Genomic DNA, 57671 nt, shown 5'->3' on the forward strand with positions numbered 1-57671 from the left:
ACAATCCCGCTGGTCTTGGCGGCGTTCTCTCAGTAGATGCTGGAACCCGTCGCCGTCTCTTGGGCCGGGTCGACCGCCCCGCCCCAGCCCCTCCGCGGCTCTCGGGGAGTTGTTCGTGACCCGTGGGGACCCACTCGTCCTGAACGAGGCGATCAGCCCGAGCCGAGAGGCCATCGCGGCCACCCCGGCCCGACACCGAGCGGGCCGGGCGACTTTCCGGGCTGGGTGTGTTCCTCCGGTGGCAGTCCACGGTGTCGTCCTCGCCGACCCTGCTCGACGAGGCGATCGAGCTCGGGCGCCAAGCGGTTGCCGGTACTCCCGACCGCCACCCGAACCTGGCGCTTCACCTCTCCGATCTGGCGGCCACGCTCACCGAACGCTTCACCCGCACCGGCAGCTCGAAGGACCTGAACGAGGCGGTCGACATCGTGCGAACGGCCGTCGTGGCCACCCCGGTCGACCATCATGAACGCCTGCCGATGCAGATGAACCTGTCCTGGGCTTCAAGGGGGCGATACCTGCTCGCGGGAGCCGTGGAAGACCTGGAAGAAGCGCTCGCGGCAGCGCACCAGGCGGCCGAGGCCACTCCCGCCGACGACGGTGATCTGGCCTCGCGGCTCTCCGGCCCGGGGGCAGCGCTGACGAATCGGTTCAAACGCATGGGCCGCCGAGCGGACCTGGACGAGTCCGTGTCCGCCTTCCGTGGGGCCCTGCGAGCCGCCTCCCGCTCCGGCGCCCACGCCATCGGTCTGGTCAACCTCGGCAGAGTCCCGTTCGCCGGTTACGAGGCCACGGGCGACGCGGAATACCTGACCGAGGCGCTGGACACGGCGAGGAGGGACGTCGAGCCCACCTGCGAAAACGCGTGTACAGAGTCCTCCACGACCCGTACCGCTCCGGCACATCACGCCACGCCGACCCCGTCCCCAGCTTCCACACGATCCCGTTCAGCACCCGCCGGTCGTCCAGCCGCGGCCGCCCCGAAGACGACCGCGGCAACAACCCGGACAGTACTTCCCACTCCACATCCGTCAGCTCATGACGACGCACCATACCGACATGATCCCCCACCAGAACCCTTTGAAGACACTGCCTAGTACTGCAACGGTGTTTGTCGTGACGGTTTAGCAGGTGGTTCGTTGGTCTGGTCATGGGTGGGGAACTGTCTGATGCCCGGTCGTGGGCGGGTGAACTGAAGACTCTGCACGAGCGGTTCGTTCACCGTTTCGCCAGGTCGGAGCCTCGTGAGTCGGCGCTCGCGTATATGCGGGGGTTGATCGCTCCGCTGGAGCGGAAGAACGGCTGGACGCTGGCGGAGGAGGCCGGGCATGCGGGTCCGGACCGGATCCACCGGTTGCTGAACCGGATCGACTGGGACGCGGACGAGGTCCTGGACGACGTGCGTCAGTACGTCGTCGAGTACCTGGGCGACCCGGATGCGGTGCTGATCGTGGACGACACCGGTTTCCTGAAGAAGGGTGTCCGCTCGGCCGGGGTCCAGCGGCAGTACTCCGGCACGGCCGGGCGGACGGAGAACTGCCAGGTCGGGGTCTTCCTCGCCTATGCCACCGGCCGCGGCCGCACCCTGATCGACCGGCGCCTCTACCTGCCGACGTCCTGGACCGATAACCGGGAAAGGTGCCGTCAGGCCGGCATCGGGGACGAGACCGTCTTCGAGACCAAAGTCGCGATGGCCCGGGCGATGGTCCGCCGGGCGATCGAGGAGAAGATCCCGTTCGGGTGGGTGAGCGCGGACGCCGGCTACGGCTACTCCAAGAGCTGGCGGACCGAGCTGGAGCGGGCGGACGTCTTCCATGTCATGGCCACCACCCGACACGACACCGTCGTCACCCGCTGGGCCCTCGACCACCCCGTTCACGACCTGTTCCACGATCTGCCCAGGCAGAAGTGGAAACGCCGGTCCTGCGGGGACGGCTCGCACGGGCCCCGCGTGTTCGACTGGGCACGGGTCGAGGTCCGGCCCTGGCGCCGGGACGACCGCCGGCACTGGGTGATCGCCCGCCGCAGCGTGAGCCGGCCCGAGGAGATCTCCTACTACATCGCCTACTGCCCCGCCGACACCACTGTCGACCAGCTCATCCATGTCGCCGGCAGCCGGTGGGCGGTCGAGGAGTGCTTCCGGACCGCGAAACAGGAATGCGGCCTGGACCACTACCAGGTCCGCCGTTATCCCGGCTGGCACCGCCACATCACCCTGGCCATGGCCGCCCACGCCTGCCTGACCGTCCTGCGGGCCCGCGAGCTCGACACCGGCAAAGCAGAAACGGGTCCTCCGGCCTCGTCCCGCTGAGCCTTCCCGAACTCAGACGTCTGATCAACCGCCTCACCCACCGGCGACCCGCCTCGCTCGACCACGTCCTGCACTGGTCCCACTGGCGTCGCCGACGACAGCACCAAGCCCGGATCAGCCACTACCGACGACGAGGCCACACACCACCCGAACCTGCCCAACCATCAGGACATACACCGTTGCAGTACTAGGGCGTGTCCGTACCCGATCCGCCGGGCAGGCCTTAAACCTTCCGAGCCCTTTCGGCTTCGTCGCGGGTACGAGCTGCGGCTGCGTGATCGCCGGCCAGAGAGTGTGCTTCGGCCAGGGTGTCGAGACCGGTGGCCAGCCATCTGCTGGAGCCGATTTGTCTCCAGAGCGTGATGGCCGCCTCGGCGCGCCTGCGGGCCGGTGCCGGGCGGCCCGCCGCGAGCTGTGCTTCGGCCAGTGCGTACAGTGCTGCCGCCTCGCCCCAGAGGTTGCCGAATTCCCGATAGGTCCACAGGCTTCGGGCCAGTAGGCGGCGTCCTTCCCGATGTCTGCCCTGCCGGTTCAGGACGTCCCCGAGCCAGCATGCCGCGTGTGTGGCGCTGAGGCGGTCGCCGAGGTCCTCGCTGATCGCGGCGGCTCGCCGGTAGGCGTCGGCGGCGGCCGGGTAGGCGCCGAGTGCGCGATGGCTTTGACCCAGGCACCGCAGCGCCTGGGCTTCCCCGGGCCCGTAGCCTGCGGTCCGGCTGATCCGCAGGCATGTCGTGAACCGCGCGATGGCGGCTTCGACACGTTTTTGCTCGAGGTCGATGACGCCGAGGCCGTTGGTGGCGTAGACGAGGCAGTTGACGTTGCTCGCCGCTTCGGCGAGTTCGGCGGCTTCTTCGAAATGGACGGCGGCGGTGGCGTACTGGCCGAGAAGCCGGTGCACATAGGCCAGCCCGGCCGTGGCACTGGCCCGGTATGTGGGTCCCTCGCCCTCGGTGAGCAGCAGGGCTTGCTCGAAGTGGTTCACCGCTTCCGGATAGCGGTCGAGGATGGTGGTGAGTTCGCCGAGGCAGCGGTGGACCTTCGCGGCGCTGTGCCGGTCGCCGTTGCCGAGGGCCGCTTCGAGTGCCCGGTTCTGAAGTCTCTCCCAGTCGTCGAAGTGGCTGCCGACCTGGAAGAGGGTGGTGAGGGCGGTGGCCAGACCGGCGGCGGGTGCGACACCTTCCGTTGTGTCCAGAGCCCGTTCTGCCACGTCGATGAGGAAGTGGCGTTCGTCGTTGAACCAGGCGAGGGGATCGGCCAGCAGTTGATCGGCATCGGCCTCGGTCAGCCGCCAGGAGGCCAGATCCAGCTGCGAGATGCCTTGGAAGTCGACGCTGAGGGTGTCCGCGGCGAGATCGGCCAAGTGCAGGCTCGCCCCGAGCAATCGGGCGAGCGCTGCCGCGCGATCCCGCTCCGGGACGTCCGGTTCCGTGCGCTCCTTGGCGAACAGCCTTATCAGATCGTGGAGTTGATAACGGATACCGGTCCTGTTCACCGAAGCGACCTGCGCCAGGTGCACCTCGACCAGGTCATCCAGGACGGCCTCCGCTTCGGACAGGGTCGCGTCCAGCAGCGCGGCCAGCGCCCATGCGGCGAAGTCCGGCCCGGGCAGCAGGGCGACCGTCCTCAGAGCGTGCTGCGTCGCTGTGGACATCTGCTGGTAGGTCAGTTCGAGGCTGGCCCGTACGGCGATGTGGCCGACGGCCAACTCGTCGAGCTTGCGTTGCTCGTCGGCGAGGGCGTGCGCCACTCTGGCCAGGGGCCAGTGCGGTCGGGCGGCCAGCCGTGCCCCGGCCACCCACACCGCCAGGGGAAGGCCACCGCAGGTTTCCACGATGGAACGCGCCGCCCTCGAGTCGGCGTCGGTCCGGCCCGGGCCGATCATCTCGCGCAGCAGGTCGAGTCCCGTCGCAAGGTCCAGTACGTCCAGGGAGAGCCGGCGACCGCCCAGTTCCGCCATCGTCGTCCGGCTGGTGACGATGGCGGCGCAACGCACGCCGCTGGGCAGGAGGTCACTCACCTGTCGGGCATCGGCGGCGTTGTCCAGGACGACGAGTGTCTGCCGTTCTGCCAGCAGGGTGCGGTAGAGATGGACGCGGCCGGTCATCTCCGCGGGTACGGCACCGCCGGGGATGCCGAGCGCGCGGAGGAAGGCGCCGAGGACCGTGAACGGTTCGGCCGGATCGTCGCCGAAGCCCCTCAGGTCCGCGTGAAGCTGGCCGTCCGGGAAGCCGGAGGCGAGCAAGTGCCCCGTCCGTATCGCGAAGGCGGTCTTGCCCACTCCTGCAGGGCCGGTGACCAGCAGTGTCGCCGAACCGGGCCGTTCTTCACCCAGTAACCGATGAGCCTCCTCGACCTCGTTCTCCCGGCCGACGAAGAGCGACACGTCTGCCGGGAGGAGCCGGGGGACGAGCTGGCGTGCCCTCGGCGGGCTCACGTTCGCCGCCATGCTGCTTTTACCGAGCGGTTCAGTGATGGCGGCCGATTGCACGGTGCCCATGGGGCTCGTCGTAGTGGCCGGGTTCGTGGTGACGGGTGGCGCGGCAGAGCGGGGCGCGGCGAGCTGCGGGTCACCGGTGAGAATCCGTTCGTACAGTCGTCGCAGCGCCGCGCCCGGGTCAACGCCCAGTTCGTCGGCGAGACGTTGCCGAGCGCGTTCGTAAGCCTCCAGTGCTTCGGCCTGTCGTTCGCACCGGTACAGGGCCAGGATCAGTTGCCCGATCACTCGTTCGTCGAGCGCGTGGGCCTCGGCCCGGGTGAGCAGTTCACCCACCAGTTCGTCGTGTTGTCCCAGGCGCATCCGCACGTCGACCAGTTCCAGCTCGGCGGCCAGCCGCTCGCCGTCCAGGAGGTGGCGCTGCGCGTTGAACCACAGGGTGTCCGCCCCGGCGAACGCGCTGCCTCGCCATAGCGACAGAGCCTCCCGCCACAGCGCCTCTGCCCGCACGTCGCCGCCCGCCTTCCTGGCCTGGTCCGACAATCCGCAGAAGCGGTGGGCGTCCACCGCCGAGGGCTCGATCGCCAGCCGGTAGCCGCCGCCCTGCTCCCGTGTGATGGCCGTGCCGTCGACAGCCAGCGCATGCCGCAGTCGGGAGAGGTATCCGTACAGCTTCCGACGGCCGTTCCCCGGCTCGGTGTCCCCCCCATATCCGGTCCACCAGCGCGTCGGCCGACACCACCTGGTGGGTGTCGACGAGCAGCGCGGCCAGCACCCGGCGCTGCATCGCGTGCCCCACGTCGATCGGGGCCCCGTCCCGCCGTACCTCGATGCTCCCAAGGATCCCGAAGCGCGTGGCCATCACACCCCCTGCGACAGGTCGTCCTCCACTCCCCTCACTCTGTGCGCCACCGACCCGTGCTTCCAGACGGATTCAAGCTTTTCCGAAGATTCACCGACGCCGGCCCCGGCACCGTGAGTGGCACGTCCTCAGCCTCTCAACGGCCAGAGGGAAGCGGAGCACCAACCCATCCGACCTTGAGGAGAAGCATGGCCACTCGTCGTCGCACCATCCTGACACCTCTCGCCATGACGATCGCGGCGGGCGCCCTCGCCGTGACCGGAGCGGCTCCCGCGACAGCGGTCTCCGTACCGTCGAGCATCACTCCCGCCGCATCGTTCAGCGGCTGCGCCCAGCTGGCCGGCAACTGGGAGGGCAAAGCGACGGTCAAGAACGTGTGCAGCTACGCGATCCACGCCACCGTCTCCGTCGACTGGGCGTGGGACCCCGACTGCCAGAAGATCGGCGGTGGGAAGAGCACCACCTTCAGGTGGGACTCGACCGACGGCAAAGCGCTGGAAGCCTACGAGTGCTGATGCTCCCCGATCAGCCACTCTGACGCCCTTGCGCCGGGCCTGAGACTCGCAGACAGACGACCGCCCGGTCGAGTTGCCGCAAATAGGGCATTTACTCCCGCAGGGCTCCGGAACTCCCCGGAGCCCTGCGGGGATCAAGCCGTCAAGGGCCGGCGTCGGACAGGCGGCACTCGAACGACGCCATCCCTGCCGACTGCCTCGCGCGGTTACCGATCCGCCACCTCCAGGACATGCTGGATCCGGTTCTCCACCGTCGTCCCCAAGATCCGGGCCTCGCAGTCCAGGGCGGCGGTCCTGCACCGCAGTACCTTGCAGGGCACCTTCTGGTGCTGGTCGGCGGAGAAGTTCCGGACGGGGCTCATCTACACCTCGAAGACAGCAGATGAGGGTGACCACGGCATTACGCTCGGCTCGGCTGACATCTGGCACGCACTGGGCGGCTCTTGTCCTTGGGCAGGCGCGGGAGGTATATATCCAGGCCGTGGCCTTGGCCGAGGAGCCCGACGCCGACACCGCGGCTACCGCGTGCCGGCAACGACTGGCCCGATCGAGAGCCCGACCCGTGCCCCGCCGCGCGACAGCGGACGTCCACCGGCCTGTTTCGTCACCGCAGAAGCCCTCGCATCGCCGTGGCAGCGCGATTAGGCTTGCGACGGATCACTCATCACCGCACACGGTGCCGGGGCACGGGGGACACACGCGCATGGCCGATGTCAGAGTCGAGACGGTTTCGCTCGACGCCGCCGGAAACCGGCAGATCGCCGCCAGGACCCGGACGACCTCCTCCCTCGGCGAGCGCGCCTCCGAGATCGAGGAGGCGATCGTCCAGGCCTCCTCCATCGCACAGCAATCGCTGGCGCAGGTCCCCGAGCGTGACGGCTGGAAGGTCACCAGCCTGGATGTCACCTTCGGTCTGACACTGGCCGCCGAGGCAGGGGTGATCTTGTCCAAGGCGTCGGCCGAGGCCTCTTTCGAGGTCACTCTCACCGTGGAGCGCACCTCGGGAAACCCGTGACCGGCACGGGATACTGGGTCGACCTCTACCAGGCTAAGCAGCGACTCGGCGGCGGCTTCCTGCTCACCCGCCGCTTCGTGCTCACCGCCCTGCACTGCCTGCGCGGCCTGAGCGTTGACGAGAGCATCGGCATCGAACTGGCCGACGGAGCACGTGTCGAGGGCCGCGTCTGCCGCCAGGACAAGGAAGCCGACCTGGCCCTCGTCGAAATCGGTGCCGGACATCAGGTGACCCTGCCGATCCCCGCGGCCGACATCGCCCGCGACGGAGAGCGCTGGCGCGGCCCCTACCGTCCCGCCGCGCACGAAGCCCACCTCAGCGGGCGGATCAACGCCGGGGCCGCACCCCATCTGTGCGTCGGGGGCGCGACCATCGAAGCGCTGCAGCTCACAGCGGATCAGCATCTCGGCGACTACTCCGGATACTCGGGCGGACCGGTCGAGAGTGCGAGGGACCACGACGCCCAACCTCCCGCGGTCCTCGGCATCCTCATCGAGCAGGCCCCCGACCGGATCTCCGCACCCCGCGCCGCCAACGTGCTCTTCGCCGCCACCATCAGGGAAGCCATCCGCCGCTTCGACCACCTCGATGTCGTCCACCTCATTGACGTCCTCAGACCATCGGCCCCCGGCCGGAGCCATGCCGGCGCGGGCCGGGACCGGCAAACGGATCCGAACCAGGACTGGGACCGGGAGCAGAACCGGTACCGCCGAACCGACCCGGGCCGAGACCGCCCCGCAGGACTCGAACACGTCCGGCCCGTGGAGGACGCCGCAACGCCCGCCCGATTCGCCGGGACAGAGGAGCTGCTGCTTCAGCTCGACGCCTGGGCGCAGCGCAGCCTCATGGATCCGGCCCAGATCGCCGAGCTCAAGTTCATGGCCGTGAAGGCACTCATCGACGGCGCGGACAACGAGGGCGGGGCATGAACGAGGCATGGCGAGACGCCATCCACTACGCCACACTCGCCGTGCAGGGCGACCGCACCATGACCGTGTACGTCATACGTGCTGTCGAACGCCTGCGCACCGACGAGCGCGTGCTGCGTCATCCAGCCCTGAGCCGCGACCTGGCCCTGCTGACGGCACTGCTGGACGCTCTCGGCCGCCAGGCCCTGTCGCGGGCGCTCCTGCAGCATGTCGTCTCCCGACTGGCTTGGGACATCGGCGCGTTGACCCTGGACTCCACCTCGCGCAACCAACTGGCCGTCACCCTGGCCGACCGCGGGTATGTGGCCGCCGCCGCGACCGTGCTGGCCTCGGCCCTGCAGTTCGCCCCGGAACGTGGTACGCCGGATGCGCGCACGCTCGTCAACCTCGCGGCGCTGAAGCTGCGGCTGCAGGACGTGGAAGGAGCCGACCACACGGCCGTACGGGCCCAGGAACAGCTGGCGGCGACCAAGCCCTCCGCAGCCGATCTGGACCTGCGCGTCCTGGTGAGCGCCGTGCTGACGGAGACGGCACGACGTCAGGGCCGCCACGCCGACGCCGACCGGCTGCTGGACGACGTCGAACAGGCGGTCCGCCGTCTGGTCGGGCGGTACGGCGGCGAGCATCCGCAGTCCTTGTCGGCGCTGGTCGCCCTGGCCAGCGCCGAGTACGAGTCCGCGCGGGCCGCAGCGGACGGTGACCGGATGCGACGCGCGGCGGATGTCCTGGCCGTGGCGTCCCAGAAGGCCGCGGCGACGATGGGAGCCCACCACCCGCAGTCGGTCGCCGTGCTGCTCAGCCTCGCCGCAGCGGAAGGCGAAACCGCCCGGGGCGCGGCGGACGAACGAGAGGTCGACGCGGCCAGGGCCCTGCTCACGGAGGCCGCCCGACGCCGGAGCGTCATGCGGCGGGGCCCGGAGGCGGCTCCCGAAACATCCACCTCCGCGGCGCAGGTCCGTGCCGTTTCGCAGATGTCCGAAGTCCCACAGCCGGCGGCGTCTTCGTCCACCGAAAGGCCCCGCGACACCGACGGGGTTCAGGGCTGGAGCGACGGGGGCATGCCGACGCTGCGTTTCAGTGTGCTCGGTCCCGTCCGGGCCTGGCGGGGCGCAGAGCCGCTCGTCCTCGGCTCTCCGCAGCAGAGAGCCCTGCTGGCCGCCCTGTTGCTGCGTGGGGGACGCACCGCCACCGCAGCCGAACTGATCGATGCGCTATGGGGTGTGGATCCTCCGTCACAGGCGCTGGCCGCCCTGCGCACCTACGCGTCCCGCCTGCGCAAGGTGCTGGGCCCCGAAGTACTGGCCAGCGAGTCCGGCGGGTACGCACTGCGCACGGGGGCAGGGTCCTTCGACCTGGCTGACGCGCAAGGACTGCAAGCGGAGGCGGAGAGCCTGCGTTCAGCAGACGAAGCGGTACGGGCCCGGGACACGTACAACAAGGCCCTCGCGCTGTGGGACGGAGAGCCCCTGGCGGGTCTCCCGGGCCCTCATGCCGACACACAACGCGTCAGGCTTGCGGAGTGGCGACTGCAACTGTGCGAGGCACGCCTGGACCTGGATCTCGAACTGGGCTTCTACGCGGAAGCGGTCTCGGAGCTCACCGCACTCACCGCCGCCCACCCCCTGCGCGAGCGCCTGCGCGAGCTGCTCGTGCTCGCCCTGTACCGTAGCGGACGCCAGGCCGAGGCCCTGGCCGTGTACGCGGACACCCGCCGCCTCCTCGCCGAGGAACTCGGCGTGGAACCCCGCCCTGGCCTGCGCGAGCTGCACCAGCGGGTCCTGAGCGCCGATCCCAGCCTCATCGAGAACACGGCCGACTCGCGCACCGAAGCCAGGCCGAGCGGCGTCCGGCCCTCACAACTTCCCGCGAGCGTGCCCGACTTCACCGGGCGCGTCGCCCTGGTGGAGGAACTCGGCACCCTCCTCACCGAATCCTCCGGCGCGGTCCTGGCCGTTTCCGCGCTGGCAGGCATCGGTGGCGTCGGCAAAACCACCCTGGCCGTACACGTCGCCCAACAGGCACGCCAGAGCTTCCCCGACGGCCAGTTGTACGTGGACCTTCAGGGGAGCGGAGCCCGATCGGCGGAGCCCGAGACGGTTCTCGGAGCCTTTTTGCGTGCCTTGGGCACGGAGGACGCTGCGGTTCCGGACTCGCTGGAGGAACGTACGGCGCTCTACCGCTCGGTGCTCAACGACCGCCGGGTGCTGGTGCTCCTGGACAATGCCCGCGACGCCGCACAGGTACGACCACTCCTCCCCGGTACCGAGGGGTGCGCCACGCTCATCACCAGCCGCGTCCGCATGCTGGATCTGGCCGGCGCCCATCTCATCGACCTGGATGTGATGAGTCCCGACGAGGCCCTGCAACTCTTCACCAAGATCGTGGGGACCGAACGTGTCCAGAGCGAACACGGCGTGGCGATGGACGTGGTCGCCGCCTGCGGCTTCCTCCCACTGGCGATCCGCATCGCGGCCTCACGCCTGGCCGCCCGCCGCACCTGGACCGTGTCCGTGCTCGCGGCCAAACTCTCCGACGAGCGCAGACGCCTGGACGAACTGCAGGCCGGAGACCTCGCGGTCAAGGCTACCTTCGAGATGGGCTACGGACAGCTGGACCCTGCGCAGGCCCGCGCCTTCCGCCTCGTCGGTCTCGCCGATGGACCCGACATCTCGCTGGCCGCAGCCGCAGCCATGCTCGGTCAGCCGCCCGAGGAGACGGAAGCCATCTTCGAGGCCCTGGTCGACACCGGCTTCTTGGAGGCGGCGGCACCAGGCCGCTACCGCTACCACGACCTCACCCGGCTCTACGCCCGCGTCTGCGCCGAACGCGACGAACAGCCTCCCGAGGCACGGCAGGCGGCACTGAGCCGCCTCCTGGACTTCTACCTCGCCACGGCGACCGGGGTTTACGCGGTCGAACACCCCGGCGACCGCAGCGTGGAGCACCTGGAACCCATCCGCTACCCCGGCATCGAATTCTCCTACCTCGACGACGCGAGGCGCTGGCTGGCCGCTGAGGCGCAGTGCATCCTTTCCTGCACCCGCCAACTCGCCCACGGCTCCGGACTGCGCAGGTCCATCGATCTGCTGTGGAGCGTGAAGGACATCGTGGGATCGGGAAACGCGCGCCAGTACCAGGAGACCGCGGCCCTGGCGCAGAACGCCGCACGTGCGGAGCGCGATGCCCAGGCGGAGGGGCGTGCCTGTGCCGCGCTCACGGCGGTCCACCTGACAGCGGGCAACCTGCATGAGGCCGACGCGCAGGCGCAGCGGGCGCTGGCGCTGGCCGTGGCGATCGACGACCCGGTGACCAGCGCCTGGGTGCCCTACGACCGCGGCGTCATCGCGCTGCAGGAGCGCCGGTACACGGACGCCGACCGCTGCCTGCGCGAGGCCCTGTCACGCTTCCGAGATGACGACAACCCCTTCGGCGTGGCCTGCGCACTGTGCCAGCTCTCCCATGTCGAAGCGAGCCTGGGCAATGTGCGCAGCGCGGTCGCCCTCGCGGAGGAAGCCATCGAACGGCTTGGCTCCGAGGCCGACACACTCGCCTTCGCCGAGTCGCGCTACGCGCTGGGCCTGGCCCTGTCGGCCGCAGGGCAGGTTCCCGAAGCACTGGAACAACTGGATCAGGCGCTCGCCATCTACCAGGAATGCACGCAGGCCCTGGGCGAGGGCATGGTCTACCACCGGCGCGCCGAGATCCACCTGGGCGCGGGCCGCCCTGCGCAGGCGGCCGCAGAGGCCGAACAAGCACTCGCGGTACTGGGACGGGTCGGGGGCGCCCGACGTCGCGCCGATGTCCTGGTCGTGCTGGGCGACGCGATGGAGGAGCGGGGGGAGTCCGCCCGGGCCCGGACCTGTTGGGCCGAGGCCCTTGCCGTGTACGAACAAGTGCCGGGGACGGAGGGGTACGAAATGCGGGACCGCCTGCATACCCGGCTGAGCGGCCGGACCGCGGAGTCGGAGGCAGGCTGATCACCCACCCGTGCCTGGTCCTGGAAACCGGGTGTCTGCTTCCCGGGAGTAACCGCAGAGGACGTTTGATCCGGGGAGTGCCTTGCCGATCATGTGTCGTGCCGAATGAGGGCGACGGCGGCGAGGCGGCGGTCAGGACGCTTGTCGTGGCAGGTGAAGAGGCCTGAGGCGATAGAAGCAGCTTTTGACGACGTCGCGGCGCCGGCAGACGCTCTTGTCGAATTCGCAGTACCGTTCGCGACGCCCTCTGCGTCCCGCGAGCTGATCGACGCACTCCGGGATCGTGCGACCGCGTGGGCAGCGGCAGGGCTTGGATCAACGCATCGGTGGCCATCCACGCCGGTTGGACAGCTCTGTCACCCGCTCGGAGAGGTTCTCCGGCACGCTCACTCCCGTCTGCCGAGCTGTCTCAAGGCGGTGCCTGATATGCCCGAGGAAGTTGTCCAACCCTTCGTCACTACGCGTGGCATAGCCGGCCAGCTCTTGTTGCATGCGGGCAGTCCAGTCGCCTTCCGAGTCCATCACGGCATAGAGCTCGTAACACGATCTTGCTGAAGAGTCCTGGTCGGCCGTGACCGGTGTGACGATTCAGCCGTTCGGGATGGTGTGACTGCACGGCCGTGGATCGTGGACGATGACGTGTGGGCGCTGATCGAGCCGCTGCTGCCGCCCTGGCCCGAGCGGTCGCCGGGGACGCGGCCGGTGCCGGACCGGCTGTGCCTGCAGGGCATCCTGTACGTGCTGCACAACGACATCGCCTGGCAACTGCTGCCTCTGGAGCCCGGGTTCGGCTCGGGGCAGACGTGCTGGCGGCGGCTGGACCGTTGGCAGAAGGCCGGGGTCTTCGACCAGCTGCACCGGATCCTGCTCGCCGGGCTGAACGCGGCCGGCAGGCTGGACTGGTCGAGGGCATGCGTGGACGGCTCCCACGTCCGCGCGAAAAAAGGGGGAGCCGACACCGGTCCGTCGCCGGTCGACCGGCGCAAGACGGGCAGCAAGCACCACCTGATCTGCGACGGACGCGGCACCCCGCTCAAGGTCATCACCACCGCGGCCAACGTCAACGACATCCGCCCAGACCCTCGCCCTGATCGACGTCAGCCCGCCCGTCGCCGGACGCCCCGGTCAGCCCCCGCAGGCGACCCGAAGCCCTGCCCGGCGACAAGGGCTACGACTCCGACCCCAACCGCCGTGCACTGCGCAAGCGCCGGATCCTGCCCGTGATCTCCCGCAGGGGCGCCCCGAACATCGAGGGCCCGGGCAAGCTCCGCTATGTGGTGGAGCAGACCTTCGCCCTGCTCCACCAGTTCAAACGCCTCGCTGTTCGCTGGGGACGCCGCACCGAACTCCACGACGCCTTCACCTCCCTGGCCTGCAGCCTCATCTGCTGGAGACGCCTCAAGAAGCACAACTCATGATCGCGTTACGAGCTCTTACAGGGGCGATCACCACACTGGCGCTGGGGGGCATGACTCAGGTCTGGCCGGATGTGACGCTTCACGTCTTGGGCGTGTCGACCGGCCTGTGCCTGTTGGTCACCGGAGGCTTCCGCTTCGTCAGGGCCTTCGGCCGCCGGAACGCCGATGAGCGGTTCCCGGGGCTGCTCGTGGCCATTCTGTTTCTTCTGGGCGGGGTGCTGTGTCTGCGCCATCCGTTCCAGACGGTCGCCGCAACCGCCGTCCTCGGCGTCATCGCCGGCATCGTAGTGCTGATGCATCTCGCCAAGTCCGCCCAGGCCCTGACTCGGCTGATGGGCCTCTGACTTGCCCTCTTCGGCCTGGCCGAGACCGCACTTGCCCTGGCACGGCGCTCGATCTCACGCGGGACAGCCGATACCACCGGCCGAGAAGGGCTCCGCAGTCCGATCTGACAGCCCCGCTCCGCGCGCATGACCGGGCCCGCGTCAGATGTTCCGGCCCCGACCGGCGGCCGCCGCAGTCTCGAAACGGAGATCGAACATGTACCTGGCCTACGACTTTCCGCTGCTCAGCGTCTTCTGGAGCATGCTCTGGTTCTTCCTGTGGATCCTGTGGTTCATCCTGCTCTTCAGGATCATCACGGACATCTTCCGTGACCATGACACAAACGGATGGGCCAAGGCGGGCCGGCTGGCCTTCGTCGTCCTGCTCCCGTTCCTCGGAATCCTGGTGTACGTGATCGCCCGCGGCAAGGACATGGGCCGCCGCGAGATCGCCCAGGCACGCGCCCAGCAGCAGGAATTCGACTCCTGCATCCGTAAGACAGCCTCGGGCTCACCCCGTTCCGCCAGCGTCGACGAGCTGACCAGGCTGTCCGAGCTGCGCTCGAAGGGAGACATCACGGATGAGGAGTTCCGCCGCGCGAAGGCCTTGATCCTGGCCGACAGTCCGTCTGCTGCGACCTCGCAACCGCCACCGACCGCTGCCGACCGCTGAGCCCTCGACGAGCCGCTCCCCGCCGGGAGCAGTCTTCAGGAAACGACTGTCCCATCCGCAGGTCACTGCGGGCGATCAGCCGCTTGTGTGCGTGGGCACCTCGTCCCTGTCCGTCTGCTTCTGACCTGGGAAAGCGCATCGGCCGGTCACTCTTTCGGGTGGCGGACCAATCCGTTTGGCGGATCTTGACGAATGCCCGGACGTGAACAGTTTCCGCAGCACTCTCTCCCGTACCGCTCTGGGCGTGTCGGCTGGCCTGTTGGCCGGCTTCACCGCTCTGGCGGTGGCCGAGTTGGTCGCCGGGTTGTTCCGGCCCGCTGCCGGGCCGGTCACGGTCGTCGGCGGTGCGGTAATCGACCGGACACCGGCGGCGGTGAAGGATTTCGCGATCCGTACGTTCGGGGAGAACGACAAGATCGTTCTCCAGCTCGGCATCCTCGTCGTTCTCGCTCTCATCGCCGCCGGTCTCGGTGTTCTCGCTCTTCGGCACAGGCGGGTCGGCGCGTCGGGGATCCTGCTGTTCGGGCTCGTCGGCGCGGCCGCGGCACTGAGCCGTCCCGATGCCGAGGGCGTGGTCGACGCCCTGCCCTCGCTCATCGGCGCCGCGGCAGGCGCCGTGCTCCTCTACTTTCTGGCAGGAAAGGCCGAGGGGGCGACCAGGAGTGCGGACGGTACGGGCGACGGCGGCCGGAACCGGCGGGGGTTCCTCGTCCTGGCCGGTGCCGGTGCCATCGGCGCCACGTCGGCCGGTCTGCTCGGCAGGTACCTGACCGGCCGTCAGAGCCAAGGTGCTGTCGCCTCCCGGAACGCCCTGGTCCTCCCCGCGCCGAGTTCACCGGCCCCGCCGGTCCCCAGAGGCGCCCAGCTGAAAGTGCCGGGCATCACCTCCTTCACCACCCCCAACAAGGACTTCTACCGCGTCGACACCGCCTTGGTCGTCCCCAAGGTCGACGCCGGGACGTGGCGCCTGCGGATCCACGGCACGGGCGTCCCCCGCGCCCGGACGTTCGCCCTCGAGGACCTCCTGGCCCGGCCGCTGATCGAGCGGGACGTCACCTTGACCTGTGTGTCGAACGAGGTGGGCGGCCCCTACGCCGGCAACGCCCGATGGCTCGGCATCCGGCTGGCCGATCTGCTGGCGGAGTGCGGGGTGGTGCCTCCGTCCCGCGGGGGGAAGGCCGACCAGCTGGTCGCCCGTTCCGTGGACGGCATGACGCTCGGCTCGCCCGTGGAGGACGTGATGGACGGCCGTGACGCCATGCTCGCGGTCGGAATGAACGGCGAGCCGCTGCCCTTCGACCACGGCTTCCCGGTGCGCATGCTCGTCCCTGGCCTGTACGGATACGTCTCGGCCTGCAAGTGGATCGAGGACATCGAGCTCACCACCTTCGCCGCCTACGACGCCTACTGGGTCAAGCGGAAGTGGGCCCGCCGCGCCCCGATCAAGACCCAGTCGCGCATCGACACGCCCAAGCCGTTCGCACGCCCGGCCGCCGGCACGGTCACCGTCGCCGGCGTCGCGTGGGCCCAGCGCCGCGGCATCACCCGTGTCCAGGTCCGTGTCGACGACGGCCCCTGGCAGGACGCCGACCTCGCCGTCCAGGACACCGTCGACACCTGGCGCCAGTGGTCCTACCGCTGGCAGGCCACCCCGGGCGGACACAACCTCACCGTGCGCGCCACCGACGCGACCGGCCAGGTCCAGACCGAACAGCGGGCCAGGACCGTTCCTGACGGAGCGAGCGGCTGGCACAGCGTGTTCGTCACCGTCGCCTAGACCACCGGACTACCGGAGAACGCCTTCACGTACTCCGTAAACCCCCTGCTTCCCCTGCGGAAGTTCGACCCTCTCAAGGAGCAACGAAATGAACTCCCTGCGCATCCGTCGTGGCACGATCGCCGTGGCCGCCGCTGCCGTCCTTCCCTTCGCGCTCGCCGCGTGCTCGGACTCCGGAAACGACGACAAGACCACCTCGCCCACCTCGGCCGCCGCCGACCCCAGCACGGAGAGCCAGGAGCCGGGGGAGGACTCGATGGCCATGGACGAGCCCTTCGGCCCGGCGTGTGCCGGCGTGCCCAAGGACGGCGCGGGCTCCTTCGACGGCATGGCGAAGGACCCCGTCGCCACCGCCGCCTCGAACAACCCGGCCCTGTCCACCCTGGTGACCGCCGTCAAGCAGGCCGGTCTGGTCGACACCCTCAACAACGCCCAGAACATCACCGTCTTCGCCCCGACCAACGACGCCTTCGCCAAGCTCCCGAAGGCCGACCTCGACAAGGTCCTGGCCGACAAGGCCACGCTGACCAAGATCCTGACCTACCACGTCGTCGGTCAGAAGCTCGCCCCCAAGCAGCTGGAGAACGGCTCCTTCGAGACCCTGCAGAAGGGCATGGTCACCACCAAGGGCTCCGGCGAGGACTACACCGTCAACGACTCCTCGAAGGTCGTCTGCGGCAACGTCAAGACCGCGAACGCCAACGTCTACATCGTCGACACCGTTCTCATGCCCAAGTAGTTCCCGGACCGCTCGCACCTCGCACACAGACCCGTCCGGAACGACAGTGGCCCTGCGCCCTCCTCGAGAGGGGCGCAGGGCCACTGGCATGAGCCAATCCCGAGAACTCCGGGACAGCTGTCGGACGCGGCGGCAGGGGAGCCCGGCAGCACGGCCGGCCTGCCCTCACGGCAGCCCCGCGACCCTCGCCGATCGAACGTCTGTATCTCGTCGCCGACCGGTGCTGCCGCCCGTACGACCCCGACACGGACACCAAGGTCCCACGCCACAAGACGCTGATACGCCAACCCGCACGCTTCAGTTCCTGAGTACCCGTACCAGCGCCCGACGAGACCCGGGCGCCCCTGGCGCATGACCCCCTCCCCACCACCAGCCCGCCCCGGTCATCGTCCGGCGGTGAGGAGAGAGGAGAGCGGGAGGGACCGCCCAGATCCCGGCCGGACAGGTGACAGCGCCCGGGACCTGGGCGGCGTCGCAGGAGCAGGCTCCGTCAGGGGAGAGCCGCTCGTACGACGGACCGCCTCTCGTATCCCTGCTCATGGGGTACGGAAGCGGTGAAGGCGTCACCACGGCGGGTCGGCCACGGTGACGGTCGCCGACGGTTTCCCTGGTTCCCGGACCGTCGACATGGTGTATTCGTGGCCGGTGCGCAGACGGATTGCCCGACAAGGCGACAGCACCCGTTCGGAGCAGGCGCACGAGCGGCAGCGGCATCCTCTTCGCCGGTCGACCACGGTGCGGATCGATGCGGTGATAACACTTTTGAGGGCTATTCGAGTGTTTTAGGACTTTGGCGCCGATCCTCAGCCGGTAGCGGCGCCGAAGGACCTGCGGACCGGCCTCAAAGGAGGCGGGCCGTCGACCGATCGGAGTTCCCCCGTGCGCACTCGTCTCGCTGCCACCGCTGTCGCCACCGCGGTGGCCGCTTCCTTGTTCTCCCCAGTACTGGCCTCGGCACAGGCAGGTGACGCAGGCCCCTTCGCGCCGAAGAGCCGGGCCGCGCACCAGGGTCTGATCAGCGTCGGTCTGACCACCGACCAGCGCCTGGTGGGCTTCGACGTCTCCGACCCGGCCGACACCTGGTCGTTCGGCAAGGTCACCGGCCTCGTGGGCGACGGCAGGCTGGTCGGGATCGACTTCCGCGTCCAGAACGGCAAGCTGTACGGCGTCGGGGACAAGGGCGGTGTCTACACCCTCAACGACAAGGCCGGGGCGGTGAAGGTCTCGCAGCTGACCGTCGCTCTCCAGGGCAAGTACTTCGGGGTCGACTTCAACCCCGCCGCCAACCGCCTGCGCGTCATCAGCGACACCGGCCAGAACCTGCGCCACAACATCGACGACCCGGCCGCCCCGAAGACGACCACCGCCGACGGCACCCTCACCAACCCCACCACCCCGCCGTCCACGGCCCTGGGCGTCACCGGAGCGGCGTACACCAACAACGACCTCGACGCGGCGACCGCGACCACGCTGTTCGACGTCGACACCACCAACGACCGCGTCTCGCTGCAGTCGCCTGCCAATGCCGGCACCCTCGCACCGACCGGCGGCCTCGGTGTGAACGCCGGTCCCTCGGCCGGGTTCGACATCTACTACAGGGCCTCCGACGGTTCCAACCACGGCTTCGCGGCCCTGAACACCGACGGCAAGGAGCGCTTCTACAAGGTCGATCTCCTCACCGGAAAGGCTGCCCTCGTCGGTGCCTTCCCGGCGACCCGCCAGGTCGTCGACATCGCCCTTCCCCTGAACCAGCGCTGACCGCTGTTCACGCCGGGGGCGGGTCGTCCCCGCCCGCCCCCGGCTCCAAGCCCCTGATGAAAGGTGGCAGACCACCCTGGTACCCGGTCTCGAGGTACGCCGTGAAGCGGGAGGACACGAGACTCGGATCCTCGGCCGGCAAGGCCTCCTGTCGCCTTCTCTGATCTGCTGCCTCCCCCTCCTCCGCCTGACTGCCGGTGGAGCCGGAGGGCGGCCGCCAGGGCTCTCCCGGACGGCCGCCCTCGGTCCTCTTGCCCTTCGGCTCAGGCGTTGAGGGCGCCTTCGAGGGTGGGGTGGCAGGGGATGACGGTGTCGACGCCGATCAGGGCCAGCACACGCAGGACGGCTTCCTGAGGGGCGGCGATGCGCAGCCGGCCTCGCAGGTCACTCAGATTCTGGTGGGCGAAGATGAAGACGTTGACGCCGGTGGAGTCCATGAAGCTCACACCGCTCAGGTCCGCCACGACCCGCGGGGCTGTTCCCTCTCCGGGCAGCAGGGCATCGCGCAGGGTGTCCTTGGTGGTGTGGTCGATCTCGCCGAGCAGGGTGGCGACGCGGACGCCGTCGACGGTGTGGTGCGTGACGGACAGCCGCTCGGGCGGGTCCGTTTCCTCGGTGCTGCTCATCTTCTCCTCTACCGCGCTTAGGCTTGCCCCGGGATGGGGGCGTGCGGACGATTCTGCCCCACCCGCCGGACCGGACACACCCGGATGGCGGCGCCGGGTCATCCTTGTGTAGTAGGGGGTCACCGGGCGGGTAAAGACGTCGCGTGAACGGGAGCGAGGACGAGGCCAGTGAGACCCCATGCTGACGGCGACGACGGCGCCCATCCTCCGCCGGACGGATACCTGATGCGCGCCGGCTACGCGCTCGACGGCGACGGCCCCTGCATCTCCGACGCTCGCCGCCACACCGCCGCCTTCCTCGACGAGGCCCGTACCGAGCACGGCCTGACCGTCTCGGAACGCGTACGGGATCTGACCGCTCTGGTGGTCAGCGAGCTGGTCACCAACGCCTGCAAGTACGCGCCCGGTCCCGTCCTGATGGAACTGCGCGTCAGCACGGGCAGCGTGGACATCGTGGTGTGGGACAGCGACCCGACCGTTCCCGCGGCCCGGGCGGCGGATCCGGGCCGGGTCGGCCAGCACGGCATGGAGATCATCAAAGCGGTCGCCGAGGAGTTGTTCATCGAGCAGGAGCCGGTCGGCAAGCGCATCACCGCCCGCATCGCCCTGGCCGACGCCCCCAGCCTGGCGTAGAGGCCGATCCCGCCGACTACGCCAAAGCGCTGGAGCCCGGCCATCCCGGCGGGCGATCGCGAAGGAGCGCCGCCACGCTCTGCTCGACCTCCGTAGCGGCCGACGTCCCGGGGGCGTTGAAGGGGCCGTTCAATGCCGCCTCGGGAGACGATCCACGCCCGCGGCCCTCCTTCGTCGACCGCCTCCTCGATCGCGCCGGGCCCGCCACCCACCTGGTGTTCGCACTGTTCCCGGCCTACCTGGCGGCCGTCGTCGCCTCCGGGTACCGCCAAGCCCTGGACACCGACCCGGAACCAGAACTCAGCTCTTTCATCCTGCACGCCCTGTTGACCCTCCTCGCTCTCGTCCTGGCCATCTACGTCCTGATCGGAAAGATCGTGAAGGAACGCGGCGACGCGGTGCCCGGGAGGGAGTGGAGCCGCTACACCGATATGCTGGTTGGTACCGCTGTCACCGGAGCGATCGCAGGGATCCCTCTGGGAGCGTTCGTCAGCGCGGCACCCGTGGAGGGGTCACCTGTAGCAGCAGACGGCTGCGGTGAGGAGGGAGGGGGGAGGGCCAGGTAGTCGCGGGAACGGCTCTCGGTGCGTGAACTGATCTGGCAGTGACCGGTCAGCCGGGAGCACGGTCGGCCCGATCCCCAACCGTGGCGGCCGAGTCGTTCTGACGACGCATCGCCCTTGCGGGCGATGAGATGAGGGGGCCGACATCTTCTTCGCGGAGTTACTTTTGCGGCCCAGGCATGCCGTAGGCCTGAGTACCGGTCGCCTCGGACACGGCAGGTCCTGTCCTGGTCATCCGCGGCCGTAGCTTTCTTCGACCCAGGTACCGCTGGGCATGTCGGGTGCTACATCGGCGTAGAACTCCGAAGCCCTGGGCACCGTCTCTTCGTGCTCGTCACGACCGACGACGAAATCGGGTGGCCAGTACTGTGTGAGCATTGCGCCGTTAGGGGAAGTGATCGCCATGCACTCGCCCGGACGGCGACTCACCCAGCGGACCGCCTGTAGAGCCTGCGCGTTCATGGAACCGAAGATGTCGGCGTCGGCGACCGGCAGATCTGTACATCCGGGATCTCAGTACGTCGACCTCGCAGCCCGGTGCGAAGGGGTCGAAGCCGTGCTCGATCAGCCAGCGGACCGCCAGCAGGCTGCGCAATGACCACCACGCGCGGATCGCGTCGAGGTCGACGTCGGTGCCGTAGCCGGCGAGGACGTCGTCGAGGTGTTCCTCGTGTCCGAGCGTGAGGGTGGCGAGGTCGTAGAGGGCGTCGCCCCGGCCCGCCTCGGACCAGTCGATGATGCCGGTGACCTCGTCGCCGTCGACGAAGACGTGCGCGATCTGCAGGTCGCCGTGCGTGAATGCCGGAGTCCACGGCCGGAGCGCGGCCTGGGCGACCCGGCGGTTGCGGGTGACCAGGTCGGCGGGCAGGAGGCCGTTCGCCACGAGCCGCTCGCACTCGTCGTCGAGTTCCGCCGCCAGCGCAACGGTGCTCCGTCCGGCCCGGCCCGGACGGGGCGGCGGCGGCGCGTCGTGCAGCTCGCGGATGGTGGCGCCCGCCGCGGCCCACGCCGCCGGCGACCCGGTCGACGACCCGCCGAGGCGCCCGAGCGTCGTCCCCGGGAGCGCGGCGATCGCAAGCACGGGCGGTTTGCGCCACAGGATCTCCGGGGTCGGGACCGGGGCACGGGACATCGCTTCGACCTCGACGTCGACACGCGCCTGATCGGCGTCCACCTTCAAAAACACGTCGCCGACGCGCAGGGTCGCGCGTTCGGAATGGGCGACGACGACCTCGACCTCATCCATGGGGTGACCAGTATCCCTGAGGTGATCGTCGACGTCGCCGGACTCGTCGGATACGGTGACGCAGCCGACCGCATCCCACTGCCCGACTTCCTGACCAAGGTGAAGCCCGCTACTTCTGTCAGGACTCCTGAGCCGAGCTCCGCCAGCCTGCAGGATCTGCACAGCGTCGGTGCGGGCCACTCAGTCGGGGCGCAAATGTCCGGGACAGCTGCCAACTCCTTCGGAGGCGGACTGTAGTAGAGGGGTTACTCGTCTGCTGCAAGATCAACAGGATCGTGGAGCCTTGCCGAGCGAGAGCACTGAGCGCGGCACTCATGGGCTGGTCCATTCCGAGGTGATCGATAAAGCTCTCATAGCGCTTTTTTGTTCAAAATCATCGTGAAAGCGACCCACAGGAAGGGGGTGCAGGCCATCGTTCGCCGCAAGGTCGGTATGAGGAAGGTCATTCATCCGCTGATAGGTCCTCAGCAGCCAGCGCAGTGGTTTTCCATCCTCAAGGCTGCGCCTGGGGGCTCATCTCTCGACGCGCAAGAGCGTTACGGCCTGGCAGGCATGCTGGGGCATGCCGCAGGAAAGTCGGCAGACCGCTGTGGGCGTCGTCGGCTGCCCCCACCTCGACCCCGCCGAACTGCGCACCTTCCTCCTCCTCGTCGGCGTCGCTCTCTCCCCGATCACCCGCACCGACGCCCTCCACCACCTCCCCGCTGGTCACCTGACGAAGTCCCACTGGTTCGCCACCGAATGGGCCTCTCGGCTGATGGCGTACTTCGCGTCTCTCACACCCGGTACGCCACCCGGCGCCTCGACGCACTGCGCGCCCCCTCGCTCGGCTGCCCCGCCTTCCTCGCGGGTGCCCGGTTCACCGCCGAGCCGGCTGAGGGAATCACGGGACGCGTGATCCGGTGTCAGCGCACGCGCATACCGAGGATGGCGAAGTCGTCGGTGGGCGCTTGGAGGCCGTGCGCGGCGATTTCCTCCTCCAGGAGGCGTACGGTCGCTTCGGCCGAGGCTCCTGGGGTGCGCGCGAGAACCGCGTGCACGCCTGCCTCGCCGAGCATGACGTCGTTCGAGCGGTGCTCGGTGACGCCGTCGGTGTAGAAGAGCAGCAGGTCGCCGGATTCCAGACTGTGGTGGACGGTTCGCAGACGGGGCTCGTTCACCACTCCGAGGAGGGTGCCCGGGCGGCCCACGGGAACGACGGTCCCGTCGCTCCGGCGCAGCAGTGGGTGCGGGTGGCCTCCCAGGGCCAGGGTGAGGCGCATCCCGGAACCGTCGGGGCGCAGGGTCGCGCAGGCCGTGGTGCAGAAGCGGCGAGTGGACGGCGGCTCGTCGAGGAGGGCGGTGTTGACGGCGTGCAGGAGGGCAGCGGGGTCGGTGGTGTCCCGTCCCCTCGCGCGGACGGTGTGGCGGACGAGACCGGTGAGCGCTGCGGCCTGCGGGCCCTTGCCGGCGACGTCGCCGACGGTAACGGTCCAGTCCTGGGGACCACTGGGGAACACGTCGTAAAAGTCCCCGCCCATCAGGGTGCCCTTCTGGCCGGGATGGTGACGGGCGGACAGTTCGAGGCCCGGCACGTCGGGCAGGGCGCGGGGCAGCAGGCTCTCCTGGAGCCTGCGCGCCACTTCCGCCTGCTCGGCATGGTGGCGGGCGTTCTCGATCGCCGGGGTCGCGCGGCGGGAGAGTTCCCGGGCGAGGCTGACGTCTTCCTCGGTGAAGGGGGAGCGTCCAGGGGCCGTCCTCATCAGGACCATGGCTCCGATCACGGTGCCCGACCGGGCTACGGGGACGGTCAGCCACGAGTCCGCGGATGACGGGCGGCGCTGGGTGCGGCTGTCTTCGCCGAGGTGTGGGGAGGGGTTCAGGGCGCGGATGACGTCCCTGCCCTGTTCGTGGCGTCCGGTGCGAACGACGGCGCCGACTCCGTCCTTGGCGTCCGGGTGTGGGGGAGATGCCCCGGCCAGGTCGCGCAGTTCCCGCCGCCGGCGCGGGTCGCGATGGGCCAGGGCGGCCAGTACTGGATGGCCGGTGTCGTCGGTGAGATAGAGGAGGCAGCCGTCGGCAAGGCTTGGTACGACGGAGTTCGTGACGGCGTCGAAGGTTGCCCCACGGTTGAGCGAGGTCCCCAGCAGGGCACCCGCGTCCGCCAGGATCCGCAGCCGCTCCCGGGCGTTCCCGTCGCTGCCCGTGTCTTCGCCGTCGGTCCGTGGCCTCGTGCGTTCCAACGCCTGTGCGTACCGGTCGGTGCGCAGCACCAGCATCAGGCGGTCGTTCCTCAGCCGGAAGGCCCGGTAGTCGTGGTCCGTCGTGCGGTGGGCACCCTTCCGGGCCGGGGTGAACGCGCCGTGTTCCGGCAGGCTGGTGTTCAGCACGTCCAGGCAGGCTGCGAGGACCTCGTCGCCGGCCGCCCGTGTCCGGGACCACAGGTTGCCGCACGGGCCTCCGGTGGGCGCCGCTCCGGGCGCATGGCCGGTCCGGGCGGCCGCGTTCGCGTACTCCAGACACAGGTCGACGGCACGGCCGTCGGCGTCCCGTACCGCCACCGAGATCGAGACGGCGTCCGGCAGGAACTCGAACGCCTCGGCCAGGAGTGTGTCGGCGGATCTGTCCTCAGGGGTGTCCGCGTGGCCGTCTTCGGCTCCGGGCGCTGCCGTCGTCACGCTTCCGCCCCCTGTTCTCGCCGGCGGACCGCCAGGCAATAGTTGTCGTGCGACAAGTGTTTCATGGACGGGATGAAGTAAGTCAGAAAGGAGTGATGTTCGTCCACTTCCCCGGATGGCCCCTCTACGCGACCAGGCCCGACCGCGCGGGGCCGTGACGGATGCCGGGATCGATCACGACACTTCCCGGCAGGCATGGAGGGGGCCGCTCGGGGAAAGCGGAGGGGAACCGTCCTCGATCCCGCACACGCCTATGAATGACGACCCGGACCAGGCCTCCGGCCTCTCGGCCGACGAAGAGGCGGCCGCCGCGATGCTGGAGTGGTGGGAGAACCTGGAACTGCGGCGGGAGCCGGCAGGTCTCGCCTACCGGATACTGGTCCTACTGGAGCACTTCGGCCAACTGCCCCCGGGGAGGCTGGCGCAGCTCCTCTCCGTGCCGGCCACCTCGCTGAGCCGCGTAACCGCCAAGCTCGCACAAGCCGGGCTGGTGACCAGCGCTCTGACACCGGGTGACGGACGGGGCAGGATCGTCACCGCCACACGTGCCGGCCGACAGCTGCTCACCGAGATGCGGGCCGAACGGCTGGCCAAACCGTCCTCCCTCCTGCCGGAGCACGCCGAGAACGAAGCCGTACGGGCCGGACTCACCAGCCTGCTCGCCGCTCTGCAAAGGTCGCTGCGTGACCACGACGGGGACTACTGACCCCCAGAGGCCAGGCTTCACCCTCCGCATGGACCTCTCACTGCGTACCCGTCTGACCACCATCGGTCACACAGCCGCAATACTTGTCATTTGACAAGTATCTGTCCGAGGAACCAATCTGTCGCAGCATCACGAGGCATGCAGACGGCCTCCAGCATCTCCTCGGAAGGGAGGAACCGTGCACCGATCGGCACAGCCGTCGGCTTCAGGCCGACTCCGTGACGCTGGCGCCCGTCTCCTCGCGGGGGGACCCGGCAGCGGTCCGGATCCCGGACAGTCCCCGCACCAGCATGGCCTGCTCAGTCGGGGTCATCTTCCCCAACAATTCACGCAGGACTTCTTCGCGGCGGGAGCGGAACGTCCTGAGGTAGCCCGCCCCCCTGCGTGACAGACGCAGCTCCAGCTCGCGGCGATCACAGGGGTTGTGACCACGATCGATGAAGCCCACCGCCTGCAGGCGGTCGCACATACGGCTGACCGACGACGGCATGGAGTCCAGCTTCTCGGCCAGAGTACGCAGATTCACCACACCCTCGCGCTCCAGCACGTACAGCACACGCACCTGGGAAGAGGACAGCGGAGCCGTCGACACCGTCTCCCCCTGGGACCACAGCACTTCGAGCAGTTCCAGGACCTCAAGCGCCACGCCGGCGGCAGAACCCTCCGCACCGTTACGCCGCGATGTTTCCTCCGGTCGCCAAGACACGAGAGACCCCCCCTTTTCCCACCCGTTCTGAGACTAGGCGGTAACCGGACAATGGACAGATTCATCGCGGTCGAACGCGCCCTGCGGACCGCCACGCCCGACGCTCTCCTCCAATCCCTGGAGGAAGGGCTGGTCACGCAATACGGCGCCGCAGACGTCACCCTGCTCATGGCCGACTACGCGACGACCATACTGCAACCGGTCACAGCTCTCCCCTATACGAAGGAACCCATCTCAGTCCACGGCAGCGCCCCGGGCCGGGCCTTCAACTGGCAGTCGCCCCACGTCGAGGACGCCGACGGGAACGGCCCGGTCACCGTGCACCTGCCGGTGAGCGTGCGAGGAGACCGCATCGGAGTCCTGAGTCTGCGCCTTCCCGACTGGCAGGAGGGCTCCGATACCGCTCAGGAGCTGACACAGATCGCCGAGGTACTCGGACACGAGATCGTCGTCGGCGAACGCGACACCGACCTCTACCTCCAGGCCCGGCGGGCCGACCGCCTCACACTCGCCGCCGAAATGCAGTGGCAGCTCCTTCCCGGACGTTCGTGCACCCGCCCGGAGTACGACATCGGCGCACAGCTCGAACCCGCCTACGCAATCTACGGCGACAACTTCGACTGGTCGACATCCACCCACGACCTCACCCTGACCGTGACCAACGGAATGGGCGAGGGCATCGACGCAGCCCTGCTGACCAACCTCGCAGTCAACGCCCTGCGCAACGCCCGGCGGGCCGGTCTCTCCCTGGCCGACCAGGCCTACCTCGCCGACCAGGCGCTCTACGGCCAACACCGAGGGACCCAGCACCTGGCGACTCTGCTGCTGCGCTTCGACCTTGCCACCGGGGCAACGGAGATCGTGGACGCCGGATCGCCGAAGATGTGGCTTGTACGGCGCGGCAAGGTCAAGCAGATCGAGCTCAACGCCCAGCTGCCCCTCGGCATGTTCGAGGACACCGTCTACACGGCCGAGCACTTCCGAACCGAACCGGGCGACCGCCTCGTCTTCGTCAGCGACGGCGTCTACGACGTCACCTCCCCATCAGGAGAGCGGTACAGCGAACGAGCCCTGGCCCGGGCCCTGACCAGCACCCGGCTCCTGCCCGCCTCCCAGGTTCCCCGCGCCGTCCTGCAGGAACTCGCCGGCCACCGCGGCGTGATCGACGCCGACGACGACGCCATGGTCGTCTGCCTTGACTGGCGCGGGCGGCCGTCGGACTGAGGCCCGAAGGGAGAAAGGGCGGTCCCGGTACTCCGAAGGTGCTTGGGACCGGTCCACAGCCGAGCTGCCCGCGCCCACGATGTCGACCCCTGAAGCCGTGCCTCCGCGCCTTCCCCACCGTCGCTGAACGCCACAGCGTGGCACCGGCCGGCATGATTCACATCGGCGACGACTGGACCTGCGACCCCCTGGGCGCCCTCGATGCCGGCGCCGTCCCGGCATCCCCGACGACCTCACCACCCGCCTCGCCGCTACGCGCCCGACCGCCACCGCGCCGCCTGCTGGACAACGGCACGGGCGCCGGCCTGGTCGCCGAAGCCGCCGGCCGGGCCTCGGGGGAACTGTGGGAAAACCTCCACCATCAGGGCAGCGCGATCGCGGTGGGAGCACTGGCGGTACCGTTCCTGCTCCGGATCGCGACTACAGGGATTCTCGGACTCTGGGCGAGCCCTCTTCGCCTGGTCGCCGAGATCGGACGATGCCAGCACTTCGGGGACGGGACACGCGAAGGCCTTCTCCAAGTCATCGAGGATCCGCTGGAGGTGGAGGGCAGCACGATGAAAATGCTCTGGCGTGGGCCCGGGAGCTGTGGAGGCCCCGGCACCGTGCTCCTCGACCAGTTGGTGGAAGATCCGGGTGACCGTGTGCCACTGCTTGCACGGAGCCTCCAGGCCAGCTCGCAGAATCCCGTCGGCCACCACCTTGTACGGGCCCGACGCGGTCGCGCGTGCCGGGAGCTTTTTCGCGGCTTCGGCGAGACCGAGTCCACGCCCTCCCTGATCCTCCGCCGCGACACATCGAGTCTTTTCCAACCTGGCATCTGTGCTGCTCAGCGTCCCGATTCTTCACGATTGGCGTGGGTTTCTGTCCAAGAGTCTCGCGACTGGTCAAGGTCCGTGGAGACCTTTCGCGGGTTCCGCTCCCCGACGCAGCAGTAGGTTGGAAAAGGCTCAGCGAGCAGGGTCAACCTTGCCTGACCCGGTGCGGCAGACGTCGTCACCACAGGCGCAGGAAGCTCCGGACATCGTCATAGCCATCGACGGCACGCCCGTCCACGTCTGTCGGATCCTCCTCGGCTCGCACCGCCAGCGACTCCGCCAGTGCGAGGGCCTCATGGCCGAGTCGCCCGAAGCGTCGAGCGGTGTGTCCCAGGCACAGGCCGGCCAGCCCGAGCAGCGGACTTTCCGACGCAGCCCGCGTCCCGACCCGCACGTACCAGTGCTCGACGAACTCCGCATCGTCGTCGTTCAGCGCGGTCCCGACCAGGACGCCCGCCGCCTCACCCTCCGCCGAGCGGTCACGCAGAGCCCGCTCCAGCGTCTCGACCACTGCCTCGTGAGACAGAGCCAGAGGGTTCTCGAGGCTCAGATGAGAATGCACCCCACGAGACTACGCAGAGCGCATCCGACATCGGCCTGCCGGCGCCCCGTCGCCAGGACGGGCGGACGTTGCCTGAAGCGGCACTACGCCGTCCATGGGTGCGGTGGGGCTGAACTGGGATTCAACAGGACTCAAACCGCCATTTGCACTCCACAGCGTGGCCGATGAGTTTATGGCTCGCGGCCGGTCCAAACTTGTGACGCTTCAGAAAGGGCATCGCCATGTCGGAACTTCTCGTCGACTTCATCACCTCCCTCGACGGCTACGCATCGGGAGAGGGATGGCCCGGTTTCTGGGGCCTGGAGGGCCCGGAGTACCTCGCGTGGCTCGGTGAGCAGCCTGAGGTCACCTACCTGATGGGAGCGAACACCTACCGCTTGATGTCGGGCTTCGCCGCAGGCGAGGTCCCGAGTGGCCAAGACGAGTTCAGGCCCGAGGAAGAGGCATCTGTCAACGAGCTCACACAAGCCTCCAAGGTGGTGTTCTCCTCCTCACTCGAGGAGCCACTGACGTGGGCCAACTCCACGCTCGTCCGCGACGATGCCGTCGAGGCGGTCCGCGCCATGAAGTCGAGCGGCTCGGGGCTCCTCAGCACGATCGGCAGCCTCAGCCTGTGCCGGTCCCTACTACGGGCAGGACTCGTCGACCGCTTCCGGGTCGTGATGTTCCCGGTGATCACCGGGGCCACGGGTGAAGAACGCATCTACGACGGCTACCCGGACGTCGCCCTTGAGATGATCGAGCACCGCACCTTCGACGGCCGCATCCAGCTGGTCGAGTACAAGCCCCGCGTGCTCGATCACCCGCCACTCGTCACCCCTGCGTGACATCGCCCGATCCGCAGGTCTGGACGGCCGACAGACCGGTGCGGGCAGACGCGGAGCAAGACCCTGAGAGACGGACAGCCAACGACAGGACGTCCGGCTCCCTGATCCTGGGTCGTCGCAGGTCAGCCCGCATGCGCTCTCTGAACCACAGTTCCTGCAAGATTCAACTTCTGGAGACGGATGCGTCGCCAGAGGCCTTCCCCGGCAGAGCCACGCGAGCCAGGCCCTGTCGGGACGATCATGGGGCTACCGGGCCGTGAGGCGTGGTGAAGCGGTCCAGTAGCCGGATCGCCATGTCGTGATGGAAGAAGCGGGCCCAGTCGTAGGCGGTCTCTCCGTTGAGGACGAGGAGCGGATCGGCGCCATAGGCCAGAGAATCGCAGTGAGTGCGCTGTCGACCGGCTGCCCTGCCTGGGTGGCGGAGTCTGCTTCCAACTCGATGGCGTGCATCAGCAGGGTCGTCCGGCAGCAGACCTCATCGACGTCGGCCCCCTCGTCGAGGAGACGCGCGAGGGCGGCGTGGTCGCTCGACCCCACTGCCTGGTGAGCAGGCGTCCACGTGTTGTCGATCTCGATGGCGTCCACCGCGGCATTTTGCCCAACGGAACGCAACCTTGATCGACCGGACAGGCCCTAACGAGCTCGTGCACGGTAAGCGGTGAGACGTCGGGCCACGGGTGGTCGATCATGGTGGGGTGGTGGAGACCGTGACTCGTGCAGCGATCGTCAGCAGCCGTCGGATCACAGGCCTGTCGGCCGATGTGATCGCTGAACTCGTTGTGGACCTGAGCCCGTCATGGCATGAGCGTCACCAGGCAAAGCTGCTCTTCCGGCCGCGGCAGCGGGGTGTGGGAGCCGGCGCGAAGCACCGGCTGGTGTTCCTCGACCGGCTCCTGGCCGCGCTCGTCCGTCTCCGTCACGGGGTCACCCATGACGTGCTGGCCTGCTGATTCGGCGTGGACCGTTCCACCATCACCCGCGCCATCGGCGAGGTGCGGCCCCTGCTCGTCGAGCGGGGGTGCACGATCAGCTCCGGCATCCGGCTGCGGACACTGGCCGAAGTCATCAACCACCTCGGGGCCAGCGAACAAACCCGGATCATCGACGGCACCGGGATCCGGGTCCGCTGTCCGGCCGCCGGGCGCAAGCACCGGGACGCCTTCATCTCCGGGAAGAACAAGCAGAACGCCGTCAAGACCATGGTCCTCACCGACCAGAACGGGCGGGTGCTGGTCAGCAGCCCGGCCACGCCAGGCAGCTGCGCGGACGTCACCCACGCCCGCCAGTTGGGCCTGGTCAGACTCCTGGCGGACGGCCCAGCGGTGAAGATCCTCGCCGACGCCGGCTACCAGGGCCTCGGCGCCCAGACCGGCGGACGCGTGGTGACACCACCGCACCGCACAGACCGCCCACACCCCGACGGCCCTTCGGCCAACCTGTACCGCGTAAGGATCAGCCGGGCGGGCAATCGCGCCGAGCACCACCTGCCAGTGCCGGAACGCGCGAGGGATCTGACCGTGCTGGTCGTCGGCGAACGGGTCACGAACGTGCTGTGAGTGTCATGCTCCATACACTCCGCGGCTCTGCCCGCGAAGGCGCCGGGGCCGTGACGCCGAACGGCGACCCTTTTCTCACTGCTCGGTTCACTGTCCCCCATGTGCCCGAGACGTTCCTCCGCCGGCCCCGCCTGACAGAGCGCCTTCACCCGTGCCGTGACCGGTCCAAGACGTTTGATGATGGTCAACGGGCCGGCGGGGGCGAGGACGTCGTGGGCGGTGGTCTTCGGAGCCGCCGCGTCGTCGATGTGGTGCCGCAGGTTCTGGCCGGTGTCGCCGATGACCCGCAGACGGTTGGCGTCGGGAGTTGAAGTCGATCCCGATTCCATGGACGCCGTGTGCTCCCGTACCCGACCTTCCGTGTCCGCGACGAAGAGCTCGCTGCTGCTCGTTCGGTCTCCGCCGGTTCGCGCGGTGTGGGGACGTGGCGTGGGATGGGAGCGGTGCCGGGTGAGGCACGGGCCCCCGGGTAACCGGACGGGTACGTGCGGCCGGACGGGCCGCGACCCACGGAGTGAGGAAGCACGATGCCTGCAGGATCGAACGCGAAGCGCGAACGCCAGTACGAGCACATCAAGGAGGGCGCCGAGAAGCGCGGCACCCCCGAGAAGCGGGCGAAGGAGATCGCCGCGCGGACCGTGAACAAGGAACGGGCCCGCTCCGGCGAGTCCGCGACCGCGAGTAGGACCTCCACGCGGGACAAGAAGTCCGCCCCCCAGCGGGGCGGCGAGCGCTCGCACAGCGGCGCCCAGGGGCCGACGAAGGACCAGCTCTACGCGGAGGCGAAGAAGCGCGGGATCGAGGGCCGTTCCTCCATGAACAAGCAGGAGCTCAAGAAGGCCCTGGGCCGCTGAGTCCCGACGACCCAGGAGGGACGACCGGAGCCGCGGTCCCGTCATGGAGCTGCGGCGGGGAGAGTCCGCCGCAGCTCCATGACCAGTTCGGCCGACTCGCTGCGGGACTTCGTCGACCCGCGCCGCGGCTCCGGACGCGCCGGCGGTATCGGCTGCATCGCCGAACGGGTGCTGTAGCTGCGGCGGACACACGCCGACGGCGTCTGCCTTCTCGGCCGTCCCGACCGCTCGGCGGGCCGCGGGGCGGGAGCGTCGCCGTGCGCCTACGTTCTCCCCGGATCCTGCTCGGGTACGGACTCGGAGCGCCCCGGGGCGGCGGGCGGTGCGCTTGACGAGGGACGAGGCGGGCAGACGCGCGGAGAAGCCATGCTGTCAGGCGCCGGGTGCCACCGCCGGCAGGTCGCCCTCCGAGGCGAGGAGCGTCATCCGGCGCAAGTGGCACCACACCGTTTCCGGAGGTTTTCCATGTCCGTTTCCGCTGGGTCCGATCCGCTCGCCGAACTGTCCGCGGCCGGGGTGTCGGTCTGGCTCGACGACCTGTCCCGTGAGCTCCTGGCGGGAGGCGGGCTCGAGGAGCTGATCGCGGACAAGCACGTGGTGGGGGTGACCACGAACCCGACGATCTTCGCCTCCGCCCTGTCCAAGGGGGACCGCTACGACGCACAGCTCCGGCGCCTCGGCGACGCGGGCACCGGCGTCGACGACGCGGTCTTCGCCCTCACCACCGACGACGTGCGGGACGCCTGCGACGTCCTCCGCCCGGTGTACGACCGCACCGACTGCGTCGACGGGCGGGTCTCCATCGAGGTGGATCCCCGCCTTGCGCAGGACGCCGACGCCACCGCCGTCCTGGCCCGCAGACTGTGGGAAGCGGTCGACCGCCCCAACCTGTTCATCAAGATCCCGGCCACCCGCAAGGGGCTGAAGGCGATCACCTCCGTCGTCGCCGAGGGCATCAGCGTCAACGTCACGCTGATCTTCTCCCTGGAGCGCTACCGCGAGGTGATGGACGCCTACCAGAGCGGTCTGGAACAGGCCCTGACCGCGGGACGCGACCTTTCGACCATCCACTCGGTCGCCTCGTTCTTCGTCTCCCGCGTCGACACCGAGGTCGACCGCCGTCTCGACGCCCTCGCCACCCCCGAGGCACGCGCACTCAAGGGAAGGGCCGGAATCGCCAACGCACGGCTCGCCCACCAGGCGTACGAGGAGATGACCTCGGCGTCCCGGTGGCAGCGCCTGGCCGCGACCGGAGCCCGCGTACAGCGCCCGCTGTGGGCGTCCACCGGCGTCAAGGACCCGTCCTACCCCGACACGATGTACGTCAGTGAACTCGCCGTCGCGGGCACCGTGAACACCATGCCGGGAGCCACCCTGGCCGCGTTCGCCGACCACGGCGCCCTCCCGGCCGGTCCTCCGAGGGCGGGCGACCACGCGGCGGCCGCCGCCCACCTCGAAGCACTGGAACACGTCGGGATCGACTTCGAGGACGTCACCGACACACTGGAACGCGAAGGGCTGGCCAAGTTCGAAGCCAGTTGGAAGGAACTCGGCGACACGGTGGAGCGCGAGATGCGCTCGGAAACCACCGCTTCCGGTGAACACGGCGAAAGCCGGGAGGGCGGCTCCGAGGAGGCCGACCTGCTGGCGATCTACCTCAACGACCACTACTCCGGCGCCACCGGCGGCCTGGAGCTCTTCCGGCGGGCCGCGCAGGCGCAGAAGGGCACGGAAGCCGGCGAAGCCCTGTCCGAACTGGCCCGCCAGATCGATGAGGACCGCGACGCGCTGGCGCTGATCATGACCGACCTGGGGGTCGACATCCGGCACTCCAAGGTCGCCCTGGGCTGGCTCGCGGAGAAGGCGGGCCGCCTCAAGCCCAACGGCCACCTCTTCTCCCGGTCCCCGCTCAGCGACGTCCTGGAGGCGGAGTCGATGTTCCTGGGCGTCCAGGGCAAGGCGGCCTGCTGGCGGACCCTACGGGCCCTGGCCGAAACCGACGAGCGCCTCTCCGCCGACCGTCTGGACGCCCTCGCGGAGCGCGCCGACCGGCAGAGCACGACCCTGGAGGAGTTGCGCCTCGCGGCGGTCACCCGCTCCCTGCGCCCGAGCGGTCCGCACAGCCCTCCCTCGACCTGACAAGGAAACAGCACCATGACGAACGAACAGCCCGGCAAGGGCACGCGACGCGAGCGGTCCGTGACGAGGCCGGTGGCGGAGCTCGCGGGGTGGGACGAGGCGGACGTACGGGCCGTGGACACCGCACGGCTCCTGGCAGCCGACGCCGTGCAGAAGGTCGGCAACGGCCACCCCGGAACGGCGATGAGCCTGGCCCCGCTGGCGTACCTGCTGTTCCAGAACGTCATGCGCCACGATCCCGGCGACGACCAGTGGCTGGGGCGGGACAGGTTCGTCCTCTCCTGCGGCCACTCCAGCCTGACCCTCTACATCCAGCTCTACCTGGCCGGGTACGGACTGGAGCTCTCGGACCTGGAGGCGTACCGGACGTGGGGCTCGGCCACTCCCGGGCACCCCGAGCACCGGCACACCTGTGGGGTCGAGATCACCACCGGACCGCTGGGGCAGGGCCTGGCCAGTGCGGTCGGGATGGCGATGGCCGCCCGCCGCGAACGCGGACTGCTCGACCCCGACGCCGAACCCGGCACCAGCCCCTTCGACCACCACGTCTACGTCATCGCCTCCGACGGTGACATGATGGAAGGCGTCACCTCGGAGGCCGCCTCCCTCGCCGGCCACCAGGAACTCGGCGGCCTGACCGTGTTCTACGACTCCAACCACATCTCGATCGAGGACGACACCGACGTCGCCTTCAGCGAGGACGTCCCGGCCCGCTACGCCGCCTACGGCTGGCACGTGCAGACCGTCGACTGGACCGTCACCGGCGAGTACGTCGAAGACGTCGACGCCCTCCTGGCAGCCGTCCGCGCCGCCCGGGAGGAGACCGGCCGCCCCTCCCTGATCATGCTGCGCACCCTCATCGGCTGGCCCGCCCCCACCAAGCAGAACACCGGCAAGGCACACGGCTCCGCCCTGGGCGAGGACGAGGTCGCCGCCACCAAGGAACTCCTCGGCTTCGACCCCGAAGCGCACTTCGCCGTCGAGGACGATGTTCTGACCCGCACCCGCCGGGCGCGCGAACGCGGCCGCCGGGAGCGTGCCGCCTGGGACGAGACGTTCGCCGCCTGGCGAAGCGCGAACCCGGAGCGCGCCGCGCTCCTCGACCGCCTGCGGGACCAGCGGCTGCCCCAGGGCTGGACGGACGCGCTGCCCTCCTTCCCCGCCGATGCCAAGGGAATGGCCACCCGCGCCGCCTCGGGCAAGGTCCTCAGCGCCCTCGCCCCCGTCCTGCCGGAGCTGTGGGGCGGCTCGGCCGACCTCGCCGGGAGCAACAACACCACCATGGACGGGGAGCCGTCCTTCGTGCCGGCCGACCGCCAGACCAAGGAGTGGAAGGGCGGCCCCTACGGGCGCACCCTGCACTTCGGCATCCGCGAGCACGCTATGGGCGCGATCCTCAACGGCATCGCCCTGCAGAGCCTCACCCGCCCCTACGGCGGCACCTTCCTGACCTTCTCCGACTACATGCGCCCCGCGGTGCGCCTGGCCGCACTGATGCAACTGCCGGCCACCTACGTATGGACCCACGACTCCATCGGCCTGGGCGAGGACGGCCCCACCCACCAGCCCGTGGAACACCTGGCCGCGCTGCGGGCCATTCCCGGCCTGGACGTGGTGCGCCCCGCCGACGCCAACGAGACCACCGCCTGCTGGCGCGCCGTCCTCGAACACGGCGACCGCCCGGCCGGACTGGTCCTGAGCCGCCAGAACCTGCCCGTCCTCGACCGCGACAGCGGGGAGTACGCGCCCGCCCGGGAAGCCACCAAGGGCGGCTACGTCCTGGCCGACACCGACGACGGCGCGACACCGGACGTCATCCTGGTCGCGACCGGTTCCGAGGTCCACATCGCCCTGGAGGCCCGCACCCTGCTGACGGCCGACGGTCTCGGGGTGCGGGTGGTGTCGATGCCGTGCCGCGAGTGGTTCGCCGCCCAGCCGCAGGACTACCAGGACCGGGTCCTGCCCCCCACGGTACGGGCCCGGGTCAGCGTCGAGGCCGCCGTCGGACAGGGCTGGCGCGACGTGGTCGGCGACGCCGGCCGGATCGTCGGCCTGGAACGCTACGGCGCCTCCGCCGACTACCAGCGCCTGTACGACGAGTTCGGCATCACCGCCGAAGCGGTGGCCGCGGCAGCCCGCGACAGCCTCCACGACACCCGGCAGGCACTGCGGCCCGGCGGCCACCGGCAGACCTCCGCCCCCACCAGCGGCGGCACCGGCGACCGCCCCTGACCGGACCGCACCTCCGCCGGACCGCAGCGCCCCCTGCATCCCGGGCCGCCACAACCCGGGCACCGGGGGGCGACGTCGAGCGGTGCGCCGGATCTGTCGAAGGAGGCGCGGGCCGGGTGGCGGGCCGCTCGTGCGGCCGCCGTCCTCGCTCTGCTCGCGGAGGCGGAACGTACAGCGCCGCCCCTGCCTCCCGCTCCGCAGGCGTCCGCACTGGCCGTGCCCTGCTCACCCGTCGGCCCCGGTGAGGAAGACGACCGGGCCGGGACGGGGTGGGGGCTGGACTGGAGCCAGGGCCCCGCCAGCACCGGCGGTCCTGCCCGCAGTTGACACCCTCGGTCGTCCCGTACGGCAGTCGGCGCAGCAAGGGGCGGCCGTCCGGAGGAACCCGGGTGGCCGCCTCGCTGTGTGTTCAGCGGCTGGGAGCGGTGTCAGCGGCTGCTGTCCGGTACAGCGATCCGGGTACCGTGCCAGCCCGGTGCGTCCGCGATGGACTCGGCCGCAGGCAGGCCGGCTGTGACGATGCCCTCCTTGGTGTCGGCGGGATCGACATGCCCGCTCCGGCCGGTCTTGGGGGTGAGCAGCCAGATGGTGCCACCGCCGGCGAGCGGGGCACTCGCGTCGACGAGGAGATCGACGAGGTCCCCGTCGCCCTGGCAATACCACACCAGCACGGCGTCCGTCGTGCCCTCGTGGTTCGCGTCGACCAGCGCGCTGCCGGTCAGCGCCTCCACGCTCTCGCGCAGTTCCTGGTTGCAGTCCTTGTCGTGGCCGAGTTCCTGCACGCTCTGCCCGGAAGCGAACCGCATCCGCTCCGCCAGTGTCGTCTCTGCCGTCGTCATCTCCGGCCCTGCCCTTCTCGTCCTCGTCACGCGCCCGGTCGGCGCGCCCCGACGTTCAACGGCCCCCGCGCCCGGACGTCATGCGACCGCGCCCGACCCGCACACCGAGACGCCCCGTCTCGTTGCCTGCTCTCGGAGGCAACGGGCAAGCTCTACCGGCGCGATAGCCCGGACGGAATCGTGGCCGGCATGAAGGCCACACACCTCCCCGGACGGGGCCTGGTCGCCGCCGTCGTCTCCTCGATCGGCGTGCGTCACGACGGCGTCCACGCCCTCGTCTCCACCGGCCTCTACCTCGACCTCAGCCGCGTCCTGCGCAACCCGGCCGACGACCCTGCGCTGCGCTTCTGCACCGGCCTGGACGCCGACGTCTACGCCCACGTCATGAAGACCCCCGGCGCCCCGACCCTGATCAACCGGACCGCCGTCCAGCTCCGGGCGCTGGCCGAAGAGCTGCCCGCGGGCCGCCCGGTCCGTCTCACGGTGGCGTGCCAGGGCGGCCGTCATCGGAGTGTGGCGACGGCCGAGACGGTCGGACGGCTCGTCTGGAAAGCGCGGAACAGGGAGTACGGCGTCGACATCGAGCACCACCACATCGACCACCCCGTCCTGACCTCCTCCACCCCACCTGACCTGCCTGGTCAAACGGGAGGAAGGCCGCCCGGGCTCTGCGGGGCGACCTTCCTTGGCCGTGCCCTTGATGTCAGGCGTTCAGGCCGCGTCTGTTCACCTTTCTCATCACCGACCTCCACCAGCGCCCCGATGCTTGGGACAGGCTCTACCAACCGCTCAAAGACATGCCGGAAGCGCAGGAAGAAGGCCTCTGAGTCAGCCTCGGCCACCACCGCGTCCCACCCGGTGCCGTGGCGTAGGCAGGTTGATCACCGGCCGGCCGGTGTGGCAGGGAAAGGTGGGAGGGTTGTGGCGGAGATCGAGGTGCCCGGGCCCGACCTCGACTGGCAGCCGGCCGTGCAGCTGCCCTACTACACCGGTAAGAACCCCGCCTACCAGTACAGCGTGTGGGAACACTGCGCACCGCTGTTCCAGATGATCGGCGGGCTGGTGCTGCCGGTGCAGTTCGTGGCCCGGCGACTGCGTCTGCAGGTGGAAGGGTCCTGGGACGGGCTGGACGAACTCGACGTCGTCCTGTTCCGGCTCAAGGGATTCAGCTTCGCGATCAGCAAGCACGACGGCGATCCGTGCGGCATCTCGGACGTCTGGCTCACCCAGCCGCACCAGCGGGCCGACGAAGCTCTCGACACCCTCTTGCAGGTGATCGGGATCGGCGAGGACGCCGTCGCGTTCCGCGGCGACGCGCACAAGGCCCCCACGCAGCCAAGCTGAGCCGAGCAGGGAGAGACCGTCCCGGACCGTTCAGCACGAGGGACACGAGCCACTCCACTGGCAGATCGCTGTGGCGCACACGGGACTACCCTGCTTGCGCGACACGCCTGGAGGGAAGAAAACCCGTGGCCCCGTAAGCCCGCGCACGGCGCATAGTGGACCCGGTCCATGACCCCCCCTCTACCGAAACGGATCCTGCCGCGTAACGACCACCCCTCTGGAACCCCTGACCGCGCGCGTGCGCGGGCGAGGTGGTGATGGTCCTGCGCCACGACCCTCTCGTCGGGCAGGTCTGGATCGTCGAGGAGGTCTGCGCGAGGTGTGCACCCCGCATTCCCCACGCCCGGCTCCTGGCCCGCACCGCGGCTCCTGCCCGACGTGCCATCGCCAAGCCGACCAACCAGAGCCGGGGTCAGGACCGTGCGCAGGTGCTGCCTCGCCCGGGGGTGCCCAGCCTGTTCTCCTCCGCCGGCACCGCCGAGGCGGGCACCGACACGGTCCGGCGCCCGCGCAAGCCCTACCGCCGCCCCTGCCAGGGCTGAGACGCACGACCCGCGGCAAGGAGTCCGGTTGACGGGCTGTTCACGAGTACCGCCGACCTGGTGCGATGTAAGGCACCTGAAGATCGCTTCCCGCCTTCAGGAAGATCGTTTCCCGTTCTGCGACAGATCTGTGGCGGACAAGGTGCGGCGGCGCACGAGGTCGATCTCGACGATCCGGACGGTGGTCTCGTCGCCCTCGCTCACCACCTGGTCGGGGTGCTCGATGGGCTCGTCACCAAACTGGGTGATGCGCACCAGGCCCTCGACACCGTCGGCGATGCAAACGAATGCTCCGGACGGGATCACCTCGATGGCCTGCCCGGTCGTGACCATTCCTGTCTGGTCCGCGAAGGGTACGAGCGGGTCCTCTTGGAGGGCTTTCAGCGACAGCTGGACCTGTCCACGCCGGTTGTCCACGTCGATGATCTCGCCGACGCCCCGCTGGCCAGCCGTGACGGCGTCTGCGGGATGGTCGATCCGCCGCCAGCTCAGTTCCGGGCCCCTGATGAACCCGGTGCACTGATCGGCCGGTTCGCCGTCGAGGTTCACGAACACACCGAAGTTGTGGACGCTCTGCACCTGACCCTCGTGTGGTGCACCGCGCCGAAGGCCAAGGAGGAAGGCTCGCAGAGCCGGGTCCTCACATGCCGCAGTGGACGCTCAGACACACTCTTGCTGCCAGTCGACGGCTATCACTTCGAAGGTGAGCTGCTGCCCGATGCTCACGGCTTCGGACGGATGCCCGATGGCCTTGCGCGTCGGATCGCCACGAGGGATACGTACCAGCGCTTTCCCCGGGCCAGGGAACCCGTCCAGTTCCATGAGCGTCTGGCGGTCCTCGACGCTGATGACGCGGTCGGCACGGACTTCGCCGGCCCGCAGGTTGTTCAGAAAGTTCTTCAGTGCGTCGCTCGACTGGGATTCGGTCAGGCTCGTGACCCCATGGCCATTTGCGAGCATCTCTGACCAGTGGCGCAGCCACTGCCTGCAAGATCGCTTCCCGGCCGATCTGCCGAACGGGTACGGTCCACCGCATGGTGGGCGACTTCGATGCAGCCGTGGCCATTCACGACGGCATATCGGACCGGTCGGAGGCATGGGATTTCATCCGGGCCTTCGCGGCTGGGTGGTATGCGCCCTTGACCGATGGTGACGGTGTCGGCGAGGAAGAGCTCAAGCGGGCGGAAGGCCGGCTGGGTCTGTCACTCCCTGAGGCTCTGCGTGAGGCATATCTGCTCTTCGGCCGCCGTCCGGAGTTGTTCGAGCACCAGGATCCGATGCTGCCTCCGTCAGAGCTCTTCGTGCACGAGGACCTCGGGGGTGTGCTGTGCTTCCGTAGCGAGAACCAAGGGTGCGCACTCTGGGGAGTGCGTCTGTGCGACCTGGGTGAGACCGACCCGCCAGTCGTCGTGCGGTCACGGGACGGCTGGCGGCCCTTCATGGAGAGGGTCTCGCCGGCGTGTGTGGAGTTGGTCCTGTCAGAGGCGCTGTTCAGCGAGGGGCGGCTCTACGACGCGTGTGAATTGCCGCCCGATGTTGCGGATGGGCTTCCGCGGCTCTTTGAGCGAGTCGCTCTCCCGGATTACCCATGTGGATGGGGGAAAGACGAGTCTCCCGTCCGCTGGTACTCCGCTCCCGGGCTTCTTCTGCGGCAGGACGGACTGACGCCCTTCAGCTGGCCGCACGTTCGGGGGCGAAGCCTGGCTCATCTCAGCCCGGCCTGCTCTTCTGGCCAAGGCCGATGGGTCCACTGAGCCTTTTCCAACCTCACGTCTGTGCTGGTCAAGGGCGTGCCGACGAGTGACTGTGTCAGCCGGTGGCAGGCCTGTGACCGGCAGATCCACAGTCGGTCGGCATGCTGCGAACGCTCCGACGGACACGGTCGGCGGACCTGACAGCCAGGTTGGAAAAGGCTCACAGTCCCGGGCTTGGCCGGGCGAGACGTCGGATCAGCCGGTGGTGCTGGTGGTGCCGTATTCGATGTGTCCGGCGAAGCGCTGTGACCAGGACGGGTCGTTGTTCACGGTGATGGTGAAGTCGTACCAGCCGTTCTGGTACCGGACGGCGTTGAAGAATTCGCTCCCTTGCCCTCCGGCGGCCACGGCATAGGTGTCGTCCCATGTGCGGTACTGGTTGGACACGATGCGGAAGGTGACGCCTTGTGTGCCGTGGTTGCGCAGGGTGAAGACGATGGCGAGCTTGCCGGTGGACGGGTGGACCTCGAAGGCCGGCTTGACGGAGACGTGCTGACCGCGGGCGATTCCGGAGGCGTCGCCCTTGAAGCGGCGAAGGAACCGGTTGGGGCCGACCACCGAGAAGTCGTACGTGCCGTTGCCGTAGCCGCTGCCGACGTTGAAGTAGTCCTCCGTGGCGGCCTGGGCGTCGACGGTGTACTGCCAAGGGCCGCCGGTGCGGTAGGCGTTGGCGTAGACGGCGAAGTGGGCGGCGTCGGTGGCGTGGGTTCCCTGGTTCTGGAGGGCGATCCAGGTCTTCATGGTGGTGCCGCCGACTTCTACCCGGTCGAGGTAGGCGTTGGTCTGGTAGGGCAGAGCACATGCCGCCTTGGTGCCCGGTTCCTGGACGGGCGCCGTGTTCGTGCTGGGCCGGGCGGGGTTGACGCCGGTGGTTCCGGGCGTCTGGCCGGCGGGAGCGGCGGGGCCGAGGGCCGGCAGGGTGTAGGCGGATGCGTCTTTGCCGAAGTCGAAGACGCTGGTGAGGTCGCCGGCCACCTTGCGCCGCCAGGCGGTGATGTTGTCGCACACGGCGGGTTTGCCCAGTGCCGCGGTCCACTTCTCGAGGAACTGGATCATCGAGGTGTGGTCGAAGGTCTGCGAGCAGACCCGCCCGCCGGTCGTCCACGGTGACACGACGATCATGGGTACCCGCATGCCCAGCCCGACCGGCCCTTCGACCGCGCTGTACGTGCTCCATTCATCGGTCGCGTCGGCGGATCCCTTCGGTGGGAACGGGGGCGGTACGTGGTCGAAGAACCCGTCGTTCTCGTCGTAGGTGATGAACAGCGCCGTGGAGCGGAAGACCTCCGCGTCGGCGCTGAGGGCGCCGAGCAGGCGCTTGACGAACACGGCACCGCGGCTGGGCGTCTCATTGGAATGTTCGGAGTGCGCTTCGTCCGTCACCACCCAGGACACCTGGCGCAGGGTGCCGCCCACGACGTCCTTGCGGATCGCCTCGATGATCCGATCGGCGGTGGTGCCTCCTGAGGGGAGCGCGGGTACGGATTTGACACCGGAGTCGTACAACGGGCCGGACGAGTACCCCGCGAAGTACTCCAGCGCGTTGTCCCCGTAGTTGTCGGTTTCGACGTTGTAGGTGCGCCAGGTGACGCCGGCGTTCTGCAGTTCCTCCGCGTAGGCGGTCCAGGGCTGGTTGTCGCCCTCGAAGTCACCGCCGTTCAAATGCGGGGGGTTGATCAGCCCGACGCCGGTGGAGCCGCTCCAGAAGTAGTTGCGGTTGGGTCCCGTCGAGCTCAGGACGGAGCAGTGGTAGGCGTCGCAGATGGTGAAGGCGTCCGCCAGGTCGTAGTGGAAGGGGAGGTCGGCGCGGGTGAAGTAGCCCATGGTGAGCTGGCCCTTGTTGGCGATCCACCGGTCGAGGCGCCCGCCGTTCCACGCGTTGTGACCGTCGGTCCAGCCGTGAGCGGTGCCCACGCCCTGGGCGTTCTTCCAGCCGTCGGTTCCCCCGCGGTTCAGGGCCCAGGGGTAGCGCCAGGACGAGCCGTCCGGCTGCTGGAGCACCGATTTCCCGGAGGGTGCGCTCGTCGTGCCGGGGAGGTCGACGGTGCTCTTGTCCCCGAAGCCGCGGACTCCCTTCAGCGTGCCGAAGTAGTGGTCGAAGCTGCGGTTCTCCTGCATGAGGATGACCACGTGCTCGATCTTGGTCAGATCGCTCGCGGACGCGGCGGCGAGCGCCACGCCGAGGTCCTGCGACGACGTGTCTGCGGCAAGACGGGGGAGGGCTGACGCCGCGGCAGCCGCACCGGCAGCTGAGACGAGGAACTTCCGGCGATCCATGGGCACCATGACGTGACCTCACTGGCTTCTGGTAGGGAACGGTGGTGTACCGGTATGAGTGACAACCACGAAGGAGAAGGGGCGGCTACGCCTGGTCACACGCCGGGTGGACCTTGGTGGTCGGCCTGCGGTCGGACCGCGGGGAGCCGCCTGTACTCCGAGTGCTACAACCCCGGGCCCTGATAGGCGCCACGGTTCGGCTTGGTGGTCGTGGAGACCGGATTGGCCCAGTAGTCACGGCCGCCGTTGTCGGTGACGACGGCGCCGTTGCCGAGGGCGGGCGAGGTGGACTTCAGCTTGTAGCCGTCCACCTCGTGGATGGAGCTGCCGTCGGTGCCGGGAGCGACGAACCGCGGGTCGCCGGTGATGCCGTTGGACGTGGGACGGGGTACGCCCTGGAAGACGTTCCAGTACCACTGGATCCCGGACTTGGCGGGCAGACGGGAATCGGACGTGCCGACGAAGATGTTGTTTTCGACGACGCTTTCGTCGGGAAGCGTGATGTTGAACTTCTTGTCCGTGCAGTAGAGGACGTTGTTGTACATGTGCAGTGCCGACCGGCCGGCGCCGTTGCTGCTCATCCGGCAGTCGTTCTCGGAGATGTTGTAGCGGATGATCTGCTTGGCGCCGCCGATGGTGCCGCAGCCGTCGCAGTCGAGGAAGAAGCCGCCGATGTTGTCACGGCTGTAGTTGTACTGAATGGTGCAGTAGCCGGCGTTGCCCCAGTCGCAGTCGAACGCCTGGCTGTCGGCGACGGACATCCTGGTGGTGTCGTACACGGCGTTCTTCTGGATGGTCGGGTTGTGGTCGCCGAGTACCCAGATCCCGGCGAAGTTGCCGCCGGAGAAGGGGTAGACGCCGTTGCCCACGCCGGATGCGTTGTTGTACTGGATCATGGGGGAGTTCGCGTAGCTGACGATGATGCCGTCGCCGCCGACGTCCTTGAGGGTGTTGCGTTCGACGAGGACGCCGTTGCCCTTGTTGGCCATGGAACCGGTACGGATCTTCAGGCCGCCGCCACCGGTGTTGCTGATGGTGTTGTGGTGCACGTGCACCTCGTTGAGTGTGGAGTTCGTCCCGGTGGCGCCGGTGGCGCCGGTGGCGCCGGTGACGACGCCACCGGACTGGACGTAGTCCTCAGTGACGGAACCGGTCTTGTTGGTGTAATGCCGCCCAGCGTGCGGCCAGCGCGGACTTCCCGACCCCACCCAGACCGCGCAACGCGTGGACGACGACCTCACCCGCCCCCGCGTACCTCCTCCGATCGCTACTTCGCTCCCATGAGCTGGGCGGCCTGGAGGGCGGTGTCGGTGACGTCCACGCACACCACCTGGTGCGGGGCACAGATGCCCCGGTCGATCAAGTTCGGCTGAACAGGCCCCAGTATCAGCTCGCCGTCCTGATTCCTTTCGGGAGGACTGCGACCAGGATGGCGACGGCTTCTTCCGGTGTCTCGGTGCGCGCGACCAGCTCGCCTCGGTTTCGCACCCCGTACAGCCCCTCGTCGTAAGGGCGGATGCCGTATCCGACCCGCGCCTTCCGGGGCTGTTCGGCGCTGGTGGAGAACCAGAGGTTGAAGTGGCTGTTGACCGGCATCAGCCGGCGGAGTACTGGCTGGGCGTACGCCGCCGTCAGCAGTGCGTGGGGGCGCGTGCGCCCGTCGTGCAGTGGCATGTGGACGCGGTCGAGCTTGATGTGCCACGTCAGCTCGACGGCGTCGAACGGCTCCCGCTCGTGAGCGAGGGCCCAGGGCCTGAACTCGATGAACGGGGCGCGCGCGCCCTGGTCTCCTCGAGGCCCCCGCCGCTCGTCCACGCCGTCGTCGCCCTGACCGCTTCGGCCAGGTCCGCGGTCCGTCCGCCGGCCAGGGGAGTGCCGTTGTCCTGGAGGTGCATCCGGAAAGTCGGGCATCTCTCGCCGGGCGGGTACACCACCACGCGCCGGCCGCTTCCCGCGTCGACGTACTGCGCGAGGCGACCGCACTGCCTGTCCGGCTCGGGCGGGGCAAGCCCGAGCCCCTCGGCCGTACGCCCCAGCGCGGCCCGCAGGGCCCCGCCGCCGTCCCAGCCGCTTTCGCCGAGTCCTACTTCGAAGTTCATCGCACCAGTGTCACCCTGACCCGCACCAGACCTCGCCGAGTGGCGGGGGGCGTCATTCCAACTGTGCTGTACTCGAGGCTGTCGGGGGTGTTCGGGCTGGCGCCAGGGGTGGGCGCTATGGTGCTTGGCCGTGGACGCTGCTGATCTTGACTATCGGGCCCGGACGCGGTCCGGCTGCATACCGCCGGAGCTGGTCTCGCGGCTGTTCGAACAAGGCCATGCCGACGTGGTGGAGCTGCAGGCCGGACGCGGGGAGTGGTTCTGCGCGCTGGCGTGGGCGCGAGTGTTGGGTGAGCAGGGCCGAGAGGCCGATGCGTTGGAAGTGCTCGCCCCGTACGTGGCGACGGGCTGGTGGACGGCCGTGGTCGCTACGTCCGAGTTGCTGGAGGGCTGGGGCCGCATCGACGAGGCGATCGAGATCAGCCGGACCCGTATGGAAGCCGGGCATCCGCTGGCTCTGGAGGCCTACACGCGGCTGCTCGCCCGGCACGGCCGCGCCGAGGGGGCCTTCGACCTGCTCGTGCCGCACGTCGACGACTGGGCGCTTGCCACCGCCCTGGTCGACGTCGCCTCCGTTGTCGGCCGCGACGAGGAGGCCGCCGCGCTGCTCGCCGGCCGGGTCCGGGCCGGCCACTGCTGCGACGGCCCGTGGTGCTGCCGCGGCCTCGATACCGACACGGTGCTCGGCCTGCTCGCGACGATCCGCGAGCGTCAGAGCCGGATCGATGAGGCCATCACCCTGCTCCGCCGCCGACAGATCATCTCGGTCAACAGCCGGGACCAGCTCGCCGGTCTGTTGGCCCGGCACAACCGGATCGAGGAGCTGCGTGCCTACGCTGCGCGGGACGGGCATGAGGAGGCTGTACAGCAGCTGGCGGAGCTGCTGGAGGAGGGTGGCGACGTGGAGGGCGCGATCGCCGTATACGGGCAGGTCAGCGGCCCTGCGGCCCGGGACCCGAACCTGGCTTACGAGCTTGCGCAACTCCTGGTCCGACACGGACGTGGTGGAGAGGCGATCGCCGTGATGCGAGCCCAGGCCGACGCCCACCCCGGCGACGACTGGATTCTCCACGCCTTGTCCGAGCTGTGCCTCGACCAGGGTCGCCCCGCCGACGGCCTGGCCCACCTCGATGCCCTCGCCGCCCGGCGCGGGGGTGAGGACGGGTGGGAGCTGTTCTGGATGCGGTTGCCTTTGATCGCCGCCTGCAGTGGGGCCGCCGCGGCGGTTGAACGGGCCCGAGCCCACCCCGAAGGCAACACCTGGTACGCGGCGGAGCACATTGCACACCTCCTCGCCGGTGCCGGGCGCATCGAGGAAGCCGTCACCGTCCTCCAGCAGCACGACCGCAGCAACGACCATGACCTCGCCGGCTACCTCGTCGACCTCGGCCACATAGAGGAGGCCCTGGCCATCCTGGTGCACAGAAGCCCCCCGCCACCACTCGTACCGACGACGCACCTGTGGTCCGACGAGCCGCCGTTCTGAAGCCCTGATGGAGTGCTGGCGGTGACTGCCCATCATTCGATGGCTGGCAGGGCCATTCGCGTGTTCACCGCCAGTCCTAGGATGGGGAGTATGAGCAAGGGCCATGCCGGCAGACACAAGACCATGCCGATGACGACGCGGCGGACCCGCTGGCAGGAGGCGGGCAACAGCCAAAACTTCGGCAAGCGTTTCGCCGAGCTTGTCTCCGCCGGCGAGGACATCGACGGTGAAGCCCGGCTCGCCGACACGCTCCTGCCGCGCGGCGCCCGAGTGCTCGACGCCGGTGCCGGCATGGGCCGGGTCACTGCGGCACTGCTGCGGTGCGGGCACGACGTGGTCGCGATCGAACCCGATCAGGCACTGGTCCGACAGGCCCGGGAGACCTATCCAGGGGTGCCGATCCAGGAACGCGACATCCTCGACCTCGGCCCCGACGACGGTCCGTTCGACCTGGTCGTCTGCGTGGGCAACGTCATGGTCTACCTGGCCGAGGGCACCGAACGCGCGGCCCTGCACGCGATGCGCGCCGTTCTCGGCGAAAACGGCCGGATCCTGATCGGCTTCCACCTCCAGGACCGGCCCCCGCACGCTCACGCCTACACCGCGGCCGAGTTCGAGGCGGATCTCGAGGCTGTGGGACTCCGCGTCGACCTGCGGGCAGGCACCTACCAGCTGCACCCCGCGAACCAGGCCTACGGTGTCTGGATCCTGAGTCACGCCCAGAGGTTGTCCCGTAGATGATCTGGGGCGTGCAGGCTGGCCTGCTGGTTTTCCTGTCATCCGGTGAGGGTGAGGTTGTGGAGGCGGGCGATGCCGAGCATGGCGTGGTGTACGCCGTCGCCCTTGAGGCGGCAGTCGCGGGGGATCTTCCAGTTCTTCATGCGGGCGGAGGTGTGCTCGACGCGGGCCCGTACCTTGCGGTGGGAGGCGTTGTGCTCCTCCTTCCGGGCCGGCATTTCTCCGTTCTTGTGCCGGCGGTAGTGCGGGATGGCCGGGCCGGTGCCCCGGTAGCCGCCGTCGGCGACCACCGTGGGAGTGGTGCCGAGGGCGGTCTCGGTGCCGGAGTCCTGCCAGGCCCGGCAGTCGTTGTGGTTGCCGGGCAGCGGCCGGCCGACGGCGACGAGCAGGCGGGTGTCGGCGTCGATGACGACCTGGTGATCGGTGGAGTGGCGGTAGTTCTCGCTGGAGGCGGCCACGGTCCGGTCACGGGTGGGAACCAGGGTGCCGTCGACGATGAGCACGGTGCTCTTGCGGAACCGTCGCCGGGACTGGAGGGCGAGAGCCGGTCTGAGGTGGTCGGCGATCCGGTCGGCCGCCGACTTCGAGACGCCGAACAGCGGGGCGAGCCGGCGCAGGGTGAGGTTGGTGCGCCAGTACGCGGCCGCCGGCAGCACCCGGTCCTCCAACGGCAGCGACCACGGTCGGCCCTTGCGGACCGGATCGGCCCCCCTCACGCCGCAGCGCGGTGATCAGTCTGTTGAACTGCTGCGGGTTCAGCCCGGTGAACGGCCCTGTCCGGGAGAGCTCCGATGCCGTGATCACACCAGCCGCGGCAAGATCATCTCACTTCTGACCAGCAGTTACGGGACAACCTCTAGAACGAATGGTGGTCCTGGATCAACCCCGGCATGGCGACTTCGGGCGGCCGTCTGTTCACACTGGGCCGGAACGAAGTCCTCACGGCGCTCGGTCCCTGCCCCCCAGCGGCGCCGGGCCGAGCCACCCACCGGCCCGGCGCTCGCTGTCAGGAACCTGACGCACGGCCCCGCCGCGCTCTCCCCTCTCGGCTGACAGGAGGGAGATGCCGGGCCGGTTTCCAGCCATCTTCGAAAATGGTTCTCTCTCCGGTCCCACCCGGCAACCGTTGCCATCCGGCACCGAGCCGAGGCGGCATCCCGACTCGCATCTTCGGCCTGTTATCGCCCACATGTTCGAAGAATTCGGGGGCAGGGCGCGTTGACTCCAGCCCGGCTGTGGCAGCCTGTGCGACTCCAGTGGCCACTGTGGCCGCTGTGACATCTCTTCTCGTGGGGGGAAGTGCATGACTTCGCGTGCTTCCGGCACGCCTTCTCGGCGTGCCCGTATGACGGCAAGACATTCTCTGACGGCGGCGGTGGCGGTTCTCGCGCTGGGGGCATCGGCGCTGCCCGCACTCGCCGCGCCACCCGCGTCCGACCCCGGGCCGGGTTCGGTGTGGGGCAAGAAGGCGGCACCGCTGGAGGTCCCGCCGGTGAAGGTGGGGACGACGAAGCCGGTGGCCTCCCGTGCCGAGGCTGCTCCCTCGAAGGAGGAGGCCGCCTGGCGTGCGGCACAGCGGGAGCGCACCCGCACCACGGCGAAGGCGCCGTCCGGACAGCAGCGTTCCGCAGCGACGCCTTCGGCGGAGACCGGGACGCTCGTGTGGGTGCCGCAGGGGCAAGGGGCGGTGCCCTGGCATCAGATCTCGGACTTCCGCATCACCGACTCCCTCGTCGCGCGGATCAACCTGTCCAACGGCAACCTCATGCTGGCCGCGACCGACTTCGAGGTCGCCGGCGTGGGCCAGGAACTGCGCCTGGCACGTACGTACAATTCGCTGGACGGGCCCTACGGCAAGGTCTCGGACAACTGGTGGCAGGAGTACGAACGCTACCTGCACGTCTTCACGAACTCAGTCGTCCTCTACGACGCGACGGGTGCCTCGGTCAGCTTCACGAAGAACGCCGACGGCACCCTCACCACGCCCAAGGGGTACTCGCAGGACCTGAAGAAGAACGCCGACGGCACCTACACGCTGACCAGGCGCAAGTCGGGCGTGAAGGACACCTACGACGCCAACGGCACGCTGACGAAGGTCACCGACCGCAACAAGGGCGCGATCACGGTCGACCAGCACGACGAGACCGACGAGCACAAGGGCTTCAAGCTGACCGAGACCCGTTCGGGCCGCTGGATCGACCTGCTCAAGACGTATCCCGACCAGTGGCAGGCCAAGGACCACACCGGCCGCACCGCCGTCTTCGACCTCGACGCCGACGGGAACCTCACGCGCACCACGGACACCGAAGGCAAGACCACCTCCTACGCCTTCGACGCCGACGGGCGGGTCACCAAGGTCACGACCCCGGAGGGCCGGGTCACGGTCTTCACATACGACGCCGAGAGCCGCCTCACCTCCATGCTGCGGGCGACCCAGACCGGGAGTCCGGGACACACGGGACCGACCTACACCTACGCCTACACCGGTGTCTATCCCCACGACGCGGGGACGACGACGGTCACGGACCCGGAGCAGCACGCGACGAAGTACGAACACGACGCGGATGGCAAGGTCTCCAAGGTGACCGACGCGCTCGGGCACTCGCGGGCGAAGACCTTCGACGCCAACTACAACATCGACACCGCGACGGATGCGATGGGTGTGGGCGGCGCGGCGGGCAATGTGACCGCGTACGGGTGGGACTCCCGCAACAACCTCACCTCCGCGAAGCTCCCGACCGGTGCGACTGCCAGCCTGGCCGGCTACCAGACTCTGTCGGGGGCTGATCTTCCCGGCAGTCTGACCACGGCCGACGGCGAGAAGACGGACTACACCTATGACACGGCCGGCAATACCAAGTCGGTCGCCGTGACCGGCGCCGGTGGCGGGACGCAGTCCTTCGACTACAACCCCGCCACCGCCACCTGCGGTGGGTTCGAGGGCCAGCGCTGCAAGGTCACGACGAAGATGTCGTCGACCAAATCGGTCTCCACCTCCTTCACGTACGACGCGAAGGGCAATCTGACCAAGGTCACCCCGCCCGCCCCGCTCGGCGTGACGACGTACACCTATGACGACCTGGGGCGGCCCGCCACCGCTAAGGACGCTCGCGGTGTCACGACCCTCTACACCTACGACCACCGCGACCGCATAACCAAGGTCGACACCTCCGGCTACGCCACCGTCACCTACTCCTACGACGGAGACGGGAACCTTACCCAGCGCTCGGACGGAACCGGCGTCACCGCCTACGCCTTCGACCCGCTGTCCCGCGAAACCGTACGCACCTTGCAGAACGGCTCGCAGACCCGCCTGACCTATACCCCGGCAGGCAACGTGGACACGTACGAGGACCCGGCGGGCATCACCGACTACACCTGGAACCAGGTCAACAAACTCACGCAGTTCAAGGACCCGACCGGCAAGGTCACCACGTACACCTACAACAACAATGACGTCCGCACGAAGACGACGTACCCCGGTGGCACCGCCCAAGAGGTCACGCTCGACAAATCGAACCGGCCCGAGAAGATCCGGGCGACATCCCCGAAGGGCACGCTGGTCGACCTCGCCTACACCTACGGCTACGACCACGACGCCAACGCCACCACCCCCCTCAAGGACGGCGGGAAGATCCGCACCCGGACGGACGTGGTCGCGGGCATGAAGACGACCTACACCTATGACGACGCGGGCCGGTTCTCCTACGCCAAGGAGGAGAAGGGCACCACCCTCAACTCGTCCTGGCAGTACTGCTACGACCTGGCCGGCAACCTTACCTCCCAGGGCGTGGACCCCGGCTGCCCGCGCGGCACCACGTACACGATCAACGACGCCCAGCAGATCACCGCGAAGAACGGTGTCGCGACGAACTGGTCGTACGACAAGGTCGGCAACGAGACTGCCGGAGCCTCCACTCCCGAGGGCACCCGCACCGGTGAGACCTGGACCGACTACTCCCAGATGAAGACGATCACCGTAGGCGGTAAGACCTACGCCGGCCAGTACGGCTCGACGGACCAGAGCGAGCGGATCAAGCTCGGCGACACGTTCTTCCACAACGGTCCGCTCGGCCTGTCCGCGAAGAGCACCGGTGGCGTCGACATGGGATTCAACCGTGAACCCGGGGGCACCCTGAACTCCATGACCACGGGCGGCAGGTCCTACTACTACCTCACCGACGCGCTCGGTTCCGTGGTCGCGCTCGCGGACGAAGCCGGCACGAAGGTCAACACCTACTCCTACAGTCCCCGCGGAGTCCAGCGCGCCGGGAGCTCGGAACAGGTCCCCCAGCCCTACCAGTTCGCCGGCGGCTACCACGACCCCACCGGCCTCTACCACTTCGCCGCACGCTACTACGACCCCAACATCGGCCGCTTCACCAGCACCGACCCCTCCGGCCAGGAGAAGAACCCCTACCTCTACGCCGAAGGCGACCCCGTCAACCGCATCGACCCCACCGGACTCATCAGCGTGGGCGGTGTCATTAGCGGCGCCACGGATGCATTCGGCAAGGCGTCCAATGTGCAGGACGTCATCGAGATCGGCGGAGCCCTCGCCCAAGGCAACTACGCGGAAGCCGGAGCGAAGACGGCCGGCGTGGTGGCCAGCACCGTGACCGAGGCGACGTGTGCTCCCGCCGCTGTCGCGGCGGGAGCACCCTCAGCGGGTGTGGGCGGCGCGGTAGTCGGCGCCGCGTGCGTCGGCGTGGGCGAATTCGTTGGCAGCCAGGTCGAGCAAGCAGCCACCGAGTCCTGGACCTGACCAACACCGAAACCCATAGACGACCCGAGGAGAAGATATGGACCAGAGCTACCAACTTGCCCGAGGTGAGTGGATCCCCGAGGGGCCGATGGGCGCGGTCATCATCATCGGACTGATCCTCCTGCTCGTCTTCATGGTGTTCTGGGGTCGTCGCCAGAAGCGGTGACCGAACAAGGATCCCGGACGTGTGCTCGCCCAGCCACTGCGCTGAGCGAGCACACGTCCGTACAGCGAAGAATGCGAGATCCGATCCATGCGCCCCACAACCACGCAACTGGCAGCGGAACCCATCGGGGGGACATTCCTCGGGCTCGTCATGCCGGCGATCATCGTGATCGTGACCTACATCATCTCTTCCGCCCTCCAGCGCCGACGAGGTGAACACCGCACGGTCGACCGGCAGGCGAAATGGCGACTGAAGGAATTGATCGTCGCCCTGAGCCTCATGGGCCTCTACCTGCTGTCCCTCCAATTCATCATCGGCTGACGCCCCGCCCCGCTCCCTTCCTCACGGCCGATGAGTCCCTGCTCCCTGCGTTCGCGGGGACGGACCCTGTGCACCCTGCTGCGGGGGCTCCTATGCGTTTGGTCAAGGTCCAAGGCCAGTAGGTTCGTGCGGTCAGAGGCGGGCCGAGCCGTAGGGGTGCGCATGAGTGATAGCCAGGTGACGATCAAGCTCACGAGTGACGAGGCACTGGTGCTATCGCACTGGCTCGAGAAGCTCCAGATGACGGACCTCAGCCGCGTTGTCGACGATCCGGCGGTCTGGGCGCCGATGGGTCTGCCGCACGATCGGGTGACATCTGAAGTGGCTTGCCCTGTGGGGCAGGTGGGAAGGATGTCGCTGTGCCCAAGCCCTATCCGGAGGAGTTCCGCCAGGACGTCGTGCGGGTCGCGAGGAACCGCGGCCCAGGTGTGACGGTCGAGCAGGTGGCCGCCGACTTCGGAGTCCACCCGATGACGTTGTGGAAGTGGATGCGCCGAGCGGACATCGACGACGGCTCCAAGCCCGGAACCTCCAGCCAGGAGAGCGCGGAGCTGCGGGAGGCACGTCGGCGGATCAAGCTGCTGGAGCAGGAGAACGAGGTTCTGCGCCGGGCCGCGGCCTATCTGTCGCAGGCGCATCTGCCGGGAAAAGGATCTACCCGCTCGTGAAGGAGCCGGCCGCAGGCGGGGTGCCCGTCACGGTGACGTGCTGGGTGCTCAAGCTCGCCAGACAGCCCTCCTACCGCTGGCTCGACAAGCCGGTGACCGACGCCGTTCTCGAGGAGGCGTATCGCGCGAACGCGTTGTTCGGTGCCCACCGTGAGGACCCTGAGTTCGGCTACCGCTTCCTGGCCGACGAGGCCCGCAGCACCGGGGCCGCGATGGCGGACCGGACTGCGTGGCGGATCTGCCGGGACAACCGCTGGTGGAGCGTGTTCGGCAAGAAGCGCGGCCGGGGCAAGAAGGCCGGCCCGCCAGTGCACGACGATCTCGTCCTTCGTGACTTCACCACGGCCGGCCCGAACCGGCTCTGGCTCGCCGACATCACCGAACACTCCACCGGCAACGGCAAGCTGTATCTCTGCGCGATCAAGGATGTCTTCGGTAACAGGATCGTGGGCTACTCCATCGACACGCGGATGAAGTCCCGCCTGGCCGTGACCGCCTTGGACAACGCCGTGGCCCGGCGCGAAAACGTCGACGGATGCATCCTGCACACCGATCGCGGCTCGCAATTCCGGTCCCGGAAGTTCGTCCGGGCACTCGACCGCCACCGGATGGCCGGGTCGATAGGGAGGGCCGGGGCAGCAGGCGACAACGCGGCCATGGAGTCCTTCTTCAGCCTGCTGCAGAAGAACGTCCTCGACCGCAGGAAGTGGGCCACCTGCGAGGAACCACGGATCGCCATCGTGACCTGGATCGAGCGGACCTACCACCGCCGTCGCCGGCAATCCGCACTCGGCCGACTGACCCCCGTCGAATTCGAGACCGTCATGACCACACCGGCCCTCCAGGCCGCGTGACTCAACCTGTCACCCGAACCTGCATCAGACCCGTGTTCCCAGTATGCCCAAAGCCCCGCCGTCCAGCCAGACAGCCTTTGAGGCATGACGCACGCCACCCGCCTCGTACCCGCCGGGCCTTTGCCATCCCAACCCCATGCCAGCGACTGCCGCACTGTCGCCGACCGGTCTTCCTCCACCGCGCACGCCGCGTCCCCGTGAGCGAGACCATCACGGTCGACGGCTACACCGTCAAGAAGGGCGACTGGGTCCCCGCCCTCTACCCTTCCACGGCGATTCTGCGCCGGGTGACTGGCCCGGGACCTACGATCGAACTCGAACTCGAGCTGGAGCCGGAACACTGCCGCTTCGTCTCCCCCTGAGGACCTTTTCGCTGCCGGCCTGACCCTGACCATCTCCTCAAAGCCAGGCCCGCGCGACCAGGACCGATGCCATCGGGGCGGCGAAGCCATCACCGGCGCATGCGGCTGGCACCGCTGGGTCGCGGAGAGAACCGCGTCCTGGCCAGCCGGCTACCGCAGGCTCCACCGCCGCTACGAACGCAAGGCCGAACACTTCCTCGCCTTCGTCGGCACAGTTGCGACTCCGATCGGTTACCGCCGCCTGAACGCGCTGCTCACGGCCTGAGCCGGTCCTGCTGCACGTCGAAGCAGACCAGCCCCATGCTCTCCGCCCCGCCAACACCCGTGCGCGGACCGGCACACCGGCTGGAGCCGGCCAGGGAGCCTGGGACAGATCCCTTCGAAGTGAACGAGGGCATCCGGTGGAGAGGCCGTGACAGGATGCCGACGTTTCACCGGACAGCTGGGTGTGGTCAACTCGAGGAGAATATAGGGAAGATGAAGATATTTCGGTGGCGTGGAGCCTCTCAGGACCGGGATCGTAGCGGGCAGGTGATCCAGGAGTATCGGACGGCTTACGAGCGGGGGCTCGCCGCTGAGCGGAGCCAGGAGCCGGCGCAGGCGCTGGCCGAGTTCGCGCGGGCGCAGCAGGCTCTGGACCGCTTGGACGCCATTTCCCCGGACCTGCCTGAGGTTCCCCAGGCCAGGGCGGGACTGCTTTATGCCATGGGACGGGCCAGGACTGATGTCGGAGATGTGACCGGTGCAGTCGCAGCCCTGGATCAGGCCGAGGAGCTGTACCAGCGGATGGAGTCGGAGCAGCTCGCCACCCGGGAGGAGGCTGAGCAGCGGGATGACCGGCAGGAGACGGGTCCCCTTCCCGCGGTCTTGCTGACGGCCGATGTCCGGCTACGAAGGGCCCGGACCTATGCCGAGTGGGACCGTCCCTTCAGCGCCCTCAGCGATCTGGACATGGCAATCGGCGGGTACATGCGGGCAGGAGCCTTCACTGCCCTCTCGGACCGGTCCGGGTACGCGGCCCGGGTCCTCGCGGTCGGGGCGAGGATCCAGCTGCGGGTGGGAGACCATGAACTGGCTCTGGAATGCGGCCAGGAGTCTCTCGCCCGATATCAGGAGATGGGCGGGATCGGCCCTGAGACGATCCCGTACGCGATCGGTTTCGCCGCTCCGGTTGTCTCGATGCTGGAGGCGGCGCGTGGGCAGTGGGACGCGGCGCTGGCCGTGGACGGCGTGATTCTGCAGGCCGCAGAACTCGGCCGGGTTGGGAGCTCTGGGGCTCATGCCCGGATAGGTGTCCACCTGAGAGAAGCCGGGCGGGACGCGGAGGCGGCCGGACATCTGGCCATCGCCGCCCACAGGTCGCGTGATCAGATCGCGGAGATGGAAAGGGAACTGGAGTCGGTGCTTACACCGAGTCTGCAGCAGGCGCTGCTGGAAGCGGAGCGGACGGAGTCCACGAGGCTCGCAGGCGGCATGCAGGCCGGCGCCCCGGATCCGCTGGAGATCCGGACGCTGCGACTTTCCCTCTGCGGCGGGGACGGAGCCAGGTTCTCGGCCACTGGCCGGATGAACGTGGTCGACGCTGTGCCTCGTCAGGTCACTTCGCTCGCCCAGATCGGCCACCAACTGATCGCATCCCACCGTCTTCCCGCGGCACGGCGCGTCCTCTGGGAGGCACTGCTCCTCTGCGATGCCGCCCGCCGCTGGACCACCTTGAACACCGGCGACTCCACCGCGACCGTGCCACTACACGAGGCCGAGAAGAGCGCCTTGACCGGAGCGGCTGCTCTCGTCGACATACTCCAACGAGCCGGGGATCCGATGAGCGACGCGCTCACCGCCGACCTGAGGAACGCCAAGGAACGCTTGGGCCTGTCGGCACACTGAGCCGTTTTCATCCTGTCTCTGTGGGGTGAAGTGGCAGGTCAGCGGGGGTGGGTGACAAGGCGAGGCTCCTGGTCGTTGCGGTGGTGTTCTCTACGCACCACGCATCGTCCGAGGAGCCTCGCTCGGTCCCGTATCGTGTCACGATCGATGTCCCGGATGAGCTGGTCGAGCATGCTTCCCGGCTCATCTACGCACGAAGGTGTGAATGCCGCTCGCGGTGGCGGAAGCTGGGCTGCTTCCGGCAGGCCCTGCTCGTGCTGGTCCACTTGCGGAAGAACGAGACGCTACCCGCTCTGGCGGCCGGCTTCGGCGTCTCGACCGCCACAGCCTGGCGATACGTCGACGAGACTCTCGACGTCCTCGCGGCATGGGCGCCGGGGCTACACGAGGCCCTGACCGGCCTGGGCGAGGGCGACCACGTCATCGTCGACGGCACCCTGATCCCCATCGACCGCATCGCCGCCGACGAGCCGTACTACTCCGTGAAACACCGCAAGCACGGCATGAACGTGCAGGTCACCGCCCGCCCCGACGGCACACCCCTGTGGTTCTCCCGCGCGACACCCGGCCGCACCCACGACCTGACCGCGGTATGCGCCCGCGGCATCGTTCTCGCCGACCGCGCCTACCAGGGCGCCGGCGCCACCGTCCGTACCCCCTACTACCACCACCGCGAACAGCCCGAGCACTACCAGCAGTTCAACCGCGACCACGCCCGTCTCCGAGCGCCCGGCGAACGCGCCTTCGCCCAGTTGAAGTCCTGGCGCCTGCTCTGCCGGGTCCGATGCTCCACCCGCCGCATCGGTACCACCGTCCAAGCCGTCCACACACTGCTGACCTGCGGCTATTCAGGATGAAAGAGGCTCACTGGATCAGCCAGGTTCGCACTACCGACCTGCCACACCTGCACGCCTTCACCCGCGGCCTCCAGCGAGACCACGACGCCGTGATCGCCGCACTCACACTTCCGTACAGCAACGGACCCGCCGAAGGCATCAACACCAAGACCAAACGAATGGCCCGCCAGATGCACGGACGAGCAGGCTTCACCCTGCTCCGCCACCGCACCCTCCCCGGATAACACCACCCTCCGTCACCACCGAATGTGAGGCAGAGCCGAACGATCTACAGTCTCCCGCTCGTCGGTATGTACGGAGGGAACGTCCATGCTCGACGCCATCGGCTGTGCGTTCTTGCCCCTCCGATGGCTACTCGTCGACGGTGGCGGACCGGCGACGGACAGCGGTGCCTGATCGAACGCCCCGTGCGCCCCGACCTCGGCCCGCTGCCCACCGACCGGGGCCATGAAGCCGTCTGCGGCTCTGCTCCCGCGCAGAGCCTCGGCGCGGTCGGACGCGGCACGGACCGCACAGCGGTCCTCGCCCCCGGCCTCCCCGGGATGCGCGCGCTCACCGGCACGGACACGGCCACCGGCGCGGAGTAGGAGATCGTGGTCACCCTCCTGGGGTCCGTGGGCCGGCTCTCCCGC

The 57671-nt window shown here is 68.9% G+C and carries 43 protein-coding genes and 8 pseudogenes; 36 read left to right on the forward strand and 15 right to left on the reverse strand.

Features of this window, described 5'->3' with window-relative positions:
- Window positions 1-849: 849 nt before the first annotated feature.
- Window positions 850-1053: pseudogene (locus tag AB0398_RS25410) on the reverse strand (transposase); the annotation flags it as partial.
- A 97-nt stretch (window positions 1054-1150) separates the two neighbouring features.
- Here AB0398_RS25410 and AB0398_RS25415 point away from each other — a divergent pair.
- Entirely contained in the window at window positions 1151-2311 is a 1161-nt protein-coding gene (locus tag AB0398_RS25415) for an IS701 family transposase (RefSeq protein ID WP_366377940.1), read from the forward strand.
- 223 nt (window positions 2312-2534) lie between these two features.
- Here AB0398_RS25415 and AB0398_RS25420 read toward each other — a convergent pair whose 3' ends face one another.
- Entirely contained in the window at window positions 2535-5312 is a 2778-nt protein-coding gene (locus AB0398_RS25420) for a BTAD domain-containing putative transcriptional regulator (RefSeq protein WP_366377941.1), read from the reverse strand.
- A gap of 483 nt (window positions 5313-5795) precedes the next feature.
- Here AB0398_RS25420 and AB0398_RS25425 point away from each other — a divergent pair, with 483 nt between their 5' ends.
- Window positions 5796-6122 carry a hypothetical protein gene (locus tag AB0398_RS25425; protein WP_366377942.1) on the forward strand — a complete coding sequence of 109 codons (327 nt, stop codon included), beginning with the start codon at window positions 5796-5798 and terminating at the stop codon, window positions 6120-6122.
- A 206-nt stretch (window positions 6123-6328) separates the two neighbouring features.
- Here the strand turns inward: AB0398_RS25425 and AB0398_RS25430 are convergent, their stop codons facing one another.
- Entirely contained in the window at window positions 6329-6484 is a 156-nt protein-coding gene (locus AB0398_RS25430; RefSeq protein ID WP_366377943.1) for a hypothetical protein, read from the reverse strand.
- Window positions 6485-6825: 341 nt separating this feature from the next.
- Here AB0398_RS25430 and AB0398_RS25435 point away from each other — a divergent pair, with 341 nt between their 5' ends.
- From AB0398_RS25435 to AB0398_RS25475, 9 genes and pseudogenes are all read left to right on the forward strand, one after another.
- Window positions 6826-7137: a CU044_2847 family protein gene (locus AB0398_RS25435; RefSeq protein ID WP_366377944.1), complete on the forward strand. Its 312-nt coding sequence runs from the start codon at window positions 6826-6828 to the stop codon at window positions 7135-7137.
- Window positions 7134-8066 (forward strand): trypsin-like peptidase domain-containing protein, encoded by a 933-nt coding sequence (locus AB0398_RS25440; protein WP_366377945.1) that lies wholly within the window; start codon window positions 7134-7136, stop codon window positions 8064-8066. The genes AB0398_RS25435 and AB0398_RS25440 overlap by 4 nt, the downstream gene beginning before the upstream one ends.
- Window positions 8067-9124: 1058 nt before the next feature.
- Entirely contained in the window at window positions 9125-12043 is a 2919-nt protein-coding gene (locus AB0398_RS25445) for a BTAD domain-containing putative transcriptional regulator (RefSeq protein WP_366378056.1), read from the forward strand.
- Window positions 12044-12649: 606 nt separating this feature from the next.
- Window positions 12650-13461, forward strand: a pseudogene (locus AB0398_RS25450) (IS5 family transposase).
- A pseudogene (locus AB0398_RS25455) lies at window positions 13416-13802 on the forward strand (DUF308 domain-containing protein); the annotation flags it as partial. The pseudogenes AB0398_RS25450 and AB0398_RS25455, both read left to right, overlap by 46 nt.
- 199 nt (window positions 13803-14001) lie before the next feature.
- The gene (locus tag AB0398_RS25460; protein ID WP_366377946.1) at window positions 14002-14457 is read left to right on the forward strand and encodes an SHOCT domain-containing protein; all 456 of its coding nucleotides are present in this window, start codon (window positions 14002-14004) and stop codon (window positions 14455-14457) included.
- A gap of 202 nt (window positions 14458-14659) precedes the next feature.
- On the forward strand, window positions 14660-16234 hold the full coding sequence (locus AB0398_RS25465; protein ID WP_366377947.1) for a molybdopterin-dependent oxidoreductase: 1575 nt from the start codon (window positions 14660-14662) through the stop codon (window positions 16232-16234).
- A gap of 88 nt (window positions 16235-16322) precedes the next feature.
- Window positions 16323-16973, forward strand: a complete 651-nt coding sequence (locus tag AB0398_RS25470; protein ID WP_366377948.1) for a fasciclin domain-containing protein — start codon at window positions 16323-16325, stop codon at window positions 16971-16973.
- Window positions 16974-17852: 879 nt separating this feature from the next.
- Window positions 17853-18731 carry a DUF4394 domain-containing protein gene (locus tag AB0398_RS25475; RefSeq protein ID WP_366377949.1) on the forward strand — a complete coding sequence of 293 codons (879 nt, stop codon included), beginning with the start codon at window positions 17853-17855 and terminating at the stop codon, window positions 18729-18731.
- 263 nt (window positions 18732-18994) lie between these two features.
- Here AB0398_RS25475 and AB0398_RS25480 read toward each other — a convergent pair whose 3' ends face one another.
- Entirely contained in the window at window positions 18995-19357 is a 363-nt protein-coding gene (locus AB0398_RS25480; protein WP_366377950.1) for an STAS domain-containing protein, read from the reverse strand.
- A gap of 225 nt (window positions 19358-19582) precedes the next feature.
- Between AB0398_RS25480 and AB0398_RS25485 the strand changes: the two genes are divergently transcribed.
- Both AB0398_RS25485 and AB0398_RS25490 read left to right on the forward strand, forming a co-directional pair.
- Entirely contained in the window at window positions 19583-19990 is a 408-nt protein-coding gene (locus AB0398_RS25485) for an ATP-binding protein (RefSeq protein ID WP_366378057.1), read from the forward strand.
- Between the two features lie 215 nt (window positions 19991-20205).
- Window positions 20206-20556 (forward strand): hypothetical protein, encoded by a 351-nt coding sequence (locus AB0398_RS25490; RefSeq protein ID WP_366377951.1) that lies wholly within the window; start codon window positions 20206-20208, stop codon window positions 20554-20556.
- A gap of 499 nt (window positions 20557-21055) precedes the next feature.
- Here AB0398_RS25490 and AB0398_RS25495 read toward each other — a convergent pair.
- A pseudogene (locus tag AB0398_RS25495) lies at window positions 21056-21799 on the reverse strand (phosphotransferase); the annotation flags it as partial.
- Between the two features lie 562 nt (window positions 21800-22361).
- Here AB0398_RS25495 and AB0398_RS25500 point away from each other — a divergent pair.
- Window positions 22362-22697, forward strand: coding sequence for a hypothetical protein (locus AB0398_RS25500; RefSeq protein ID WP_366377952.1), 336 nt, complete (start codon window positions 22362-22364; stop codon window positions 22695-22697).
- A gap of 7 nt (window positions 22698-22704) precedes the next feature.
- On the opposite strand, the gene AB0398_RS25505 is transcribed toward AB0398_RS25500, so the two are convergent.
- Window positions 22705-24456, reverse strand: coding sequence for a GAF domain-containing SpoIIE family protein phosphatase (locus tag AB0398_RS25505; protein ID WP_366377953.1), 1752 nt, complete (start codon window positions 24454-24456; stop codon window positions 22705-22707).
- Window positions 24457-24709: 253 nt separating this feature from the next.
- Here AB0398_RS25505 and AB0398_RS25510 point away from each other — a divergent pair, with 253 nt between their 5' ends.
- Entirely contained in the window at window positions 24710-25162 is a 453-nt protein-coding gene (locus AB0398_RS25510) for a MarR family transcriptional regulator (RefSeq protein ID WP_366377954.1), read from the forward strand.
- Window positions 25163-25367: 205 nt separating this feature from the next.
- Here AB0398_RS25510 and AB0398_RS25515 read toward each other — a convergent pair whose 3' ends face one another.
- The gene (locus tag AB0398_RS25515; RefSeq protein ID WP_366377955.1) at window positions 25368-25808 is read right to left on the reverse strand and encodes a MarR family transcriptional regulator; all 441 of its coding nucleotides are present in this window, start codon (window positions 25806-25808) and stop codon (window positions 25368-25370) included.
- Window positions 25809-25919: 111 nt separating this feature from the next.
- Here AB0398_RS25515 and AB0398_RS25520 point away from each other — a divergent pair, with 111 nt between their 5' ends.
- The gene (locus tag AB0398_RS25520; protein WP_366377956.1) at window positions 25920-27092 is read left to right on the forward strand and encodes a PP2C family protein-serine/threonine phosphatase; all 1173 of its coding nucleotides are present in this window, start codon (window positions 25920-25922) and stop codon (window positions 27090-27092) included.
- Between the two features lie 996 nt (window positions 27093-28088).
- Here the strand turns inward: AB0398_RS25520 and AB0398_RS25525 are convergent.
- The gene (locus AB0398_RS25525) at window positions 28089-28421 is read right to left on the reverse strand and encodes a hypothetical protein (protein ID WP_366377957.1); all 333 of its coding nucleotides are present in this window, start codon (window positions 28419-28421) and stop codon (window positions 28089-28091) included.
- A 272-nt stretch (window positions 28422-28693) separates the two neighbouring features.
- Between AB0398_RS25525 and AB0398_RS25530 the strand changes: the two genes are divergently transcribed.
- The 6 genes and pseudogenes from AB0398_RS25530 (at window position 28694) to tkt (ending at window position 36080) form a co-directional block, all read left to right on the forward strand.
- Complete coding sequence (locus tag AB0398_RS25530; protein WP_366377958.1) at window positions 28694-29299, forward strand: dihydrofolate reductase family protein; 606 nt, start codon at window positions 28694-28696, stop codon at window positions 29297-29299.
- A gap of 695 nt (window positions 29300-29994) precedes the next feature.
- The gene (locus AB0398_RS25535) at window positions 29995-30249 is read left to right on the forward strand and encodes a hypothetical protein (RefSeq protein WP_366377959.1); all 255 of its coding nucleotides are present in this window, start codon (window positions 29995-29997) and stop codon (window positions 30247-30249) included.
- Between the two features lie 6 nt (window positions 30250-30255).
- Window positions 30256-30855 (forward strand): transposase family protein, encoded by a 600-nt coding sequence (locus AB0398_RS25540; RefSeq protein ID WP_366377960.1) that lies wholly within the window; start codon window positions 30256-30258, stop codon window positions 30853-30855.
- Between the two features lie 527 nt (window positions 30856-31382).
- Window positions 31383-31709, forward strand: a complete 327-nt coding sequence (locus AB0398_RS25545; RefSeq protein WP_366377961.1) for a plasmid stabilization protein — start codon at window positions 31383-31385, stop codon at window positions 31707-31709.
- 465 nt (window positions 31710-32174) lie between these two features.
- Window positions 32175-33284, forward strand: a pseudogene (gene tal, locus AB0398_RS25550) (transaldolase); the annotation flags it as partial.
- A gap of 579 nt (window positions 33285-33863) precedes the next feature.
- The gene (gene tkt, locus AB0398_RS25555; RefSeq protein WP_366377962.1) at window positions 33864-36080 is read left to right on the forward strand and encodes a transketolase; all 2217 of its coding nucleotides are present in this window, start codon (window positions 33864-33866) and stop codon (window positions 36078-36080) included.
- 428 nt (window positions 36081-36508) lie between these two features.
- Here tkt and AB0398_RS25560 read toward each other — a convergent pair whose 3' ends face one another.
- Window positions 36509-36919: a DUF3052 domain-containing protein gene (locus AB0398_RS25560; RefSeq protein ID WP_366377963.1), complete on the reverse strand. Its 411-nt coding sequence runs from the start codon at window positions 36917-36919 to the stop codon at window positions 36509-36511.
- Between the two features lie 189 nt (window positions 36920-37108).
- On the opposite strand from AB0398_RS25560, the gene AB0398_RS25565 reads away from it, so the two are divergent.
- Window positions 37109-38263, forward strand: coding sequence for an RNase adapter RapZ (locus tag AB0398_RS25565; protein ID WP_366377964.1), 1155 nt, complete (start codon window positions 37109-37111; stop codon window positions 38261-38263).
- A gap of 638 nt (window positions 38264-38901) precedes the next feature.
- Here the strand turns inward: AB0398_RS25565 and AB0398_RS25570 are convergent.
- On the reverse strand, window positions 38902-39384 hold the full coding sequence (locus tag AB0398_RS25570) for a S1 RNA-binding domain-containing protein (RefSeq protein WP_366377965.1): 483 nt from the start codon (window positions 39382-39384) through the stop codon (window positions 38902-38904).
- An 81-nt stretch (window positions 39385-39465) separates the two neighbouring features.
- Entirely contained in the window at window positions 39466-39765 is a 300-nt protein-coding gene (locus AB0398_RS25575) for a hypothetical protein (RefSeq protein ID WP_366377966.1), read from the reverse strand.
- Window positions 39766-39839: 74 nt separating this feature from the next.
- Here AB0398_RS25575 and AB0398_RS25580 point away from each other — a divergent pair, with 74 nt between their 5' ends.
- Window positions 39840-40559 carry an SMI1/KNR4 family protein gene (locus AB0398_RS25580; protein WP_366377967.1) on the forward strand — a complete coding sequence of 240 codons (720 nt, stop codon included), beginning with the start codon at window positions 39840-39842 and terminating at the stop codon, window positions 40557-40559.
- Window positions 40560-40754: 195 nt separating this feature from the next.
- Here the strand turns inward: AB0398_RS25580 and AB0398_RS25585 are convergent, their stop codons facing one another.
- The 3 genes from AB0398_RS25585 to AB0398_RS25595 all read right to left on the reverse strand — a co-directional run bounded on the left by AB0398_RS25585 (window position 40755) and on the right by AB0398_RS25595 (window position 44651).
- Window positions 40755-42845: a phosphocholine-specific phospholipase C gene (locus AB0398_RS25585; RefSeq protein ID WP_366377968.1), complete on the reverse strand. Its 2091-nt coding sequence runs from the start codon at window positions 42843-42845 to the stop codon at window positions 40755-40757.
- Window positions 42846-43000: 155 nt separating this feature from the next.
- On the reverse strand, window positions 43001-44044 hold the full coding sequence (locus AB0398_RS25590; protein ID WP_366377969.1) for a hypothetical protein: 1044 nt from the start codon (window positions 44042-44044) through the stop codon (window positions 43001-43003).
- Window positions 44045-44222: 178 nt separating this feature from the next.
- Complete coding sequence (locus AB0398_RS25595; RefSeq protein WP_366377970.1) at window positions 44223-44651, reverse strand: DUF6193 family natural product biosynthesis protein; 429 nt, start codon at window positions 44649-44651, stop codon at window positions 44223-44225.
- Window positions 44652-45065: 414 nt separating this feature from the next.
- On the opposite strand from AB0398_RS25595, the gene AB0398_RS25600 reads away from it, so the two are divergent.
- Window positions 45066-46421 (forward strand): hypothetical protein, encoded by a 1356-nt coding sequence (locus tag AB0398_RS25600; RefSeq protein WP_366377971.1) that lies wholly within the window; start codon window positions 45066-45068, stop codon window positions 46419-46421.
- 90 nt (window positions 46422-46511) lie between these two features.
- Window positions 46512-47162, forward strand: coding sequence for a class I SAM-dependent methyltransferase (locus AB0398_RS25605; RefSeq protein ID WP_366377972.1), 651 nt, complete (start codon window positions 46512-46514; stop codon window positions 47160-47162).
- Window positions 47163-47197: 35 nt separating this feature from the next.
- Here the strand turns inward: AB0398_RS25605 and AB0398_RS25610 are convergent.
- Window positions 47198-47963, reverse strand: a pseudogene (locus AB0398_RS25610) (transposase).
- Window positions 47964-48504: 541 nt separating this feature from the next.
- Here AB0398_RS25610 and AB0398_RS25615 point away from each other — a divergent pair.
- The 10 genes and pseudogenes from AB0398_RS25615 (at window position 48505) to AB0398_RS25660 (ending at window position 57626) form a co-directional block, all read left to right on the forward strand.
- Window positions 48505-51924, forward strand: a complete 3420-nt coding sequence (locus AB0398_RS25615; RefSeq protein WP_366377973.1) for an RHS repeat-associated core domain-containing protein — start codon at window positions 48505-48507, stop codon at window positions 51922-51924.
- Window positions 51925-51961: 37 nt separating this feature from the next.
- Window positions 51962-52090: a hypothetical protein gene (locus AB0398_RS25620; protein ID WP_276209119.1), complete on the forward strand. Its 129-nt coding sequence runs from the start codon at window positions 51962-51964 to the stop codon at window positions 52088-52090.
- An 87-nt stretch (window positions 52091-52177) separates the two neighbouring features.
- Window positions 52178-52411: a hypothetical protein gene (locus tag AB0398_RS25625; RefSeq protein ID WP_366377974.1), complete on the forward strand. Its 234-nt coding sequence runs from the start codon at window positions 52178-52180 to the stop codon at window positions 52409-52411.
- Between the two features lie 359 nt (window positions 52412-52770).
- Window positions 52771-53933 (forward strand): IS3 family transposase gene (locus tag AB0398_RS25630; RefSeq protein ID WP_366377975.1). Its coding sequence is split into 2 segments (ribosomal slippage): window positions 52771-53055 and window positions 53058-53933, totalling 1161 coding nucleotides; the frame shifts between segments, so codons are not numbered across the junction.
- A gap of 197 nt (window positions 53934-54130) precedes the next feature.
- The gene (locus AB0398_RS25635; protein WP_366377976.1) at window positions 54131-54295 is read left to right on the forward strand and encodes a hypothetical protein; all 165 of its coding nucleotides are present in this window, start codon (window positions 54131-54133) and stop codon (window positions 54293-54295) included.
- Window positions 54296-54398: 103 nt separating this feature from the next.
- Window positions 54399-54560 (forward strand): annotated as a pseudogene (locus AB0398_RS25640) (IS5/IS1182 family transposase); the annotation flags it as partial.
- 119 nt (window positions 54561-54679) lie between these two features.
- Window positions 54680-56182, forward strand: a complete 1503-nt coding sequence (locus AB0398_RS25645; protein WP_366377977.1) for a hypothetical protein — start codon at window positions 54680-54682, stop codon at window positions 56180-56182.
- Window positions 56183-56325: 143 nt separating this feature from the next.
- Window positions 56326-57039 carry a transposase family protein gene (locus tag AB0398_RS25650; protein WP_366378058.1) on the forward strand — a complete coding sequence of 238 codons (714 nt, stop codon included), beginning with the start codon at window positions 56326-56328 and terminating at the stop codon, window positions 57037-57039.
- Between the two features lie 8 nt (window positions 57040-57047).
- A pseudogene (locus AB0398_RS25655) lies at window positions 57048-57263 on the forward strand (transposase); the annotation flags it as partial.
- A 123-nt stretch (window positions 57264-57386) separates the two neighbouring features.
- Window positions 57387-57626: a hypothetical protein gene (locus tag AB0398_RS25660; RefSeq protein WP_366377978.1), complete on the forward strand. Its 240-nt coding sequence runs from the start codon at window positions 57387-57389 to the stop codon at window positions 57624-57626.
- Window positions 57627-57671: the final 45 nt, after the last annotated feature.

It is taken from the genome of Streptomyces sp. NPDC086147 (genome assembly GCF_040702165.1).
Taxonomy (GTDB): Bacteria; Actinomycetota; Actinomycetes; order Streptomycetales; family Streptomycetaceae; genus Streptomyces.

Excerpts from the sequence above, each read along its gene's own strand:
- tkt (WP_366377962.1), top strand. The coding sequence starts at position 33,864 with ATGACGAACGAACAGCCCGGCAAGGGCACGCGACGCGAGCGGTCCGTG.
- AB0398_RS25660 (WP_366377978.1), top strand. The coding sequence starts at position 57,387 with ATGGCTACTCGTCGACGGTGGCGGACCGGCGACGGACAGCGGTGCCTG.
- AB0398_RS25460 (WP_366377946.1), top strand. The coding sequence starts at position 14,002 with ATGTACCTGGCCTACGACTTTCCGCTGCTCAGCGTCTTCTGGAGCATG.
- AB0398_RS25620 (WP_276209119.1), top strand. The coding sequence starts at position 51,962 with ATGGACCAGAGCTACCAACTTGCCCGAGGTGAGTGGATCCCCGAGGGG.
- AB0398_RS25615 (WP_366377973.1), top strand. The coding sequence starts at position 48,505 with ATGACGGCAAGACATTCTCTGACGGCGGCGGTGGCGGTTCTCGCGCTG.
- AB0398_RS25565 (WP_366377964.1), top strand. The coding sequence starts at position 37,109 with ATGAAGGCCACACACCTCCCCGGACGGGGCCTGGTCGCCGCCGTCGTC.
- AB0398_RS25500 (WP_366377952.1), top strand. The coding sequence starts at position 22,362 with ATGCCGCAGGAAAGTCGGCAGACCGCTGTGGGCGTCGTCGGCTGCCCC.
- AB0398_RS25530 (WP_366377958.1), top strand. The coding sequence starts at position 28,694 with ATGTCGGAACTTCTCGTCGACTTCATCACCTCCCTCGACGGCTACGCA.
- AB0398_RS25480 (WP_366377950.1), bottom strand. The coding sequence starts at position 19,357 with ATGAGCAGCACCGAGGAAACGGACCCGCCCGAGCGGCTGTCCGTCACG.
- AB0398_RS25560 (WP_366377963.1), bottom strand. The coding sequence starts at position 36,919 with ATGACGACGGCAGAGACGACACTGGCGGAGCGGATGCGGTTCGCTTCC.
- AB0398_RS25430 (WP_366377943.1), bottom strand. The coding sequence starts at position 6,484 with ATGAGCCCCGTCCGGAACTTCTCCGCCGACCAGCACCAGAAGGTGCCC.
- AB0398_RS25470 (WP_366377948.1), top strand. The coding sequence starts at position 16,323 with ATGAACTCCCTGCGCATCCGTCGTGGCACGATCGCCGTGGCCGCCGCT.
- AB0398_RS25625 (WP_366377974.1), top strand. The coding sequence starts at position 52,178 with ATGCGCCCCACAACCACGCAACTGGCAGCGGAACCCATCGGGGGGACA.
- AB0398_RS25585 (WP_366377968.1), bottom strand. The coding sequence starts at position 42,845 with ATGGTGCCCATGGATCGCCGGAAGTTCCTCGTCTCAGCTGCCGGTGCG.
- AB0398_RS25580 (WP_366377967.1), top strand. The coding sequence starts at position 39,840 with ATGGTGGGCGACTTCGATGCAGCCGTGGCCATTCACGACGGCATATCG.
- AB0398_RS25575 (WP_366377966.1), bottom strand. The coding sequence starts at position 39,765 with ATGCTCGCAAATGGCCATGGGGTCACGAGCCTGACCGAATCCCAGTCG.
- AB0398_RS25485 (WP_366378057.1), top strand. The coding sequence starts at position 19,583 with ATGCGCGCCGGCTACGCGCTCGACGGCGACGGCCCCTGCATCTCCGAC.
- AB0398_RS25510 (WP_366377954.1), top strand. The coding sequence starts at position 24,710 with ATGAATGACGACCCGGACCAGGCCTCCGGCCTCTCGGCCGACGAAGAG.
- AB0398_RS25425 (WP_366377942.1), top strand. The coding sequence starts at position 5,796 with ATGGCCACTCGTCGTCGCACCATCCTGACACCTCTCGCCATGACGATC.
- AB0398_RS25605 (WP_366377972.1), top strand. The coding sequence starts at position 46,512 with ATGAGCAAGGGCCATGCCGGCAGACACAAGACCATGCCGATGACGACG.
- AB0398_RS25435 (WP_366377944.1), top strand. The coding sequence starts at position 6,826 with ATGGCCGATGTCAGAGTCGAGACGGTTTCGCTCGACGCCGCCGGAAAC.
- AB0398_RS25415 (WP_366377940.1), top strand. The coding sequence starts at position 1,151 with ATGGGTGGGGAACTGTCTGATGCCCGGTCGTGGGCGGGTGAACTGAAG.
- AB0398_RS25520 (WP_366377956.1), top strand. The coding sequence starts at position 25,920 with ATGGACAGATTCATCGCGGTCGAACGCGCCCTGCGGACCGCCACGCCC.
- AB0398_RS25545 (WP_366377961.1), top strand. The coding sequence starts at position 31,383 with ATGCCTGCAGGATCGAACGCGAAGCGCGAACGCCAGTACGAGCACATC.
- AB0398_RS25445 (WP_366378056.1), top strand. The coding sequence starts at position 9,125 with ATGCCGACGCTGCGTTTCAGTGTGCTCGGTCCCGTCCGGGCCTGGCGG.